This is a genomic window from Pseudoxanthomonas sp. GM95, from assembly GCF_900109775.1.
GTDB lineage: Bacteria > Pseudomonadota > Gammaproteobacteria > Xanthomonadales > Xanthomonadaceae > Pseudoxanthomonas_A.
Genome location: NZ_FOAX01000002.1, coordinates 1,086,956 through 1,144,626, shown reverse-complemented (window position 1 = coordinate 1,144,626; position 57,671 = coordinate 1,086,956). Strand labels below are relative to the sequence as shown.

General features: G+C 66.9%; 48 protein-coding genes and 3 tRNA genes (2 of these 51 running past the window's edge). 28 read left to right on the top strand and 23 right to left on the bottom strand.

Features of this window, described 5'->3' with window-relative positions; all coding sequences use genetic code 11:
• From cyoA to murJ, 7 genes are all read right to left on the bottom strand, one after another.
• Positions 1-368: the 5' end (the start) of a ubiquinol oxidase subunit II gene (gene cyoA, locus BMZ17_RS13110; protein ID WP_093138999.1), read on the bottom strand. Its footprint begins 709 nt before the window's first position; 368 of the gene's 1,077 nt are visible here — the first part of the coding sequence; the start codon lies at positions 366-368; its stop codon lies beyond the left edge, outside the window.
• Positions 369-768: 400 nt separating this feature from the next.
• Positions 769-844: transfer RNA gene (locus tag BMZ17_RS13105), tRNA-Thr, on the bottom strand.
• Between the two features lie 35 nt (positions 845-879).
• The gene (ispH, locus tag BMZ17_RS13100) at positions 880-1,830 is read right to left on the bottom strand and encodes a 4-hydroxy-3-methylbut-2-enyl diphosphate reductase (RefSeq protein ID WP_093138998.1); all 951 of its coding nucleotides are present in this window, start codon (positions 1,828-1,830) and stop codon (positions 880-882) included.
• Between the two features lie 7 nt (positions 1,831-1,837).
• Positions 1,838-2,341 (bottom strand): signal peptidase II, encoded by a 504-nt coding sequence (gene lspA, locus BMZ17_RS13095; protein ID WP_093139739.1) that lies wholly within the window; start codon positions 2,339-2,341, stop codon positions 1,838-1,840.
• Entirely contained in the window at positions 2,338-5,169 is a 2,832-nt protein-coding gene (ileS, locus tag BMZ17_RS13090; RefSeq protein WP_093139736.1) for an isoleucine--tRNA ligase, read from the bottom strand. The genes lspA and ileS overlap by 4 nt, the downstream gene beginning before the upstream one ends.
• Before the next feature lie 52 nt (positions 5,170-5,221).
• The gene (locus BMZ17_RS13085) at positions 5,222-6,172 is read right to left on the bottom strand and encodes a bifunctional riboflavin kinase/FAD synthetase (protein ID WP_093138997.1); all 951 of its coding nucleotides are present in this window, start codon (positions 6,170-6,172) and stop codon (positions 5,222-5,224) included.
• 106 nt (positions 6,173-6,278) lie between these two features.
• Complete coding sequence (gene murJ / locus BMZ17_RS13080; protein ID WP_093139733.1) at positions 6,279-7,871, bottom strand: murein biosynthesis integral membrane protein MurJ; 1,593 nt, start codon at positions 7,869-7,871, stop codon at positions 6,279-6,281.
• Positions 7,872-8,023: 152 nt separating this feature from the next.
• On the opposite strand from murJ, the gene rpsT reads away from it, so the two are divergent.
• Positions 8,024-8,293 (top strand): 30S ribosomal protein S20, encoded by a 270-nt coding sequence (gene rpsT / locus BMZ17_RS13075; protein ID WP_093138996.1) that lies wholly within the window; start codon positions 8,024-8,026, stop codon positions 8,291-8,293.
• A gap of 176 nt (positions 8,294-8,469) precedes the next feature.
• On the opposite strand, the gene obgE is transcribed toward rpsT, so the two are convergent.
• The 3 genes from obgE to rplU form a co-directional block, all read right to left on the bottom strand.
• A complete protein-coding gene (obgE, locus tag BMZ17_RS13070; protein ID WP_093138995.1) occupies positions 8,470-9,537 on the bottom strand; it encodes a GTPase ObgE in 1,068 nt (355 codons plus the stop codon).
• Positions 9,538-9,705: 168 nt separating this feature from the next.
• Entirely contained in the window at positions 9,706-9,966 is a 261-nt protein-coding gene (rpmA, locus tag BMZ17_RS13065) for a 50S ribosomal protein L27 (RefSeq protein WP_093138994.1), read from the bottom strand.
• Between the two features lie 12 nt (positions 9,967-9,978).
• Complete coding sequence (gene rplU, locus BMZ17_RS13060; RefSeq protein WP_093138993.1) at positions 9,979-10,299, bottom strand: 50S ribosomal protein L21; 321 nt, start codon at positions 10,297-10,299, stop codon at positions 9,979-9,981.
• 296 nt (positions 10,300-10,595) lie between these two features.
• On the opposite strand from rplU, the gene uvrA reads away from it, so the two are divergent.
• The 3 genes from uvrA (at position 10,596) to BMZ17_RS13045 (ending at position 14,903) form a co-directional block, all read left to right on the top strand.
• On the top strand, positions 10,596-13,547 hold the full coding sequence (uvrA, locus tag BMZ17_RS13055; RefSeq protein WP_093138992.1) for an excinuclease ABC subunit UvrA: 2,952 nt from the start codon (positions 10,596-10,598) through the stop codon (positions 13,545-13,547).
• Positions 13,544-13,981, top strand: coding sequence for an acyl-CoA thioesterase (locus BMZ17_RS13050; protein WP_093138991.1), 438 nt, complete (start codon positions 13,544-13,546; stop codon positions 13,979-13,981). The genes uvrA and BMZ17_RS13050 overlap by 4 nt, the downstream gene beginning before the upstream one ends.
• 148 nt (positions 13,982-14,129) lie before the next feature.
• The gene (locus tag BMZ17_RS13045) at positions 14,130-14,903 is read left to right on the top strand and encodes an enoyl-CoA hydratase/isomerase family protein (RefSeq protein WP_093138990.1); all 774 of its coding nucleotides are present in this window, start codon (positions 14,130-14,132) and stop codon (positions 14,901-14,903) included.
• Here BMZ17_RS13045 and BMZ17_RS13040 read toward each other — a convergent pair.
• The 3 genes from BMZ17_RS13040 to BMZ17_RS13030 all read right to left on the bottom strand — a co-directional run bounded on the left by BMZ17_RS13040 (position 14,893) and on the right by BMZ17_RS13030 (position 17,373).
• Positions 14,893-15,750: a sulfurtransferase gene (locus BMZ17_RS13040; RefSeq protein WP_093138989.1), complete on the bottom strand. Its 858-nt coding sequence runs from the start codon at positions 15,748-15,750 to the stop codon at positions 14,893-14,895. The two genes, BMZ17_RS13045 and BMZ17_RS13040, sit on opposite strands and share 11 nt — an antisense overlap.
• On the bottom strand, positions 15,747-16,547 hold the full coding sequence (locus tag BMZ17_RS13035; protein ID WP_093138988.1) for a CoA pyrophosphatase: 801 nt from the start codon (positions 16,545-16,547) through the stop codon (positions 15,747-15,749). Before BMZ17_RS13035 ends, BMZ17_RS13040 begins: the two co-directional genes overlap by 4 nt.
• A 94-nt stretch (positions 16,548-16,641) precedes the next feature.
• Positions 16,642-17,373 (bottom strand): FKBP-type peptidyl-prolyl cis-trans isomerase N-terminal domain-containing protein, encoded by a 732-nt coding sequence (locus BMZ17_RS13030; RefSeq protein WP_093138987.1) that lies wholly within the window; start codon positions 17,371-17,373, stop codon positions 16,642-16,644.
• Positions 17,374-17,542: 169 nt separating this feature from the next.
• On the opposite strand from BMZ17_RS13030, the gene BMZ17_RS13025 reads away from it, so the two are divergent.
• From BMZ17_RS13025 to nth, 3 genes are read left to right on the top strand one after another with little or no spacing between them, the layout of a single operon-like run.
• Positions 17,543-18,325, top strand: a complete 783-nt coding sequence (locus BMZ17_RS13025) for an enoyl-CoA hydratase/isomerase family protein (RefSeq protein ID WP_093138986.1) — start codon at positions 17,543-17,545, stop codon at positions 18,323-18,325.
• Positions 18,325-18,690: a hypothetical protein gene (locus BMZ17_RS13020; protein ID WP_093138985.1), complete on the top strand. Its 366-nt coding sequence runs from the start codon at positions 18,325-18,327 to the stop codon at positions 18,688-18,690. The genes BMZ17_RS13025 and BMZ17_RS13020 overlap by 1 nt, the downstream gene beginning before the upstream one ends.
• On the top strand, positions 18,687-19,370 hold the full coding sequence (gene nth, locus BMZ17_RS13015) for an endonuclease III (protein ID WP_093138984.1): 684 nt from the start codon (positions 18,687-18,689) through the stop codon (positions 19,368-19,370). Before BMZ17_RS13020 ends, nth begins: the two co-directional genes overlap by 4 nt.
• Positions 19,371-19,457: 87 nt before the next feature.
• Here nth and BMZ17_RS13010 read toward each other — a convergent pair whose 3' ends face one another.
• The 4 genes from BMZ17_RS13010 to BMZ17_RS12995 form a co-directional block, all read right to left on the bottom strand.
• Positions 19,458-21,014, bottom strand: a complete 1,557-nt coding sequence (locus BMZ17_RS13010) for a SulP family inorganic anion transporter (RefSeq protein ID WP_093138983.1) — start codon at positions 21,012-21,014, stop codon at positions 19,458-19,460.
• A 10-nt stretch (positions 21,015-21,024) separates the two neighbouring features.
• Positions 21,025-21,717, bottom strand: a complete 693-nt coding sequence (locus BMZ17_RS13005) for a carbonic anhydrase (RefSeq protein ID WP_093138982.1) — start codon at positions 21,715-21,717, stop codon at positions 21,025-21,027.
• Between the two features lie 132 nt (positions 21,718-21,849).
• Positions 21,850-22,212, bottom strand: coding sequence for a hypothetical protein (locus tag BMZ17_RS13000; RefSeq protein ID WP_139202915.1), 363 nt, complete (start codon positions 22,210-22,212; stop codon positions 21,850-21,852).
• Between the two features lie 180 nt (positions 22,213-22,392).
• Positions 22,393-23,649 (bottom strand): porin, encoded by a 1,257-nt coding sequence (locus tag BMZ17_RS12995; RefSeq protein WP_093138980.1) that lies wholly within the window; start codon positions 23,647-23,649, stop codon positions 22,393-22,395.
• A gap of 271 nt (positions 23,650-23,920) precedes the next feature.
• On the opposite strand from BMZ17_RS12995, the gene pstS (BMZ17_RS12990) reads away from it, so the two are divergent.
• Positions 23,921-24,937 (top strand): phosphate ABC transporter substrate-binding protein PstS, encoded by a 1,017-nt coding sequence (gene pstS, locus BMZ17_RS12990; RefSeq protein ID WP_093138979.1) that lies wholly within the window; start codon positions 23,921-23,923, stop codon positions 24,935-24,937.
• 132 nt (positions 24,938-25,069) lie between these two features.
• On the opposite strand, the gene BMZ17_RS12985 is transcribed toward pstS (BMZ17_RS12990), so the two are convergent.
• The gene (locus BMZ17_RS12985) at positions 25,070-26,860 is read right to left on the bottom strand and encodes a M14 family metallopeptidase (RefSeq protein ID WP_093138978.1); all 1,791 of its coding nucleotides are present in this window, start codon (positions 26,858-26,860) and stop codon (positions 25,070-25,072) included.
• A 275-nt stretch (positions 26,861-27,135) separates the two neighbouring features.
• Between BMZ17_RS12985 and BMZ17_RS12980 the strand changes: the two genes are divergently transcribed.
• The 8 genes from BMZ17_RS12980 (at position 27,136) to rnt (ending at position 34,934) form a co-directional block, all read left to right on the top strand.
• On the top strand, positions 27,136-28,383 hold the full coding sequence (locus BMZ17_RS12980; protein WP_093138977.1) for a dipeptidase: 1,248 nt from the start codon (positions 27,136-27,138) through the stop codon (positions 28,381-28,383).
• A 276-nt stretch (positions 28,384-28,659) separates the two neighbouring features.
• On the top strand, positions 28,660-29,760 hold the full coding sequence (gene pstS / locus BMZ17_RS12975) for a phosphate ABC transporter substrate-binding protein PstS (protein ID WP_093138976.1): 1,101 nt from the start codon (positions 28,660-28,662) through the stop codon (positions 29,758-29,760).
• A gap of 354 nt (positions 29,761-30,114) precedes the next feature.
• A complete protein-coding gene (pstC, locus tag BMZ17_RS12970; protein ID WP_093138975.1) occupies positions 30,115-31,080 on the top strand; it encodes a phosphate ABC transporter permease subunit PstC in 966 nt (321 codons plus the stop codon).
• Positions 31,080-31,931, top strand: a complete 852-nt coding sequence (gene pstA / locus BMZ17_RS12965; protein WP_093138974.1) for a phosphate ABC transporter permease PstA — start codon at positions 31,080-31,082, stop codon at positions 31,929-31,931. Before pstC ends, pstA begins: the two co-directional genes overlap by 1 nt.
• Positions 31,932-31,950: 19 nt before the next feature.
• Positions 31,951-32,781 (top strand): phosphate ABC transporter ATP-binding protein PstB, encoded by an 831-nt coding sequence (gene pstB / locus BMZ17_RS12960; RefSeq protein ID WP_093139730.1) that lies wholly within the window; start codon positions 31,951-31,953, stop codon positions 32,779-32,781.
• 193 nt (positions 32,782-32,974) lie between these two features.
• Complete coding sequence (phoU, locus tag BMZ17_RS12955) at positions 32,975-33,691, top strand: phosphate signaling complex protein PhoU (RefSeq protein WP_093138973.1); 717 nt, start codon at positions 32,975-32,977, stop codon at positions 33,689-33,691.
• A gap of 156 nt (positions 33,692-33,847) precedes the next feature.
• Positions 33,848-34,165, top strand: coding sequence for an RcnB family protein (locus BMZ17_RS12950; RefSeq protein WP_093138972.1), 318 nt, complete (start codon positions 33,848-33,850; stop codon positions 34,163-34,165).
• 112 nt (positions 34,166-34,277) lie between these two features.
• Positions 34,278-34,934, top strand: coding sequence for a ribonuclease T (rnt, locus tag BMZ17_RS12945; RefSeq protein ID WP_093138971.1), 657 nt, complete (start codon positions 34,278-34,280; stop codon positions 34,932-34,934).
• 4 nt (positions 34,935-34,938) lie between these two features.
• Here the strand turns inward: rnt and rhtA are convergent, their stop codons facing one another.
• Complete coding sequence (gene rhtA / locus BMZ17_RS12940; protein WP_093138970.1) at positions 34,939-35,817, bottom strand: threonine/homoserine exporter RhtA; 879 nt, start codon at positions 35,815-35,817, stop codon at positions 34,939-34,941.
• A 106-nt stretch (positions 35,818-35,923) separates the two neighbouring features.
• On the opposite strand from rhtA, the gene BMZ17_RS12935 reads away from it, so the two are divergent.
• A complete protein-coding gene (locus tag BMZ17_RS12935; RefSeq protein WP_217645796.1) occupies positions 35,924-36,466 on the top strand; it encodes a helix-turn-helix domain-containing protein in 543 nt (180 codons plus the stop codon).
• Positions 36,467-36,532: 66 nt separating this feature from the next.
• Here the strand turns inward: BMZ17_RS12935 and BMZ17_RS12930 are convergent, their stop codons facing one another.
• From BMZ17_RS12930 to rnr, 3 genes are all read right to left on the bottom strand, one after another.
• Positions 36,533-39,484, bottom strand: a complete 2,952-nt coding sequence (locus BMZ17_RS12930; RefSeq protein ID WP_093139727.1) for a ligand-binding sensor domain-containing diguanylate cyclase — start codon at positions 39,482-39,484, stop codon at positions 36,533-36,535.
• Positions 39,485-39,595: 111 nt separating this feature from the next.
• A complete protein-coding gene (gene rlmB, locus BMZ17_RS12925) occupies positions 39,596-40,345 on the bottom strand; it encodes a 23S rRNA (guanosine(2251)-2'-O)-methyltransferase RlmB (protein ID WP_093138968.1) in 750 nt (249 codons plus the stop codon).
• A gap of 79 nt (positions 40,346-40,424) precedes the next feature.
• Positions 40,425-42,860, bottom strand: a complete 2,436-nt coding sequence (gene rnr / locus BMZ17_RS12920) for a ribonuclease R (protein WP_093138967.1) — start codon at positions 42,858-42,860, stop codon at positions 40,425-40,427.
• A gap of 225 nt (positions 42,861-43,085) precedes the next feature.
• Between rnr and BMZ17_RS12915 the strand changes: the two genes are divergently transcribed.
• The 10 genes from BMZ17_RS12915 to BMZ17_RS12870 all read left to right on the top strand — a co-directional run bounded on the left by BMZ17_RS12915 (position 43,086) and on the right by BMZ17_RS12870 (position 54,337).
• Positions 43,086-43,172, top strand: a tRNA-Leu gene (locus BMZ17_RS12915).
• Between the two features lie 231 nt (positions 43,173-43,403).
• Positions 43,404-43,490: transfer RNA gene (locus BMZ17_RS12910), tRNA-Leu, on the top strand.
• Positions 43,491-43,701: 211 nt separating this feature from the next.
• Positions 43,702-45,519: an SLC13 family permease gene (locus tag BMZ17_RS12905; RefSeq protein WP_175485577.1), complete on the top strand. Its 1,818-nt coding sequence runs from the start codon at positions 43,702-43,704 to the stop codon at positions 45,517-45,519.
• An 81-nt stretch (positions 45,520-45,600) separates the two neighbouring features.
• A complete protein-coding gene (locus BMZ17_RS12900; protein ID WP_093138965.1) occupies positions 45,601-46,524 on the top strand; it encodes a LysR family transcriptional regulator in 924 nt (307 codons plus the stop codon).
• 465 nt (positions 46,525-46,989) lie between these two features.
• Positions 46,990-47,553 carry a sugar dehydrogenase complex small subunit gene (locus BMZ17_RS12895; RefSeq protein WP_093138964.1) on the top strand — a complete coding sequence of 188 codons (564 nt, stop codon included), beginning with the start codon at positions 46,990-46,992 and terminating at the stop codon, positions 47,551-47,553.
• Positions 47,546-49,171, top strand: a complete 1,626-nt coding sequence (locus BMZ17_RS12890; protein ID WP_093138963.1) for a GMC family oxidoreductase — start codon at positions 47,546-47,548, stop codon at positions 49,169-49,171. The genes BMZ17_RS12895 and BMZ17_RS12890 overlap by 8 nt, the downstream gene beginning before the upstream one ends.
• Positions 49,168-50,544 carry a cytochrome c gene (locus tag BMZ17_RS12885; protein WP_093138962.1) on the top strand — a complete coding sequence of 459 codons (1,377 nt, stop codon included), beginning with the start codon at positions 49,168-49,170 and terminating at the stop codon, positions 50,542-50,544. The genes BMZ17_RS12890 and BMZ17_RS12885 overlap by 4 nt, the downstream gene beginning before the upstream one ends.
• A 45-nt stretch (positions 50,545-50,589) precedes the next feature.
• Positions 50,590-51,078, top strand: a complete 489-nt coding sequence (locus BMZ17_RS12880; RefSeq protein ID WP_093138961.1) for a GlcG/HbpS family heme-binding protein — start codon at positions 50,590-50,592, stop codon at positions 51,076-51,078.
• 205 nt (positions 51,079-51,283) lie between these two features.
• Positions 51,284-53,530 carry a DNA topoisomerase IV subunit A gene (parC, locus tag BMZ17_RS12875; protein ID WP_093138960.1) on the top strand — a complete coding sequence of 749 codons (2,247 nt, stop codon included), beginning with the start codon at positions 51,284-51,286 and terminating at the stop codon, positions 53,528-53,530.
• Positions 53,531-53,680: 150 nt separating this feature from the next.
• Complete coding sequence (locus tag BMZ17_RS12870; protein WP_093138959.1) at positions 53,681-54,337, top strand: thiopurine S-methyltransferase; 657 nt, start codon at positions 53,681-53,683, stop codon at positions 54,335-54,337.
• 714 nt (positions 54,338-55,051) lie between these two features.
• Here BMZ17_RS12870 and bfr read toward each other — a convergent pair.
• Positions 55,052-55,537, bottom strand: a complete 486-nt coding sequence (gene bfr / locus BMZ17_RS12860) for a bacterioferritin (protein ID WP_093138958.1) — start codon at positions 55,535-55,537, stop codon at positions 55,052-55,054.
• A gap of 165 nt (positions 55,538-55,702) precedes the next feature.
• Between bfr and BMZ17_RS12855 the strand changes: the two genes are divergently transcribed.
• A protein-coding gene (locus tag BMZ17_RS12855; RefSeq protein WP_093138957.1) for a penicillin acylase family protein crosses the window boundary here: on the top strand, positions 55,703-57,671 show its 5' portion. Its footprint extends 461 nt past the window's final position; 1,969 of the gene's 2,430 nt are visible here — the first part of the coding sequence; its start codon is at positions 55,703-55,705; its stop codon lies off the right edge, out of view.

Genomic DNA, 57,671 nt, shown 5'->3' with positions numbered 1-57,671 from the left:
ACGTCCGAATCCAGCGGACGGTACGGGTCCAGTGCGTGCGAAGAGCGCCACACCAGCACGCCCAGCACCACGATGATCACGCACGGGATGGCCCACACGACGATTTCGATCGGCGTGGAATGGTGCCATTCCGGCTCGTAGCGGTTCTGCTTGGAGGCCCGATAGCGGTAGGCGAACACCAGGGTCATCACGATGACCGGCACCACCACCAGCAGCATCAGGACCGTGCAGGTGACGAGCAGGTTGCGCTCGTCGATGCCGATCTGACCCTTCGGGTTCAGGATGGCGGACTGGCATCCGCCGAGAAACAACACACTTGCCAGCAAAATCCATGGACGCAGTCGTCCAGGAAGCTTCAGCAGGGACATGGTCTATCCAGTTGCGAGAAGAAAATCGGCTACCTAGGCGGACGGCCGATGCACTGGTCGCCCGCAACACTGTCGCGCAACACGGACGCCACAAGGGGCCGGATGCAGGCGGGGCAAGTGCTAGAACCGCACTATTTTATGCTGCCCCGCAGCATCTAGGAAATCCCTTGCCCGATGCTTTTCCGTCAGCCTTGCCGCAATCTCGCCTGATCAGGCGCCTGGATGCGGGACATTCCGTATCGAAATGCTCGGGAGGCGTCGCGAACGCGACACACCGGGCGAGTTTAACCCGCCCTCCCCTGGCAAAGCTGCCAGCGATCACAGCAACACGTCGCGCCGCCACCGAACGCGCAAAAGAAAAGCCCCGTCAACGCTGCGACGGGGCTTCTTGAAATGATGCTGGTGCCGGAAATAGGAATCGAACCTACGACCTACGCATTACGAATGCGCCGCTCTACCAACTGAGCTATTCCGGCGGGAGCGCGAATTCTAGGGATCGCACCGCGATCGGTCAATTGACCAATTGCAGGCGCAGCTCCTTGGGCAGCGCAAACACCATGCTTTCCGGCTCGCCGGCCAGCTCGCTGACGTTGCCTGCGCCCAGTTCGCGCAGGCGCTGGATCACGCCGTCGATCAGCACGTCGGGCGCCGAAGCACCGGCGGTGACGCCGACCTTCTTCTTACCGGTGATCCAGTTGGGATCAATCTCGTGCGCGCCGTCGATCAGGTAGGACTCGACGCCATCGCGCTGTGCCAGTTCGCTCAGGCGGTTGGAATTGGAGCTGTTGGGCGAACCCACCACCAGGACCAGGTCGCATTCCTTGGCCAGGTCGCGCACGGCGTCCTGGCGGTTCTGCGTGGCGTAGCAGATATCGTCGTTCTTCGGCCCCTGCATGGCCGGGTACTTGGCCCGCAACGCGCTGATGATGCCCACGGTGTCGTCGACCGACAGCGTGGTCTGGGTGGTGTAGGCGAAGTTCTCCGGCTGGTCGATCTCCAGCGTGGCCACGCCGGCAATGTCCTCGACCAGATAGATGCGCCCGGTGCCGCGCTCGCGGTCCCACTGACCCATCGTGCCCTCCACTTCCGGGTGCCCGGCGTGGCCGATCAGGACCACATCGCGCCCGGCGCGGCAATGGCGCGCCACTTCCAGATGCACTTTGGTCACCAGCGGGCAGGTCGCGTCGAACACCTTCAGGCCGCGGCGCTCAGCCTCCTGGCGCACGGCCTGGGAAACGCCGTGGGCGCTGAAGATCACCGTGTTGTGGTCGGGCACCTCGTCGAGTTCCTCGACGAAGATCGCGCCGCGCTGCTTGAGGTCGTCGACCACGAAGCGGTTGTGCACCACCTCATGGCGCACATAGATCGGCGCGCCCAAGGTTTCGATGGCGCGCTTGACGATCTCGATCGCGCGGTCGACACCGGCGCAGAAACCACGGGGATTGGCGAGCAGGACGTCCATACCTACATTATCCCGCTTTGGCGCGGCGCTTGCCGTCGAACAGGCTGAACGCGGCGATGCCGACCGCGCCGCAGACGATGGCCGAGTCGGCGATGTTGAACGACGGCCAGTAATGGTCGCCCACGTACCACTGGATGAAATCGACCACGTGGCCGTGCATCAGCCGGTCAATCACGTTGCCCAGCGCACCGCCGATCACCAGGGAATACGGCAGGGCCACGCGCCAGTCGCCGCGCGCGGTGCGCGACAGCCAGGTGCCCAGCAGGCCGCACACGCCGATGGCCAGCGCGGTGAAGAACCAGATCTGCCAGCCGCCGGCATTGCTGAGGAAGCTGAAGGCCGCGCCGGTGTTATAGGTGCGGTACCAGTTCCAGAACCCGTCGATGACCTTCACCGCCTGGAATTCCGGCAGGCTGGCCAGCACCCAGGCCTTGGACCACTGGTCCAGCACGATCACCACCACCGACAGCACCAGCCACACCAGCGCGCTGGGCTTGGGACGCGCGGTCAGAACCATTGGCGGACCTCGCCTGCGCCATCGACGTTGTCCACGCAGCGGCCGCACAGCTCCGGATGCGCGGCATAGGCGCCGACATCGGCGCGCTTCTGCCAGCACCGAACGCACTTGGGCTTGGTGGTCGGCGTGGCCAGCACGAAGAGTTCATCGGCCTGCGCCGCGGTCACGGTGACATCGCCGCTGATGAACAGGAAGCGCAGCTCATCGCTCAGCGCCTGCCAGCGCCGCGCCGTCTCGGCGCCAGCGGTGATGGCGATTTCCGCATCCAGTGCCGCGCCGATCGTTCCGCTGGCGCGCATCGGCTCCAGCACCTTGGCGACCTGCTCGCGCAGGCCCAGCAGCGCGTCGAAATCGGCCGCGGACAGCTTTGCATCGGCCGGCAGCGGCGCCAGGCCGTCGTAGAAAGTGGAGAACAGCACGTTGTCCAGGCGCTTGCCCGGCAGGTAGCCCCACATCTCGTCGGCGGTGAAGCTCAGGATCGGCGCGATCCAGCGCACGAAGGCTTCGGCGATGTGGTACATCGCGGTCTGCGCGCTGCGGCGGCCGCGCGAATCTTCCTGCATCGTGTACAGGCGGTCCTTGGTCACGTCCAGGTACAGCGAACCCAGGTCCACGCTGCAGAAGTTCAGCAGCGCCTGCACGATCGAGGCGAAGTCGTAGCGCTCGTAGGCCGCCTTGATCTTCTCCTGCAGCTCGTACGCGCGATGCACGATCCAGCGATCCAGCGCGACCATGTCCTCCGGCGCCACGCAATGCACGGCCGGGTCGAAGCCGTTGAGGTTGCTGAGCAGGAAGCGCGCGGTGTTACGCAGGCGGCGGTAAGCGTCGGCGTTGCGCTTGAGGATCTCCTGTGACAGCGACATCTCGTTGCTGTAGTCGGCGCTGGCGATCCACAGGCGCAGGATGTCCGCGCCCAGGTTCTTCATGATGTCCTGCGGCTCGATGCCGTTGCCCAGCGACTTGGACATCTTGCGGCCGTGCTCGTCCACGGTGAAGCCGTGGGTCAGGCACTGCTTGTACGGCGCAGCCTTGTCGATCGCCACGCCGGTCAGCAGCGAGGACTGGAACCAGCCACGATGCTGGTCCGAGCCCTCCAGGTACAGGTCGGCCGGCTTGCCGAAGCCACGCTCCAGCAGCACGCCTTCGTGCGTCACGCCCGAGTCGAACCAGACATCGAGGATGTCGGTGACCTTGTCGTAGTCGGCCGCTTCGGCGCCGAGCAGTTCGGCTGCGTCCAGGTCATACCAGGCATCGACGCCGGCCTGCTCCACCTTCTGCGCAACCAGCTCCATCAGCTCGACGCTGCGCGGATGCGGCTCGTGGGTTTCGCGATGCACGAACAGCGCGATCGGAACGCCCCAGGTGCGCTGGCGACTGATGCACCAGTCCGGGCGCCCGTCGACCATGCTGGCGATGCGCGCCTGGCCCCAGGTCGGGAACCAGCCGACGTTCTTGATCGCAGCCAGCGCATCGGCGCGCAGGTTGGCCTGGTCCATCGAGATGAACCACTGCGGCGTCGCGCGGAACACCACCGGCGTCTTGTGGCGCCAGCAGTGCGGATAGCTGTGCGTCAGCGGATGGAAGGCCAGCAGCGCGCCATTGGCACGGGCCAGCTCGACGATGGTGTCGTTGGCCTTCCAGATGTGCATGCCGGCCAGCTCGGTGCCGTCGAACGCCGGCGTGGACGGCAGGTACACGCCGCGCCCGTCGACCGGATTGATCTGCGCCGCGGTGTACTGGTCGACCAGGCCGTACTTCAGGCTGACCGCGTAGTCCTCCTGGCCGTGGCCGGGCGCGGTGTGGACCGCACCGGTACCGTCTTCGGCCGAGACGTGGTCGCCCAGGATCAGCGGGACATCGCGCTGGGCGTAGAACGGATGGGCCAGCAGCAGGTGTTCCAGCGCCGCGCCCTTGGCGTGGCCCTTCACGACCACCTCGGTCACGCCATAGCGCGCCAGCGCGCGCTCGGCCAGCGCCTGTGCGATGACCAGCCAGCGCGGCGCGCCGTTGCGGGCCGGTCCTTCGACCAGCACGTAATCCAGGTCCGGGCCCAGGCTGACGGCCAGCGAGGCCGGCAGCGTCCACGGCGTGGTGGTCCAGATCGGCACGGCCACTTCGACACCGGCCGGGACCTGCGCGCCGAATGCCGCAGCCAGCGCCTGCGGATCGCGCGCGGCGTAGCCGACGTCGATCGCCGGAGACACCTTGTCCTGGTATTCGATCTCGGCCTCGGCCAGGGCCGAACCGCAGTCGAAGCACCAGTACACCGGCTTGGCGCCGCGCAGCAGGTGGCCGTTGGCCACAACCTTGGCCAGCGCGCGGATCTCGTCGGCCTCGAAGCGGAAGTTCAGCGTCTTGTATGGGTTGTCCCAATCGCCGATCACGCCCAGGCGCTTGAAATCCTTGCGCTGGATGTCGATCTGCTCTTCGGCGTACTCGCGACACTTGGCGCGGAACTGCTTGGCGTCGAGCTTGGTGCCGACCTTGCCCCACTTCTTCTCGATCGCGATCTCGATCGGCAGGCCGTGGCAATCCCAGCCCGGCACGTAGGGCGCATCGAAGCCGGCGACATAGCGCGACTTGACGATGATGTCCTTGAGGATCTTGTTGACCGCATGGCCCAGGTGGATCTGGCCGTTGGCGTACGGCGGACCATCGTGCAGCACGAACAGCGGACGGCCCTTGGCGTTCGCACGCAGCTGGGCGTACAGATCCTGGTCGTACCAGCGCTTGAGCGTGTCCGGCTCGCGCTTGGGCAGGTCGCCGCGCATCGGGAATTCCGTGGCCGGCAGTTGCAGGGTGGCTTTGTAGTCGGTGCTCACGGAAATCAGGTTCTCGGCGTCTGTGCGGTGCAAAGTCCAGGGTGCGCGCGTGTCACGCGGTGGCCCGGAAGCGTTCGGTGGAAAGGAGTTGGCGTGCGGTGGCGGCGTCGCGCTGCATCTGGACGGTCAGCGCATCGAGCCCGTCGAATTTTTCCTCGTCGCGCAGCTTGGCGACGAATTCGACCCGCAGGTGGCGCCCGTAGAGGTCGCCGTTGAAATCGAACAGGTGCGCTTCCAGCAGCGGCTCCACGCCCTCCACGGTAGGCCGGGTGCCGAAGCTGGACACCGACGGCCACGGCCGTTCGGTCAGGCCATGCACCCAGGTCGCATAGATGCCCGACAGCGCCGGCGTCTTGGGGAAGCGCAGGTTGGCCGTGGGAAATCCCAGCGTGCGGCCCAGCTGCTTGCCGCGCACCACGCGCCCGCCGATCGCATACGGCCGGCCCAACAGGCGCTCAGCGTGGGCGAAATCGCCCTGGCGCAACGCCGCGCGGATGCGCGTGGACGACACCCGCTCGCCGTCGGCGCAATGCACCGGCGCGATCTGGTCGGCAGTGAAGCCCAGCTCGGCGCCCATCGCCTGCAGCAGCGCGACATCGCCGCCACGTTTGTGGCCGAAGCGGAATTCCGGGCCGATCCACACTTCGCGCGCCTGCAAGCGGCCAACCAGCAGCGTGTGGACGAAGTCCTGCGCCGACATCGCGGTCATGCGCTGGTTGAAGCGCAGCAGCCCGACCTGGTCGGCGCCGGCATCGAGCAGGCCTTCGACCTTGGCCCGCGGCAGGCTCAGGCGCGGCGGTGGGTCGTGCGGCAGGAAGAACTCGCGCGGCAGCGGCTCGAAGGTCAGCACCACCAGCGGCAATCCCAGGCCCTGCGCACGCTGCCGGGCATGGCGCAGCAGCGCGCGATGGCCCAAGTGCAGGCCGTCGAACGCACCGATGCACACCACGCTGCCCTGTGGGGTCAGCACCCCGCCTTCAACGTCACGAAACAGCCTGCTCATCGCATTGGAGTTCGGGCCGGGCCACGCAAGGCGCCGGCCGGCCCGCGAAATCTCTTGGGAAACCCATGAAGTATAGCCGCCATGCGCCGGTACAAGCCCCGCAAGCTCAGTGCTCGCGCAGGTCACGCAGACGGAAGCCCAGCGCCACCTGCGCCACCGCGTAGGTCAGCCCGCCCGCGGCCACCAGCGCCAGCAGGAAGCCGATGCGATGCCACTTGTCCATGTCGGTGAAGGCCGGCAGCCAGTGCAGGCCTGCCCCGACCACCGCCGCCATCGCCAGGCACGACACCACCAGCCGCAGGCCGAACGCGCCCCAGCCCGGCCGGCGCTGATACACACCACTCTGCCCCAGCCAGCGCCACAGCAGCCCCAGGTTGATATAGCTGGCCACCGCACTGGCGATGCCCAGTGCCAGATGCAAGCCCGGCGTCTGCGCCAGCGCCATGGTCACACCCAGCGCGCGCACCTCCGGCTTGACCATCAGCTGGTAAAGCAGCGCCAGGAACAGCAGGTTCAGCACCATGTTGGCCACCAGCGCCGCCACGCCGGCGCGCACCGGCGTTCGGGTGTCCTGGCGCGCGTAGAACGCCGGCAGCACGATCTTCAGCAGCGCGAACGCCGGCAGGCCGAAGCTCAGGCCGAACACCGACATCGCCGCCATCCGCGTGTCGAAGGCGGTGAACTTGCCGTACTGGAAAAGCGTGGCCACCAACGGCGTGCTCAGCAGCATCAACCCGACCATTGCCGGCACCGCGATCAGCAGCGTGGTGCGCAACCCCCAGTCCAGCGCATTGGAAAAGCCGACCGTGTCGGTCTTGACGTGATGCCGCGACAGCGCCGGCAGGATCACCGTGCCCAGGGCAACGCCGAACACGCCCAGCGGCAGCTCCAGGAACCGATCGGCCTGCGACAGCCAGCTCTGCGAGCCGGCGAACAGGAACGAGGCGATCACCGTATCCAGCAGCAGGTTGATCTGCGCCACCGACGAGCCGAACAGCGTCGGCACCATCAGGGTCAGCACCCGGCGCACGTCCGGGTGGCGCCAGCCCCAGCGCGGCAGGGTCAGCAGATTGATCCCGCGCAGCGCCGGCAGCTGGAACAGCAGCTGCAGCGCGCCGGCCACCAGCACCGCCCAGCCCAGCGCCAGGATCGACATCCCCATCGCCGGGGCCAGCCACAGCGCGCCGGCGATCATGCACAGGTTGAGGATCACCGGCGTGATCGCCGGGATCGCGAAGCGGTTGAAGCTGTTCAGCGCCCCGCCCGACAGCGCGGTCAGCGAAACGAACAGCAGGAACGGGAAGGTCAGCCGCAACAGGTCCACGACCATGCCGAACTTGGCCGGGTCCTTGATCGCGCCCGGATTGAAGATCATCGCCACCTGCGGGGTGAAGATCAGCCCCAGCGCGGTGATCAGCAGCAGGATGCCGCCCAGGGTGCCGGACACCCGCGCCATCAGCTCGCGCAGGTCGGCGTGCGGGCGGGTTTCCTTGACCTCGGTAAACACCGGCACGAAGGCCGTGGAGAACGACCCTTCCGCGAACAGCCGGCGCAGGAAATTGGGAATCCGGAACGCCACCCAGAACGCATCGGTCACCGCATTGGCGCCGAAACTGGTGGCGATCGCCTGGTCGCGGACCAGGCCCAGCACCCGCGAAATCATGGTCATGCTGCTGAAGGACAGCAGGCCGCGCAGCATCTTGGGCGAGCTCACAGACCGGCCTCCGCTGACCCGAAACCCCAATCCATCGGGCCAAAGCCCCCCTGGTTGACCCAACTACTTGAATAGCCCATAATTTCCCGTTCGTTTTTCCCGCCCGCCGTCAACCCAAGAATTCTCAGGATCCCAACGTGGCCAATATCAAGTCCGCCAAGAAGCGCGCCAAGCAGACCGTCGTGCGCAACGCGCGCAACGTCGCCCAGCGCTCCATGCTGCGCACCGCCGTCAAGAAAGTCATCAAGGCGCTGGAAGCCAACGACGCCGCTGGCGCCGAAGCCGCCTTCGCTACCGCCCAGCCGATCCTCGATCGCTTCAGCTCGCGCGGCCTGATCCACAAGAACAAGGCTGCCCGTCACAAGAGCCGTCTCACCGCACGCATCAAGGCCCTCAAGGCCGCTTGACGCGCATTTGACGGATCGGGCAACAGGAAACCCGGCTTCGGCCGGGTTTTTTGTTGCCTGCGATTCGGCCACCACTGCAATAAGCGCGCTCGCAGCGCGCACGCATGAAAACGCCGGCAACCCACAGGCCGCCGGCGCAAGGTCCAGCATCGCGATGCACGTCATGCCGACTGGACTCAGCCGGCGTCCTGCGCGGCCTCGGCCGCCTCTTCGCGCTGGCGATCGAAGAAGGCCATCACGTCCTTCATGATCGGGAAGGTGCCTTCACGCGAGATCGCCGAGGTCACATACCAAGGGCCCGTCCAGCCCAGTTCCTCGACGACCGACTTGGCGCGCTCGGCCGCCTCGTCCTCGAACATCAGGTCAGCCTTGTTCAGCACCAGCCAGCGCGGCTTTTCCAGCAGCTCCGGGTCGTGCTTGCGTAGCTCGTTTTCGATCGCACGCACCTGCTCGGCCGGCGACACGGTCACGCCGGTGTCGGCGAACTCTTCGGCCACCGGCGCCATGTCCACCAGGTGCAGCAACAGGCGGGTGCGCTGCAGGTGGCGGAGGAACTGCGCACCCAGGCCCGCACCCTCGGCTGCGCCTTCGATCAGACCGGGAATGTCGGCGATGACGAAGCTGCGATACGCCTCGACGCTGACCACACCCAGGTTCGGATAGAGCGTGGTGAACGGATAGTCGGCCACCTTGGGCGTGGCCGCAGAAACGGCGCGAATCAGCGTGCTCTTGCCCGCATTGGGGAAGCCCAGCAGGCCGACGTCAGCCAGCAGCTTCAGCTCCAGCTTGAGCAGGCGCTCCTCGCCCTCCTCGCCCGGCGTCGCCTTGCGTGGCGCGCGCGTGATCGACGATTTGAAGTGCATGTTGCCCAGCCCACCCTTGCCGCCGCGCGCCACCAGCAGGCGATCGCCATGCGCAACGAGGTCGCCGATCACTTCGTCGGTACCGACGTTGACCACCATGGTGCCGACCGGCACGGTGATGGTCAGGTCCTGGCCACCCTTGCCGTAGGCTTGGCGCCCCATGCCGTTCTCGCCGCGCTGGGCCTTGAAGCTGCGCTGGTGACGGAAGTCGACCAGGGTGTTGAGGTTTTCATCGGCCTGCAGCCAGATGCTGCCGCCGTCGCCGCCGTCGCCGCCATCGGGCCCACCCAGCGGAATGAATTTCTCACGGCGGAAGCCGATGCAGCCATTGCCGCCATTGCCGGCGACGACCTGGATTTCGGCTTCATCTACGAGTTTCATGGAATTGGGACCGGGAAAAGAAAAAGGAGCCAGCGCGCGGAAGCGCTGAGGGAAGTCTAGCGGCTGCGACCCGAGCGGACCCAGCCTTGGCAGGCACCGCACCAAAGCGGCCTGCCTGAAACGAAAAACCCCGCCGAAGCGGGGCTTTCGCGGCGCTGTCGCGAAGGCTTACGCCTCGGCCAGCACGCTCACGGTGCGGCGCTTGTTGGCGCCCTTCACCGAGAAGTCCACCTTGCCATCGACCAGCGCGAACAGCGTGTGGTCGCGGCCCAGGCCGACGCCCTGGCCCGGATGGAACTGGGTGCCACGCTGGCGGATGATGATGTTGCCGGCTTCGATGGCCTGGCCACCGTAGACCTTCACGCCCAGCATTTTCGGATTGGAGTCGCGGCCGTTGCGCGAGGAACCTACGCCTTTTTTGTGTGCCATGAGTGCTTCTCCTTACTTCTTGCTGCCACCGGCGATGCCGGTGATCTCGATTTCGGTGTAGTACTGACGGTGTCCCTGCTGCTTCATGTGGTGCTTGCGGCGGCGGAACTTGATGATGCGGACCTTGTCGGCACGCGCCTGCGACTTGACGGTCGCAGTGACGGTGGCGCCCTTCAGCGCATCGCCCAGGGTGATGCCGTTTTCGTCGCCCAGCATCAGCAGGGTGTCGAACGTGATTTCTTTACCGACTTCGGCGTCCAGCTTCTCGACGCGCAGGGTCTCGCCCTGCATCACGCGATATTGCTTGCCGCCCGTGACCAGAATTGCGTACATGGGTGCTTCCTTAAGTGTTGGCTTTTCGTAGTTATTCTCATGCCTGTCGCCCATCGAGGGGCAGACAGAAGCGGAATGATAGCCGGATCAGTGACTTGGAGCAAGTCACCCCGAACCTTTCCCGCTGCGGGATGAATGCCGCCGCCGGATCCACGCCCCGGCTCGGCCGATTGCCCACCCGGCCCTTCCAAATCACGTCAATTGCCCCCACACAGGGGACTCGCTAGGCTGACCGATTCGCTCCGGATCGCACCTGCCGGCGCTCCCCTTCCCTGCACAGGCCAGACCCCCCAGGCATGGACAGTATCCGCATCCGCGGCGCACGCACGCATAACCTCAAGAACATCGACCTCGACCTGCCCCGCGACAAGCTGATCGTGATCACGGGCCTGTCCGGCTCGGGCAAATCCTCGCTGGCCTTCGACACCATCTACGCCGAAGGCCAGCGCCGCTACGTGGAGTCGCTATCGGCTTACGCGCGCCAATTCCTGAGCGTGATGGAAAAGCCCGACGTGGACCACATCGAGGGCCTGTCGCCGGCGATCTCGATCGAGCAGAAGTCGACTTCGCACAACCCGCGCTCGACCGTGGGCACGATCACCGAGATCTACGACTACCTGCGCCTGCTCTACGCACGCGTCGGCATTCCGCGCTGCCCGGACCACGGTTATCCGCTGGAGGCACAGACGGTCAGCCAGATGGTCGACCAGGTGCTGGCGCTGGATGGCGAACAGCGCTGGATGCTGCTGGCGCCGGTGATCCGCGAGCGCAAGGGCGAACATGCCCAGGTGTTCGACCAGCTGCGCGCGCAGGGCTTCGTCCGTGTGCGCGTGGACGGCGAGCTGTACGAGATCGATGCGGTGCCGCCGCTGGCGCTGCGCGTCAAGCACACCATCGAAGCGGTGATCGACCGCTTCAAACCGCGCGATGACATCAAGCAGCGCCTGACCGAAAGCTTCGAGACCGCGCTGAAGCTCGGCGACGGCATGGCCGCGGTGATGTCGTTGGACGATCCGGCCGCCGCGCCGCAGCTGTTTTCCTCCAAGTATTCCTGCCCGGTCTGCGACTACTCGCTTCCCGAACTGGAACCGCGCCTGTTTTCGTTCAATTCGCCGGTCGGCGCCTGCCCCAAGTGCGACGGCCTGGGCGTGGCGCAGTTCTTCGATCCGGCGCGCGTGGTCGTGCATCCAGAACTGTCGCTGTCGGCCGGCGCGGTGCGCGGCTGGGACCGGCGCAATGCGTACTACTTCCAGCTGATCGCTTCACTGGCCAAGCACTACAAGTTCGACGTCGATGCGCCCTGGATGATCCTGCCGGAGAAGGTCCAGCAGGCCGTGCTGTACGGCAGCGGCGATGAGCTGGTGAGCTTCACCTATCTCACCGAGGCCGGCGGGCGCACCCAGCGCAAGCACAAGTTCGAAGGCATCCTGCCGAACCTGGAGCGCCGCTACCGCGAGACCGAATCGCCGGCCGTGCGCGAGGAGCTGTCCAAGTACATCAGCGAGCAGGCGTGCCCCGAATGCGGCGGCGCACGCCTCAACCGCGCTGCGCGCAACGTCTTCGTCGCCGATCGCCCGCTGCCTGAGATCGCCGTGCTGCCGGTCGACCAGGCGCTGGCGTTCTTCACCGGCATGAAGCTCACCGGCTGGCGTGGCGAGATCGCGACCAAGATCGTCAAGGAAATCGGCGAGCGGTTGGGCTTCCTGATCGACGTCGGTTTGGATTACCTCACGCTGGAGCGCAAGGCCGACACGCTGTCCGGCGGCGAAGCCCAGCGCATCCGCCTGGCCAGCCAGATCGGCGCGGGCCTGGTCGGCGTGATGTACGTACTGGACGAGCCGTCCATCGGCTTGCACCAGCGCGACAACGAACGCCTGCTCGGCACGCTGACCCGCCTGCGCGACTTGGGCAACACGGTGATCGTGGTCGAGCACGACGAGGACGCGATCCGTGCGGCTGACTATGTGCTGGACATCGGCCCGGGCGCGGGCGTGCACGGCGGCGAGATCGTCGGCCAGGGCACGGTCGATGACCTGCTCAAGTCACCGCGTTCGCTGACCGGCCAGTACCTGTCGGGCAAGCGTGCGATCGAGGTGCCCAAGACGCGCCACAAGGCCAACCCGAAGATGACGCTCAAGCTCACCGGCGCCAAGGGCAACAACCTCAAGGGCGTGGACCTGGAAATCGGCGCAGGCTTGTTCACCTGCATCACCGGCGTGTCTGGGTCGGGCAAGTCGACGCTGATCAACGACACGCTGTTCTCGCTCAGCGCCAACGCGATCAACGGCGCCTCGCACCCGGTGGCGCCGTTCGGTGAAGTGCACGGCCTGGATCTGTTCGACAAGGTCGTGGACATCGACCAGTCGCCGATCGGCCGCACGCCGCGCTCCAATCCGGCGACCTACACCGGCCTGTTCACGCCGCTGCGCGAGCTGTACGCGCAGGTCCCCGAATCGCGTGCACGCGGTTATTCGCCGGGGCGTTTCAGCTTCAACGTGCGCGGCGGCCGCTGCGAGGCCTGCCAGGGCGATGGCCTGATCAAGGTGGAGATGCACTTCCTCCCCGACGTGTACGTGCCCTGCGATGTGTGCCACGGCAAGCGCTACAACCGCGAGACGCTGGAGATCCTCTACAAGGGCTTCAACATCAACGACGTGCTGGAGATGACGGTCGAGGATGCGCTGAAGCTGTTCGAGCCGGTGCCCTCGATCGCGCGCAAGCTGGAAACGCTGGTCGATGTCGGCCTGAGCTACGTCAAGCTGGGCCAGAGCGCGACCACGCTCTCCGGCGGCGAAGCGCAGCGCGTGAAGCTGTCCAAGGAACTCTCGCGTCGCGACACCGGGCGCACGCTCTACATCCTGGATGAGCCGACCACCGGCCTGCACTTCCACGACATCGAGCACCTGCTGGCCGTGCTGCATAAGCTGCGCGACGACGGCAACACCATCGTGGTGATCGAACACAACCTGGACGTGATCAAGACCGCCGACCAGGTGGTGGATCTGGGTCCGGATGGTGGCCACCGCGGCGGCACCATCATCGCCACCGGCACGCCGGAAGAGATCGCCGCCAATCCCGCCTCGCACACCGGCCGCTTCCTGGCCAAGCTGCTGCCCGAAACCACCGCCAAGGCCAGCAAGCCCGCCGCCGTGGCCAAGGCCGAGGTCCTGCCACCGCGGATGGCGGCCAAGGTCGCCGCCAAGCAGGCTGCGGTGAAGAAGAAGATCAAGAAGAAGGTGTCGTCATGAGTGATGCGAACGCAACCGCCAACGTCCCACGCCAGGTACTGGCGCGCGTGCCGATCAGCGTGCGCTGGCGCGACATGGATGCCTACGGCCACGTCAACAACGCCAAGTACATTTCCTACCTGGAAGAGGCGCGCGTGCACTGGCTGCATGGCGTGATGGGCGGCGCGAAGATGGGCACCGGCATCTCGCCAGTAGTGGCCAACACGCACGTCAACTATCGCCTGCCGATCGTGTGGCCCAACGACATCGTGGTGGAGCTGTTCGTCGAGCGCCTGGGCAATTCCAGCGTGACCATCGGTCACCGCATCGTGGCCGACAACGACGACACCGTGCTCTATTCCGATGGCCATGTGGTCGTGGTGTGGATCGACACCGCGACCGGCAAGAGCGCGCCGATGCCGGATGTGGTGCGTGCGGCGAGCACGGTCGCTTAAGCAGGAAGACATCGTGGGAGCCGCTCTACGTGGCCTCGGGCCATCAGCGGCGATGGACTTTGATCGGTGAAGCCTCATCGCCGCTGAAGCGGCTCCCACAACACGCTGGGACTAAGATCCGGGCGCAACGCTTCTGGGAGGAAGGCTGATGTCGGAACTGGTGCAGATCATTGAACACGGCGCGGTGCGTGAGCTGCGCCTGGCACGTGCGCCGGTCAACGCGCTGGACGATGCACTCTGCGCGGCCCTGCTCGACGCACTGCAGGCCGCCTTCGACGCCAACGTGGCGGGCATCGCGCTGTCGGGCAATGCCCGCGTGTTTTCCGGCGGACTGGACGTGCCGTACCTGCTGGGCCACGGCGCGGATCGCGACGCGCTGTACGCCAGCTGGGATGCTTTCTTCGCCGTCGCCAAGGCCCTGGCCAGCGCCCCGATGCCGGTCGCGGCCGCCCTCACCGGCCACGCGCCTGCAGGCGGTTGCGTCCTGGCACTGTGTTGCGACTACCGGGTGATGACCCGCAGCGCCGACCCGTCGCGTCCGCTGCAGATCGGCTTGAACGAAACCCAGGTCGGCCTGGCTGTGCCCGACGGCATCCAGCACCTGATGCGCCGCGTGATCGGCAAGCACCGCGCCGAACGCCTGCTGGTGGCCGGCGCGATGATCAGCGCCGAGCACGCCGCCGAGATTGGCCTGGTCGATGCCTTGGCCGACGATGCCGACGCGACGGTCACCACTGCACTTGCGTGGCTGCAGGCGATGGCAACTCTGCCGCAGGCGCCACTGCGCAAGACCCGCACGATCGCGCGCGCAGACATTCGCGCCGCGCTCGATCGGGTCGACCTCAATGACTTCATCGACGACTGGCAGCAGCCCGACACGCAGGCCGCGCTGCAGGCGATGGCGGCGCGCCTCAGGAAGTGACGGCCACCGGGCGCGCGGGATCGGAGATCCAGCCGCTCCACGAGCCGGTGTAGATCCGCGGGCCCGGCAGGCCGGCGTGTTCGAAGGCCAGCAGCAGATGGCAGGCGGTCACGCCGGAGCCGCACATCAGCACCACGTCTTCGGGTGCATGGCCGCCGAGTAACGGCAGTAGTTCATCACGCAGTGCCTGCGGATCGCGCAGGCGCCCATCCTGCAGGTTGTCGAGGAACGGCCGGTTGACCGCGCCCGGCACATGCCCGGCAACGCGATCCACATGCTCGTGGCGGCCGCTGTAGCGCTCCTCGGCACGCGCATCGACCAGCCAGCCCGGCGCGTCCTGCAGGCGCGCGGCGACGTCGTCGTCGCTGGCGATGCGCGCGGCGTCGTACGCACCCGGATAGGCCGCTGTGGACGGCGGCACAGGCACCTCATCTGACTCGGGCAACCCGGCGGCTTGCCAGGCGGCAGAGCCGCCATCGAGCACGGCCACGTGGGCGTGCCCCAACAGCTTCAGCATCCACCACAGGCGCGCAGCGGCCATGCTGCCGTCACCACCGTCATAGACCACGACCTGGTGCTGCGGCGCGATGCCCCACTGCCCCAGCTTCGCGGTGAACACCGAGGCATCGGGCAACGGATGCCGGCCCTGCCCCTGCGCAATTTTGGAGAGGTCAGCCAGATCCTCGTTGAGGTCGGCAAACACTGCATGCGGCAGGTGCGAGGCCTGATATCCCGCGCGCCCTGCCACGGAATCGGTGAGCACGAAACGTGCATCGACGATGCGCAGGTCCGGGTCGTGCAGGTGCAACACCAGCAGCGTGGGATCGACGAGCGTGGTCCAGTTCATGTGACAGCCTCCAGGCGGCGACGAAGGTTGTAGAGGATCGCGGCCGTCGCGCCCCAGATGCGCTGTTCGGCCCAGTCGTACTCCAGCACGGTGCGCTGGCGCCCCTTGAATTCCAGTTCGACGGTGCGCAGGCTCTGCGGCGCCATCAGGTAGTCCAGCGGTACTTCGAAGACTTCGGCGACTTCGTCCGGGTTGGGCACCGGCACGAAGGCCGGATCGATCACCGCGACCACCGGCGTCACCAGGAAACCGCTGACGGTGGCCAGCGTATCGAGCAAGCCAATCGGCTGGACCTGGTCGCGCTTGAGCGCAATTTCCTCATCGCTTTCGCGCAACGCCGCGGCGATCGCATCGGCGTCGCCCGGGTCCACGCGCCCCCCAGGAAAACTCACCTGTCCACCGTGATTGCGCAGGCCATCGTGGCGACGCGTGAGCAGCACGGTCGTGCCGCTGCTGCGCGGGACCAGGCCGGCCAGCACGGCGGCCGGCGCGGAAGGCCGTGCGGGCAGCAGGCCTTCGAGTTCCTGGTGATTCCACCCTTGCGGCTCAAGCGTGGCGTGCAGCGGATGCAGCGCGCGCTCCAGCGCGGCACGTTCGGGCAACAACGGGGACAAAGCAGCGTGCATGCGGGCGCGTTCGGGCAGACGATCCATCAGGGCCTTGCGGGCATCATCGCCCATCTGCGACCAGCCCGCGATCTCGTCCAGCGTGCGCAGGCAGCCATCGCACACGCCATCCCCGCGCATCCTGCAGATCCCGATGCACGGCGAAAGGACGGAAGGCGTTGCCACGGACATGCGAAAGAGATTCCTGCAAAGAAAACGTAAGGCCGTAAACGACGATGCGCCGGACAGGCCGGCGCATCGTCAGGTCACGCATGAAGCCAGCGACTTACTTGACGCTGATCAGCTTGACGTCGAACACGACAGCCTGGTTCGGGCCGATCGGGGACTGCGGGGTGTTGCCGTAGGCCTTGTCGGCCGGCAGGGTCACTTCCCAGCGCGAACCGGCGGGCATCATGACCAGCGCATCGCGCAGGCCTGCCAGCGGGATCTCGCTAACCTTCAGACTGGCCGGCGGCGGCGCGGTGGTCTGGCCCTGCGGCGGGCTGAAGGTATCGACGAAGGTACGGCCGTCGGACAGCGAGCCCTTGTACTGGATGGTCACGGTGCTGGCCTGGGTCGGCTTGGCGCCGCTACCGGCTTCGACCACGCGGTACTGGACGCCGCCCGGCAGGGTCTGCACGCCGGCCTTGGACTTGTTCTGCGCCAGGTAGGCATCGGACTTGGTCTTGTTCGCGGCCGAAGCCTGGTCGAACGCAGCCTTGGCCTTGGCCTGCTGGCGGGATTCCATCTGCTGCACGGCGGTGCGGAGCTGGTCAACCGGCACGGTCGGATCCTTCTTCGCATAGCCTTCGTTCAAGGCCTTCTGCACGGTGGCCAGGTCGATGGATTCGCCGCTCTCGATCAGGTTGCGGCCCAGGTCGTAACCCAGCGCGTAGCTGAGCGCATTACGGTCAGGGGCGGCAGTGGACGCGGGAGCAGCGGGCGAGGTCTGTGCGGCGGCGGTGCCTGCGGCCAAGGTCATGGCCAGCACGCTGGCTGAAAGCAAACGCAACTTCATGTCTTACAAACCTCCGGTATTGGGGATGGGTCAAGCAGCTAGCGACCCAGATGGACGCGCTAGGATAGCCCCCGCCGCACTTAACGGCCAGTGAGGGGTAGGTCGCATTGACCGGCCTCCGTGACAGAAAGTTCCGGCTTTACTTTTTATTTACAAAATAAGGGCCTCCATGGGCGAATCTCCTGTCCTGATCGCCGATTCCGGCGCCATCCGCCGGATCACGATCCAGCGTCCCGACAAACTCAACGCATTGAATGCGGAGACGATCGCGGCACTGACCGAGGCTTTCCACGATGCCGATGCGGACCCGTCCGTGCGCGTAGTCGTGCTGACCGGCGCGGGACCGAAAGCCTTCGTCGCCGGCGCGGACATCAGCGAGATGGCCGACATGGGCGCGATGGACGGACGCGACTTCGGCCTGCGCGGTCAAGCGCTGATGCGCACCATCGAAACCCTGACCAAGCCGGTGATCGCACGGATCAACGGCTTTGCCTTGGGCGGCGGGCTGGAGCTGGCGATGGCCTGCCACCTGCGCATCGCCTCGGACAACGCCAAGGTCGGCCAGCCCGAGATCAACCTGGGCCTGATCCCCGGCTTCGGCGGCACCCAGCGCCTGCTGCGCCTGGCCGGGCGTGCCGCGACGCTGGAGCTGTGCCTGCTCGGCGCGCCGATTACCGCTGCGCGTGCGCTGGAGCTGGGCATCGTCAATGAAGTGGTCGCCGTCGATGCCCTGGACGCACGCGTCGATGCGCTGGCCACACAGCTGTCCAACGCCGCGCCGCTGGCGTTGCGCGCGATCCTGGAATCGGTGATCCACGGCGGCGAATGCGCGCTGGGCGAAGGCCTGCAGTTCGAAGGCGCGCAGTTCGGCCTGATGTTCGCCACCGCCGACATGCGCGAAGGCACCGCGGCCTTCGTCGAGAAGCGCAAGCCGAGTTTCTCGGGACGCTGATGCACGCCACGCCCCACGATTGCACGACGCTGCAGCAGCTGGCCGCATTGCTGGCCGAAGACCAGGTCGATGCCGCGCTCGATGCGAGCCTGATGGACGCCGCCCCGGACATCGACTGCACCGCGTGCGCTGCGGCCAGCGCGCAGGTGCTGGCCGCGCAGCAACGCCTCCAGACCGCCTGGGCCGCACGCGAACGCTATCGCGCGCGTGGCTTGCGATTGGCGCGGCGCGCGGCCGAGCGCCAGGCCCGACGCGCACCGCCACCGGCGCCGTCCAGCACCCCGACCCCGCCTTCCCTGCCCCCCGCCGTGGCCGCCGCGCTGGCACGCGCCAAGGCCCGCGCTGCCGGAACCCCGAACACGTGAGCACCTCCGTTGCACGCCGCTCCCGCACGCTCACGCGCGCGGAGATCGAGACCCTGTTCTCGCGCCTGGCCGAACTCAATCCCAATCCGACCACCGAGCTGGAATACAGCTCGCCGTTCGAGCTGTTGATCGCGGTGATCCTGTCGGCGCAAGCCACCGACGTGGGCGTCAACAAGGCCACGCGCAAGCTGTATCCGGTGGCCAATACGCCGCAGGCGATCCTGGACCTGGGCGAGGAAGGATTGAAGCGCTACATCTCCACCATCGGCCTGTTCAACGCCAAGGCCAGGAATGTCATCGCCACCTGCCAGATCCTGGTCGAGCAGCATCACGGTGAGGTGCCGCGCAAACGCGAGTCGCTCGAAGCGTTGCCCGGCGTCGGTCGCAAGACCGCCAATGTGGTGCTCAACACCGCCTTCGGCGAATCGACGATGGCGGTGGACACGCATATCTTCCGCGTCGCCAATCGCACCGGCCTGGCACCGGGCAAGGACGTGCGCGTGGTCGAGGACAAGCTGGTCAAGGTGATCCCGGCGCACTACCTGTACAACGCGCACCACTGGCTGATCCTGCATGGACGCTATGTGTGCAAGGCCCGCAAGCCGGACTGCCCGCAGTGCGTGATCAGCGACCTGTGCCGCTTCAAGGACAAGACGCCGGACAGCGTGGACGTGCGCTGACCAGCGTCGATCTCTAACGCAGTTTCGTGGTCAACGAAGTGGGAGTCCGGCACGCGCGACCGAACTCCCGTCTTCGCAAGCCGGCGGCTAAGCCGGCTTCAGCCCCACGCGCGAAGGCCCGGTGCCTTCGGTGCGTTTGCCCAACGCATTCCAGTCCACGACCAGCTCATTGCCGCGCGAGGCCGCGTTGCGGGCGAAGTCGCGCAGCAGCTCCAGGCAGGCGTGATCGACATGGCGCAGACGAGTCACGTCCAGGTGCAGCGCCTTGCCGGGCGGAACGCGTTCCAGCGTGCGCGCCATCTCCGGCACGCGCAGGAAGGTGGCCGAACCATCCAGCGCCATCACCAGCTTGTTGCCCTCGCCTTCGGGCTCGCTGACTTCCATCTTCAACCGCGAGGAATGCAGCGACAGGCGCAGCAGCGACAGCGCAAAGCCGATGATCACGCCGGTCAGCAGGTCGGTAGCCACGATCGCGACGGTGGTCGCGATGTAGACCGCCGCCGTTCCACGACCATACGCCGCCAATCCCTTAACCTGCTTGAGGTTGACCATCTTCAGCCCGGTGAACACCAGGATGCCGGCCAGGCAGGCCACCGGCGTCATGCGCAGCAGCCACGGCAGCAGCATCGCGAACACCAGCAGCCAGCCCCCGTGCAGGATGGTGGACAGGCGCGTGGCGGCGTTGGCCTGCACGTTGGCCGCGCTGCGCACGATCACGCCGGTCATCGGTAGCGCGCCGAGGAAACCGCACACCATGTTGCCCACGCCCTGCGCCGCCAGCTCGCGGTCGTATTGCGTGCGCGCGCCGGTGTGCATGCGATCCACCGCCGCGGCTGACAGCAACGTTTCGGCGCTGGCGATGAAGGCGAAGGTCAGCGCCGAGACCAGCAGCGTGGTATCGAGCAACCCGGCCAGGTCGGACAGGCTGGGGATCGACACGGCCGAAAACAGGTTGGCCGGCACATCGACCTTCTTCACCTCCACGCCCATGACCTGCACCGCCGCAGTGATGCCGACCACCGCCAGCAGCGCGCCGGGGACGAAGCGCAGCTTGGCCGGGCGCAGCTTTTCCCAGCCGAGCATGATCGCGATCGTGCCCAGCCCTACCACGAGTGCCGCGCTGCCGGCGCCACCGGTGACCGCTTCCCACAGCACCGCAGGCAAGGCCGCGAAGTTTTCCAGTCCGCGCGCCTTCGGGTTGGCGTCCATCAGCACGTGCGACTGCGAGGCCACGATCAGGATGCCGATGCCCGACAACATGCCGGCCACCACCGCCGGCGAGGTCATGCGGAACCAGACGCCGACCCGGCACAGCCCGGCGATGAGCTGGATCAGGCCCGCCAGCAGGATCACCGGGCCGAGCGCGGCCACGCCGTGCTGGCGCACCAGCTCGAACACCAGCACCGCCAGGCCGGCGGCCGGGCCGCTGACCTGCAATGGCGAACCGGCGATCAGGCCGACCAGGAGGCCGCCGACGATGCCGGTGATCAGGCCCGAAGCCGGTGACATGCCCGACGCGATCGCGATGCCCATGCACAGCGGCAGCGCGACCAGGAACACGACCACCGACGACAGCAGGTCGCGTCCGAACAGGCCTTGCGAGAAATACCCGGCGCGCGCCGGCGTCTGGATCGAAGCGCTCATGGCAGGCCCCTCAGGCGGCAACGTCTTCGGTCTGCAGCAGGCTCAGGCGCGCCGGCGGCGTGGCTTCGGGTGCGGCGCCATGTTCGCGCGACAGCAGCGGCGCAAACTGGCCGGTCGCCGCATCGAAGGCGCGGATATCGCCAGCGGCGATGTCATAGATCCAGCCGTGGATGCGCAGCGTACCGTGGGCCAGACGCGTGGCCACTACCGGCTGCGTGCGCAGGTGGTCGAGCTGGGAAATGATGTTTTCCTCGGTCAGGCAGGCCAGGCATTCGGACGAATCATGCGCATGGCCATGCGAGGCGGCGACATGGCGCGCGGTGTCGGCGTGGCGCAGCCACGCGGCGACCGATGGCAGGCCATCGAGCGATTCGGGCTTGAGCACAGCCTTCATCGCGCCGCAGTCGGTGTGGCCGCAGACCACGATGTTGGAGACACCCAGCACACCGACCGCGTACTCGATCGCCGCGGTGACGCCACCGACGTGGTTGGAATACGGCGGGACGATATTGCCGATGTTGCGCAGGACGAACAGCTCGCCCGGATCAGCGTTGAACATCAGCTCGGGCATCACGCGCGAATCGGCGCAGGTGATGAAGAAGGTATGCGGCGTCTGGCCCGAGGCCAGGCGTTCGAACACGTCCTGCTGTTCCGGATAGACGTGTTCTTTGAAGTGGGTGAAACCTTTCAGCAAAGCTTCCATGGGGGAGCACCTTTTTTTGAGGACATGGATCACCGCCCCGCGACGCGGTGCGTGCGGAGGGTCGGGCAGGACAAGGGATGACGCGGGAGGAAGCGCCCGGGCTGCGTCAGTGCGTCAGGCGCGCGAGGGAACTCAGGCGCTGGGAGGACGCAGCAGCGTGTCCACGTGCGTGTCGAAGCGGGCCGGCGCGGGCGCTTGCCGCACAGCATGGCGTACGTGGTCGGTGACCCGGATCGACCAGGCCACGTCATGGGTATCGTCAGGCAGATCCGGCAGGCCGCTCCAGCCAGAGCGCTCTTCTTCCAGCAGTGCTGGCGGGCCGTGTTCTTTTGTCGTGGTGTCTTCGTACGAAGCGGAGGCTTCGATGATGTGCGCTACGCCGTCGAGCTGTGCGCCTGCAGCCTGCGCACCGAGCATGCGCGGCTGCACGCATAGCAACGCGAGCAATAGCGTGAGGCACAGTAGCGAGAGACGTCGGGCGAGCACGGCAGTCATGCCCCGACCGTAGCGAATGTTTCAGAAATCCTGCAAGTGGTGCATTGCACAAAACGCAGCATCCACGCGCGCTCGTTCACGTAACGACATCACGCATCGCAAACGTGACCGCTGGAAAGCCAACGGCGGCGGTGCTTTCGCACCGCCGCCGTTGGGCACACCACATCGATGACGATGCGGTCAGAAGGAGACGTCACCCCACACACCGAATTCCTGGGTGTGTAGATCGATTGTGGTGTCGTTCTCGTTCTTGGTGTCCTTGTACACGGCCGCCAGCTTGAAGCCCTTGGTGACCGGGAACTCGACGCCCAGGTTGAAGTACTTGTTCTCGCGGCTCGGATCGACGTCCTTGCTGGTGTTGGCCTTGTCGTAACGGGCGAAGGCATTGATGCCGGTGGCGGTCAGCGGCACGCTGCCCCACACCGACCAGCCATCGGCCTTGTCGTCAACCACATTGGTGACGGCCCAGTTCTTGGCCTGGAACCACTCGGCACCGACGCGGAAGCCCTTCGGATTGGCGTAGGCAGCCATCAGGTTGACACGCTCGGCAGTCTGCGGCGGATCGATATTCTCGGTTTCCTGGCCGCGCTTGCCGCTGTAGCCACCGACGGCGATGACGGTGTCCGAGGTTGGGGTGAAAGCTACGCGGGCTTCCACGTCCACGCTCTTGCTGCGGCTGAAGTTGCGGTAGCCACGACCGTTGACCACGGACACCTGGTAATTGGCAATGCCGCCGCCCAGGTCACCCAAGGCATGCATACCCCAGTCAGACGAGGTGCCATAGGACAGGCGGTCGGTCAGCGTGTTCTCAACATAGCGCATGCCGTAGAACTTCTCGGCGTACGGAATCCACGGCATGTCCGCCGCACCGATGCGCAAGGTAAAGGCGTCGTCGAACTTGCCCTGCACGTAGGCCTTCTTCACGAACACTTCGGTGTTGGAGATGGCCGACAGGTACTGGAAGTCGGTGGTCAGGTTGGCCGACCAGATGTCGTTGAATTTGTGGTCGACGGTCAAGTAGAAGCGCTTGACGTCGAAACCGGTGCCGCTGGAATCGGTCTTTTCGCCGTTGTCCTTTTGGCTGATGCTGCTCGCATCGAAGAACATGCGGCCGCCGATCTTGGTGTCGTTGACCAGCTTGGCCAGCTTGTCCACGCTTTCCTTGGTCTTCTGCGTATCTTCAATCGCCTGGGCCTGGGCGACGTTGACGTCGGACTGGGCATCGGCCTGGGCCTGCTGGTCGGCCGTCTGGGCCTTCAGCGCGTCAAGCTGGGCCTGCAGCTGGGCCATCTGCGCCTGCAGCTGGGCCATCTGTTCGGCGGTCACGGCCGGGGCCTTGGCCGCGGTCTTGGTGGCAGCGGCAGCGTCGCCCGCAAAGGCAAGGCTGGACAGCCCGAGGCCCGCGACGATCGCGGTAGCGAGCAGATTGGAACGCATGGTGACTCTCCACGAGGTTGGGTTGGATGTGGCGACACCGGCCCCCTCGTAGGAAGGGTCCGGCGCTGAACGGCGTGAAGATTCCGTCAAGCGCATGACAGCTCCGCGTCAGGTAAATGTCAGGAAAAAGACAGTACCCACTGTCGAGTCCGTCACAGCGGCCTGTCATATTTCTGAAACCGCCCGTCCTCGAAACCGTCATCGAACGGTCGTGCAATGGCGCCGCTGCCACCTGCCGTGGCGTCGTCTCCATTCATCCGAGGACTCAACCGTGACTTCCCTTCCCAAGGCCCGCCTTGCACTGGCCTTTGCTCTGGCCTCCTGCGTGTTCGCTGCCAACGCGACCGATGTGACCGGCGCTGGCTCCAGCTTCGTGTATCCCGTGCTGTCCAAGTGGTCGGCGGCCTATGCCGAGAAGAGCGGCAACCACGTCAACTACCAGTCCATCGGTTCCGGTGGCGGCATCGCGCAGATCAAGGCCGCCACGGTCGATTTCGGCGCTTCGGACAAACCACTGGACGCCGCTGACCTGACCAAGTCGGGCCTGGGCCAGTTCCCGGTGGTGATCGGCGGCATCGTGCCGGTGTTCAACGTGCCGGGCGTCGCCCCGGGCGCGCTGAAGCTGGACGGCACCACGCTGGCCAACATCTTCATGGGCAAGATCGCCAAGTGGAACGACCCGGCCCTGGCCGCGTTGAACCCGGGCCTGGCCCTGCCCGACCTGCGCATCACCGTGGTGCACCGCTCCGATGGTTCGGGCACCAGCTTCAACTTCACCAACTACCTGTCCAAGGTGAGCCCGGACTGGAAGGCCAAGGTCGGTGAAGGCACCGCCGTGACCTGGCCGAGCGGCATCGGCGGCAAGGGCAACGAAGGCGTGTCGGCCTATGTGCGCCAGATCAAGGGCGGCGTCGGCTACGTCGAGTACGCCTACGCGCTGCAGAACAAGCTCTCCTACGCCGCCATGCGCAACGCCGCCGGCAAGACCCTGCTGCCGAGCAGCGAGGCCTTCGCCGCCGCCGCCGCCACCGCGGACTGGAAGTCGGCCAAGGACTTCAACCTGATCATGACCAACGCGCCGGGCGCCGACGCGTGGCCGATCACCGCCACCACCTGGGCGATCATGTACAAGAAGCCCAAGAGCGCCACCCAGACCAAGGCCGCGCTGGACTTCTTCAAGTGGTCCTTCGAGCAGGGCCAGTCGCAGGCCGAAGCGCTGGACTACGTCCCGCTGCCGCCGTCGCTGGTGCAGCAGATCGAAGCCTACTGGGCCAGCAGCATCAAGTAAGCCGCCTCGCAGCGGGTTGCCGGCAGCGTCTCTCTCCCTGCCGGCCACATCGCCACCGAAGCAAGAAAGGCCCGGGATCTCCCGGGCCTTTTCTTTTGTCGCGATCGTGACCTATGTGCCGCCTGCGATGCCTTACTTGGCGACGCGATAGATCGGATACAGGTTCAGCGCCGGCTCGGCCGACGCGTGGCGCTGGGCGAAGAACGCCAACCGCTGTCGCGGGCTGGCGGCAAACGCCGCATCGCTGTCCAGGCGCTGCTGGAACGCCTTGGCCACGGCCGGGTCGCGTAGCTGTTCGCGGGCCACTACTTCTGCCACGTAGGCTTCCATGTATTCCTGCTGCTGGAAGCTGCTGTTGAACATGCCCCAGGCGAGTAGCGAATCCGGGCCCAGCGGCTCGAACAAGGTCACCACCAGGCGTGCCTTGGGTTGCGTGATCGGCACGAACAGCGAACCGACAGGCACCGTGCGCGACTCCGATGCCCACTGCCCGGTCACGGTTGCGCGCTGGCGGCTTTCGAAACTGGTCGCGGCCAGCTTGGCGGTGTCCGCATGGAACACTTCCACCGGCGCCTCGGCACGCGCCGCTTCCAGCCGCTGGTACTGCACGCCGTGGAGGTCGAGTATCGCGACCACTTCGGCCGCATAGGCGGCCGGCACCAGGTAGCCGCCGCTGGGCGCATCGGCCGAGACGGTCGGCACGACCTTGTCGTACAGCGGCACTTTCCAGACCGTGGGCTTGGTGTCGTCGTACTGCGTCCACACGCCGCCCGACACGTCAGATGGCGTCTGGGTGTAGGCGTAGCCGAGGAAGTCGATGGTGCGGAACGTGTCGCCGGCCTTGAAGTCCAGCGGCATGTGCAGCGGCGCGCCGCTGCTGGCCAGCGCATCGGCCGCCTGCGCCTTGCGCAGCCAGTCGGCGCCATCGCGCGCGGCCATCGTGGCCAGGTCGATGATGGTGTTGCGCGAGATCTCCACGCGCTGGGCGTAGGTCTTCCAGGAGTGGGTTTCCAGCAGGATGCTGTAGCGGTTGCGCAGCTGGAAATAGCCGGTGGAAAACCGCGGCGAATACACGTTGTCGGCAAAGCCCGAGGCCGGATCGTCGCGCTCCAGCAGCGAGGGATAGAACGGCAGCGGCTTGGAGCCCTGCTTGCGCAGCTGGCCCAGCAGGCCATCGCTGATCTGCTGGCCCAGCGCCATCAGGCCCGGATCTCCTTCATGCAGCGGCTCCATCTGCACCGAGGCGTCGTGCTGGAACTTGGCGCCATCGGTGGTGTGGATATCCAGGGTGACGATCGGGTCCCAGCGGTTGACCAGGTCCAGCATCGCCCGCGTCTCGGGCGCATCGGCCTTGATGTAGTCGCGGTTGAGGTTGAGGTTCTGCGCGGTGGCGCGCTGGCCCATTTCGGCCGGGCCGATCTGGTTGGGCCGGTTCCAGGCGCGGAAGCGTTCGTGCCCGTCGACGTTGTAGACCGGCACGAACACGATCACGACCTTGTCCAGCACCTTCGGTGCGACCTTGCCTTCCAGCATCTGGCGCAGGGCGATGAAGCCGGCGTCCTTGCCCTCGATCTCGCCGGAATGGATGCCGCCCTGCACCAGCAGCACCGGCACATCCTTGCGGCGCGTGTCGTCGGCAGTGAGCACGCCGGTGCGGCTGACCACCATCGCCAGCATCGGCCGGCCCTCGGGCGAGGTGCCGAAGGTTTCCAGCCGCACCGCCTGCGGATAGGCCTGCGCGAAGCGCTCGATCAAGGGCTGCAGCTCGGCATAGCGGCCAGTGCTGACAAAGCGGCTGCGTTCGCCTTCGGTGACCAGCGCGGCATCGCCCTTGGGCGCGACGTTGGCGGCAATCGCGCCGGGCGACATCAGGCCCAGCAGCAGCGGAAGACACGGCCATGCAACACGTCCAAACGCACCCAATTGAGCCACCGCTGATCTCTCCAGAAATATCGTGGTCGAACGCCGCCAACCGCCGCTCGAAGTCGGCGTGCCGCTACGTCACTGGTTTCCCCTGCCCCGAGCATAGGCCGCGTGCGCGATGCAGGTAAAGCCGCGCGTTGCCGACACGGCCGCGTGCTTTTTGGCTATGTTGCAGGGCCACCGGCTTCAAGCCCGCTGCGTCGCCTGCCACCTGCAGCGCAGGCGGTCTGGACCCGGCGTCGTTCGCCCCCGCCCTTCCCCATCCAGGAGTGACCATGAAGCACGCCGTGCTTGCGCTTGCCGTTTCGCTGTTGCTGTCCACCGTTGCTTCCGCCCAGGCCGAAGACCTCAGCAAGGCCAAGGCGCTGCAGCAGCGCATCATCACCCTGGACACGCACCTGGATACGCCGGCCAATTTCAGCCGTCCGGGCTGGAGCATCCTGGATCACCACCACGCCGATGAAGACGGCACCCAGGTCGATTACCCGCGCATGCAGGAAGGCCTGCTGGATGGCGGCTTCTGGGTGGTCTACACCGGCCAGGGCCCGCGCACGCCCGAAGGTAACCTCAAGGCCCGCGACTTCGGCCTCAAGCGTTTGGCCGAGATCCGCGAGATGGCCGCGGCCAACGCCGACAAGTTCGAGATCGCCACCACCGCCGACGACGCGGCGCGCATCAAGAAGGCCGGCAAGAAGATCGTCTACATCAGCATGGAGAACGCCTATCCGCTGGAATCCGATCCCAGCCTGCTGAGCGCCTATTACAAGCTGGGCCTGCGCATGCTCAGCCTGGTCCACACCAGCAACAACGACTTCGCAGATTCCTCCACCGACCCCAAGGGACCGGAATGGAATGGCCTGAGCCCCAAGGGCAAGGCGATGATCGCCGAGGCCAACAAGCTGGGCATCGTGCTGGACCAGTCGCATGCCTCCGATACGGTGTTCGACCAGATGCTGGAACTGTCCAAGGCGCCGATCATCCTGTCGCATACCGCCGCCGACGCGGTCAACGAACACCCGCGCAACATCGACGACGCACGCATCCGCAAGCTGGCGGCCAAGGGCGGCGTGATCCAGGTCAACTCGCTCAGCGCCTACATCATCCCGACCCAGCGCACGCCCGAATACCAGGCCGCCGCACGCGGGCTGATGACCCAGTTCGGCGGCCGCAGCCCGCGCGAGCTGACCCCAGCCGAGTTCAAGCAGCTCGCCCAGCAGCGCGAGGCGCTCAACGCCAAATTCGGCGTGCGCCGCGCCACCTTCGACGACTACATGAAGCACATCCTGCATATTATCGAAGTCGCCGGCCCCGACCATGTCGGCCTGGGCGCTGACTGGGATGGCGGCGGCGGCGTCACCGGGCTCGAGGATGTGTCGCTGTTGCCCAAGATCACCCAGGGCCTGCTCGATGCCGGCTATACCGAAGCCCAGATCGCCAACGTCTGGGGCGGCAACGTGATCCGCCTGATCGGCCAAGTGCAGGCGGCCGCCGACCCGGACGCGGTCAAGGCGATCCTGGACTGACAGGCGCGCAAGCCGCAGCGTCATGACAGCGACACGCCAGTGTCATGACCCGCGCCCACAAATGTGATGCGGCTCGCAGGTCGCGGCTTCGGCGACCGGCTGTCCATCCAGTCACTTCCACGCAGGCGCGGGCCAAAAGCCCGCGCCTGCGTGGTTTTCCGGGCCTGCAACGGGCCTCGGGACACGCCGCCGGTCACAGCGTCATGACGCTGTAACAAAAGCATCATCCAATAGCGTCACCTGCTGGCTCGCGCCGGCACATTCTGGAGCTGTTCGATGAACCTCAAGCCGGCCCGCGTGGCCCTGCTGTCCCTGTCCGTCGCCCTGGCCGTCGCTGCGTGCAGCAAGCCCGCCGACCAGGCCAACAACACGGCCACCCCGCCCGCCGATGGCACCGCTGCCGCTGCACCGGCCGCGCAGAATCCCAACGCGGCCCAGGTCTCCGGCGCTGGCGCGTCCTTCATCTATCCGCTGGTGTCCAAGTGGTCGTCCGACTACGCCGGCACCACGGGCAACCAGGTCAACTATCAGTCGATCGGCTCGGGCGGCGGCATCGCCCAGATCAAGGCGGGCACGGTGGATTTCGGTTCATCCGACAAGCCGCTCTCGTCCGATGAGCTGGCCCAGGCCGGCCTCGGCCAGTTCCCGTCCGCCATCGGCGGCGTGGTCCCGGTGGTCAACCTGGAAGGCATCGAAGCCGGCAAGCTGCGCCTGACCGGCGAGCTGCTGGCCAACATCTTTCTGGGCAAGGTCACCATGTGGAACGACGCGGCCATCGCCGCGGCCAACCCGGGCGTGAAGCTGCCCGATGCCAAGATCAGCCTGGTCCACCGCTCGGACGGCTCGGGCACCAGCTTCAACTTCACCAACTACCTGTCCAAGGTCAGCCCGGAGTGGAAGGACAAGGTCGGCGAAGGCACCTCGGTGCAGTGGCCGGGCGGCGTGGGCGGCAAGGGCAACGAAGGCGTGGCCTCGTATGTGAAGCAGATCAAGAACTCGATCGGCTACGTCGAGCTGGCCTACGCGCTGCAGAGCTCGATGCCGTACACCTCAATGCAGAACGCAGCCGGCCAGTGGGTCGAGCCGAGCGCCGAGACCTTCGCCGCCGCGGCCGAAAGCGCCGACTGGGCCGGTGCCAAGGACTTCAATCTGGTCATCACCAACGCGCCGGGCGAGAAGGCGTGGCCGATCACCGCCACCAACTTCATGCTGATGCACAAGCAGCCGTCCGACGCCAAGCGCAGCGCCGACACGTTGGCGTTCTTCAAGTGGGCCTTCGAGAACGGCCAGAAGCAGGCCGAAGAACTGCACTACGTGCCGCTGCCGGCGCCGCTGGTGACCCAGATCGAGGCGTACTGGGCTTCCGAGTTCAAGTGACGCAACGGCGCGCCCGCGGTTCCGCGGGCGCCTTTGCCGTTGCGTCATCCCCGCGAAAGCGGGAAGTGCTTTTCCACAGCCGAATGGCTGGTCATCCAGGGATGTTGCGGTTGCTGTTGCCTCGGCTTTTCCAGATGAAGCATCAAAAACAACGTCCCTGGGTTCCCGCTTTCGCGGGAATGACGATTGAAAGCAAGTCCATAGATCCCCGCCTGCGGGGATTACGACCTGAAAGATGGCATTCGACGCGAAGGCAGGGCGCTCAAAACCCTTCCCCGCACGACGCACTGAAACATCCCGGCTGCACGCTTCCCGCTTCCCTTCCCTGGTCCTCATGCGAGCGCACCGCACCCCATGAACGCAGCGACGCTTCCCGCCGCCAGCTCTACCCGTGACACGCGCGATGCGCGTGCCGACCGCATCTTCCGCTGGATCCTGGTAGGCACGGTCATCTTCGTGCTGGCCGCGCTGGCCAGTGCCGCCCTCTCCATGCTGTGGGGTGGCCGCCACGTCCTGCTCGACCAGGGCCTGAACTTCATCACCTCCAGCGAATGGAACCCGGTCGAGAACAAGTACGGAGCGCTGGCGCCGATCTACGGCACCCTGGTCACCGCGCTGATCGCGATGCTGATCGCGGTGCCGGTGAGCTTCGGCATCGCCTTCTTCCTGACCGAAGTGGCGCCGCGCTGGCTGCGTGGCCCGATCGGCACGGCCATCGAACTGCTGGCCGGCATTCCCTCGATCATCTACGGCATGTGGGGCCTGTTCGTGCTGGTCCCGATGATGACCGAGTACGTGACGCCCTGGCTCAACGACACCCTGGGCGAACTGCCGGTGATCGGCCCGGTGTTCCAGGGTCCGCCGCTGGGCATCGGCATCCTGACCGCGGGCTTCGTGCTGGCGATCATGGTCATCCCCTTCATCTCCTCGGTGATGCGCGAGGTCTTCCTGACCGTGCCCACGCGCCTGAAGGAATCGGCCTACGCACTGGGCTCGACCAAGTGGGAAGTGAGCTGGGACATCGTCCTGCCCTACACCCGCTCGGCCGTGATCGGCGGCATCTTCCTCGGCCTGGGCCGCGCGCTTGGCGAAACGATGGCCGTGGCCTTCGTGGTCGGCAACAGCGTGTCGCTGTCGGTGTCGCTGCTGATGCCGGGCACCACCATCGCCGCGCTGATCGCCAACGACTTCGGCGAGGCCACCGAGACCTACCGCTCCGCGCTGCTGCTGCTGGGCTTCGTGCTGTTCGCGGTGACCTTCGTCGTGCTGGCCATCGCCCGCTACATGCTGCTGCAGCTCTCGCGCAAGGAGGGCAACTGATGTCCGCTCCCGCCCTCTACCTGCGCCGCCGCGTCGTCAATGTCGTCGCCCTGTTGCTGTCGTGCGCCACGGCGATCTTCGGCCTGATCTTCCTGGCTTGGATCCTGTGGACCCTGATCGCCAAGGGCATCGCCGGCATCAACCTCAACCTGTTCACCATGAACACCCCGCCGCCGATGCAGGACGGTGGTCTGCTCAACGCCTTCTTCGGCAGCGCGGTGATGTGCGTGCTGGCGATCGTGATCGGCGCGCCGCTGGGCGTGCTGGCCGGCACCTGGCTCTCGGAGTATGGCAACGCCCGCAAGGCCGGCACCGTGGTGCGCTTCGTCAACGACATCCTGCTGTCGGCGCCGTCGATCGTGCTGGGCCTGTTCGTCTACGCGATGGTGGTCTCGGTGATCGGCTTCTCGGCGCTGGCCGGCGCGATCTCGCTGGCCTTCATCGTGCTGCCGGTCGTGGTCCGCACCACCGATGAAATGCTGCGCCTGGTGCCGCCGCAGATGCGCGAGGCCGCGCTGTCGCTGGGCGTGCCGCAGTGGAAGGTCACCATGCAGGTGCTCTACCGCAGTGCTTCGGCCGGCATCATCACCGGCATCCTGCTGGCCCTGGCCCGCATCTCCGGCGAGACCGCGCCGCTGCTGTTCACCGCCTTCGGCAACCAGTTCTGGAGCACGAATGTCTTCCGCCCGATGGCTTCGGTGCCGGTGGTGATGAACCAGTTCGCCGGTAGCCCCTATGAATCCTGGCAGACCCTGGCCTGGGCCGGTGCGCTGGTGCTGACCGTGTTCGTGCTGCTGGTCAGCCTGGGCGCGCGTTTCTTCCTGCTGCGCAACAGGATCTCCAATGACTGACCTATCGATGGATCCCACCATGAACGATGTCCAGCACTCCGCCCCGACACCACGCCTGACGCCCGTCACCACCGACCGCGGCGTGCTGCCGCCGGCCGACGTGAAGCTGGAAGCCCGCGGCCTGGATTTCCACTACGGCAGCTTCCACGCGCTGAAGAACATCAACCTGCAGATCCCGGAAAAGCGCGTCACCGCGCTGATCGGCCCGTCGGGCTGCGGCAAGTCCACGCTGCTGCGCATCTTCAACCGCATTTACGCGCTGTACCCCAAGCTCAAGGCCAGCGGCGAAGTGCTGCTGGACGGCGAGAACATCCTCTCGCCCAAGTACCCGATGAACCGCCTGCGCAGCAAGGTCGGCATGGTGTTCCAGAAGCCGGTGCCGTTCCCGATGACGATCTTCGAGAACGTGGCCTACGGCATCCGCCACCATGAGACCTTGAACAAGGCCGACATGCGCGACCGCGTCGAGCATGCCCTGCGCCAGGGCGCGTTGTGGGACGAAGTGAAGGACAAGCTGGGGCAAAGCGCGCTGGGCCTGTCCGGTGGCCAGCAGCAGCGTTTGTGCATCGCGCGCGCCGTGGCGCTCAAGCCCGACGTGCTGTTGCTGGACGAGCCGACCTCGGCGCTGGACCCGATTTCCACCAGCCGCATCGAGCAGCTGGTCGAGGAACTCAAGCGCGACTACACCATCGCCATCGTCACCCACAACATGCAGCAGGCCGCGCGCGTCTCGGACTACACCGCCTTCATGTACCTGGGCGATCTGATCGAACACGACGTCACCTCGACCATCTTCTCGCGTCCGTCCAAGCAGCAGACCGAGGACTACATCACCGGTCGATTCGGGTGAAGAACGCGCTCGTCGGGCGCCAGCCGGCGCCTGACGCGTTCTGAACGCCTGGCCATGGACGGCCAGGCCGGCGTTGAACGAAGCCCCGATGTCGCGCCATGGATGGCAGCAGCACCCCACAACGCAAGCCGCATCGCCCCGCCACGGATGGCGGCACACCACTCAAAGCACTCCACGCTTTCCAGGACCTCTCATGCCTTCCAACAACCTCCCGCACGAACACATCGTCAAGAGCTACGACGAAGAGCAGCGCCGTCTGGCCGGCGAGATCCTGCACATGGGCGAGATCGCCGTGGCGCAGCTGGAAGCGGCGATGGACGTGGTCGACCGCCGCGACGATCGTGCCGCCCAGCGCATCATCGCCAACGACGAAGCCATCGACGCGCTGGAATCGCAGGTCAGCCACGACGTCATGCAACTGGCGCTGCGCGGCCCGATGGCGCGCGACCTGCGCGAGATCCTGGCCGCCCTGCGCATCCCCACCGACATCGAACGCATCGGCGACTACGCCGCCAACGTGGCCAAGCGCTCGATGGCGCTCAACGCGCTGCCGCCGGTGCCGCATGCCACCGGCCTGCGTGCGCTGGGCCAGCTGGCCGCGCAGCTGGTGCGCGATGCCATGACCGCCTACCGCGAGAACGATGCCGAGCTGGCCGTGCAGGTGCGCGAGCGCGATGCCGAGCTGGACGCGCTGTACACCGCGCTGTTCCGCGAGCTGCTGACCTACATGATGGAAGACGCGCGCAACATCACCCCATGCACGCACCTGCTTTTCATGGCCAAGAACCTGGAGCGCATCGGCGACCACGCCACCAACATCGCCGAGAACGTGTGGTTCCTGGTGCGGGGCGACAAGCCGCTGCCGCCGCGCGACAAGCGCGACGAAACCTCGTTCACCGGCGCGCTCTGACACGCGTGCGGAAATGCGGGATGTGAAGCCACATTTCGCATTGCTGACTCGGGGCCACGGGCGGTAATAAAAATTACCAGGCCGTTCATGTTTATCGGCGCAACCTGCTTGCGAGCCCGGGATCTCCGGGCACTCACCGCAACAAGGAGAAACGCCATGAAACGCATGTCCACTTTTGTCCTGGCCCTGACCCTGGCGGCAAGCGGCACCGCGATGGCCGCTCCGCAGCATCACGATGATCGCCATGACGATCGCCGCGGCCCGCCGCCGGGCCACCATGACGATGGCCCGCATCATTACGCCCGTGGCGAACGCCTGGGTGACGGTCATCGCGGCGAGTACGTCCGCGACTATCGCAGCCACCATCTGGCCCCGCCGCCGCGCGGTCATGAGTGGCGCCGGGTCGACAACAACTACGTGATGGTCGCCGTCGCCACCGGCATCATCACCAGCGTGATCGCCGCCGGCCGCTAACCGTCGCAGGCGAGATCGGAAACAACGGGCGCGTCCTTCGGGGCGCGCCTTTTTCGTGCGCAGGCCGGCGATGGAAGCCAGCGGTTTGAGCCTGTCTGCTAGGCTTTCGCCCATGCAAGACACCTCCGCGACACCCTCGCCCGCCGCCTCCCCGTCCGTTTCGCCCATGGCCCGCCGCTTCCGCGGTTTCCTGCCCGTGGTGGTGGACGTGGAAACAGGCGGCTTCGACTGGAACCGCCACGCCCTGCTGGAAATCGCCGCGGTGCCGATCGACCTCGACGACCAGGGCCGCTTCATCCTCGGCGACACCTCGTGCGCGCACCTGGAACCGGCGCCGGGGCTGGAGATCGATCCCAAGTCACTGGAGGTCACCGGCATCGTGCTGGACCATCCATTCCGCCTGGCCAAGCCGGAGAAGGACGCGCTGGACCATGTGTTCGCGCCGATTCGTGCGGCGGTGAAGAAGCATGGCTGCCAGCGCGCGATCCTGGTCGGCCACAACGCGCACTTCGACCTGAATTTCCTCAACGCCGCGGTCGCGCGCACCGAGCACAAGCGCAATCCCTTCCATCCTTTCAGTGTGTTCGACACGGTGACGATGGGCGGCATGGCCTATGGCCAGACCGTGCTGGCGCGCGCTGTGCAGGCCGCCGGCATGGAGTGGAATTCGGAAGAAGCGCACTCGGCCGTGTATGACGCCGAGCAGACCGCGCGGCTGTTCTGCAACATCGCCAACCAGTGGCCGCGCCCGCGCGGCACCGGCAGCTGACGCCTTAATCCGGCACCGGCGCGGCCACCGGCGCCTGGTTGCCCAGCGTCGCGCCGGCCGAGGCCGCCACCACCGCCGCGATCGCCAGCCACTGCAGCGGACGCAGTTGCTCGTGCAGCAGCACCATCCCGCACAGCGCGCCCAGCGCCGGCTCCAGGCTCATCAGCATGCCGAAGGTGCGAGTCGGCAGCCGGGTCAGCGCCATCATCTCCAGCGAATACGGCAAGGCCATCGACAGCACCGCCACGCCCAGCGCGGCCGGCAGCAGTTCGGGCGCCAGCAGCGCGCTGCCGGCATGGGCCACGCCCCAGGGCACGGCCACTACGCAGGCGATCGTCGATCCCAGTGCCACGGTCTGCGCGCCGTGCTCGGCGCCGGCTTTCTGGCCGAACAGGATGTACAGCGCCCAGCACACGCCGGCCCCCAGCGCGCAGGCCATGCCCAGCGGATCCAGCGACGTTTGCGCGCCCGGCCACGGCACCAGCAGCAACAGGCCGCCGATCGCCAGCGCCGCCCAGAGCAGATCGCGCGCGCGGCGCGAGCCCAGCACCGCCACGGCCAGCGGACCGGTGAACTCCAGCGCGATCGCGATGCCCAGCGGCACGGTCTGCAGGGCGATGTAGAACAAGGTGTTCATCACGCCCAACGACAGCCCGTAGCCCAGCAGCATCGGCCAGGGCAGCGCACGCCAGTCCAGCTTCCACGGGCGGAACACGGCCCACAGCAACAGCGTGCCGATCCCCAGCCGCAAGGCGGTCGCGCCCGTTGCCCCGATCGCCGGGAACAGGCTCTTGGCCAGGCTGGCGCCGGCCTGGATGGACACCATCGACACCAACAGCAGGGCCACCGGGAACAGCACGGAAGAGGAACGCGAGGACGACATGGGCAGACCCGGAAGACTGGAAGCACAGGAGCCTGCGCACTATATTGCGCAGAACCGCCAGTCTAGCGAGGTGCAATATAGTGCGCAACCCAGCGAATCCGCTTCCGTGAGCGTGCTCGAGCACGTCGCCGGCAACCTGCGCCGGCTGCGCCAGCAGGCCGGCCTGAGCCAGCAGGCGCTGGCCGAGGGCGCGCAGGTCAGCCGGCGGATGCTGGTGGCGATCGAGTCGGGCGACGCCAATGTCAGCCTCAACACGCTGGACCGGCTGGCCGAAGCGCTGGGCGTGCAGTTCGCCGACCTGCTCAAGGCCGATGCCGGCGGCGACCAGTCCCGCGTGGATGCGCTGGCCTGGCGCGGCGCGGACCCGCAATCGCGCGGCGTGCTGCTGTCCAGCGTGCCGGCCGCACACCAGGTGGAACTGTGGCAATGGACGCTGATGCCCGGCGAGCGCTATCGCTCCGGCGCCGACCCTGAGGGCTGGTGCGAACTGATCTACGTGGTCGAAGGCCGGCTGACCCTGGAGCAGCACGGCGTCACCCAGCACGTCGAGGCCGGCGACCATCTGGTCTTCCCCAGCCACGCCGGCGACTACGCCTACTGCAACGAGGGCGAGGCACCACTGCGCTTCGTCCGCAACGTGGTGCATTGAACGCGGCCACAGCCTGACATCGGCAAGCGTGATGCGCTGGATCTGGCGCGCCGGCGCCAGCCTGGCTCAGTCGTGCTCGATGCGGTCGCGGCCATTGCGCTTAGCGCGATACAGCAGGCGATCGGCACGCTGGTAGAGCGAGGCCGGCGAGACATCGCCGTCCTCCAGCTGCACCAGGCCGGCGCTGAAGGTGATCTGCAGGCCATCGATGCCGCCCCACCCCGCCTGTCCGTGGAACAGCTCCCGCAAGCGCGCGCACGCCTGCGCGGCCTGCTCCAATGCGGTATCGGTGAACACCAGGCAGAACTCCTCGCCGCCGCTGCGCGCCGCCATGTCGGCATCGCGCGCATGGCGCACCAGCAGCGCACCGACCTGCTTGAGCACCACATCGCCCACGCCGTGCGAGTACTGGTCGTTGACCTTCTTGAAGTGATCCACGTCCAGCATCGCCATGCACAGCGGCTGGCCGCCCCGGCGCGCGCGCGCGATCTCCTGCTCCAGGCGCTCGTCCAGCGCGCGCCGGTTGGGCAGGCCGGTGAGCACGTCCTCGCGCGCCTGGCGTTCGAAAGCCTCGGACTGCAGCAGCAGCTGATGCAGCAGGCCGGTCTTGTCGCGGTCAGCGTCGCGCAGCTGCTGCGCCTGCACCTGCAGATCGCGGGTGCGCTCGTCCACCAGACGGGTCAGGCGCTTGGTGCGCGTCTGGTAGCGATGCACGCGATAGCGATACAGGCCGAACAGCAGCAGCAACAGCAGCGCGCCTGCCGCAGCCTGCACGCTGTGGCGCTGCCACAGGAACGGCGCGATGCTGAAATGCAGCACCGCTTCGCGCTGGCTCCACGGGCCATCGGGATGCGCCGCCGAGACATGCAGCGTGTAGTCGCCCGGCGGCAGGCGGATGAACTCCACGCTGCGCTGGCGACCGCGCCTGACCCATTCGTTGTCCAGGCCTTCCAGGCGCGTGCGGTACTCGGTGCGCTCGGGCAGCAGGTAGCTCAGGCCGACGTAGCTCACGCTCAGGCGATGGCCGCCCTCCAGCTTCAGCGCCGGCGTATCGCGCCACGGCAGCGGCAGGCCATCCTGTTCGACATCGTCGATCACCACCGGCGGCGACGGGCGCTCGCGGAACCACTGCAATCGCCGCGGATCGACCGTGGCCACGCCGCCGGCCGTGGCCACCCACAGCGTGCCGTCCTCGCGCACCACCGCGGTCGGGCCGGAACTGCCATTGGCCTGCGAACTGGCCATCCCGTCCATCTCGTTGTAGCCGGTCATCACCACGCGCGGCTGCAGGCCATCTGCCACGCGATCGAGACTGGCCAGGTCGGTACGCAGCACGCCGCGATTGCTGGTCAGCCACAGGTGGCCATCGCGATCGGGGATCAACTGGAACACCGCGTCCACCGGCACGCCCTGCTCCAGCCCCACGCGCGCCAGCTTACCGCCGCGCACGCGATACAGGCCGCGGTCGGTGCTCATCCACATCGCATCGCCCAGCCGGATGAAGCCGAACACCGTGCGCCCACCGCCGAGCGCTTCCAGCGGCAATGATTGAACCTGGTCGCCGCGCAGGACCAGCGCGCCTTCGAGCGTCCCGACCCAGACCGCGCCGGCTTCGCTGTAGACCGCCGTGGTCAGCGTCTGCGGCACGCCGGGCGGGCTCACCACCCGATCGCCGTCCACGCGCGCCACGCCGCGCTGGGTCGCTAACCACACCACGCCGTCGAGGCCGACGCTGACACCACGCACGGTGCCCGCGGCCAGACCCTGCTCCGCGCCGTAACGCTGCACGGCGCCATCGGGTGCGCGGCGATACAGGCCGTCGTTGGCGGTGCCGATCCACAGCGTGCCGTCGCGCTGCTGCGCCAGGCTCAGGACGGACGGCGGCTTGCCGGTGCTGGTCGGCAAATCGACATGGCTGATCCTGCGCTCCGGCCCGATCCGGTCCAGCCCGGTCGAATTGCCAACCCACAGGTCGCCGCCCACGTCCTGCAGCACCGCACGCACGTAGTCCGAGCCCAACCCATCGCGCGCGGTGGTGTTGGTGAACAGCGTTTCGCGCAGGCGGAACAGGCCGCCATTGGCGCCGACCCAGACGCTGCCCTCGGCGTCTTCTTTCAGGCTGGTGATGCGGCCGCGTGGCAGCGGCAAACCGGAGGACAGATGTTCGATCCCGTACTTGCCGGCGCGCAGCACGCCGATGCTCTCGGTGCCGATCCACAGATCGCCGTGACGATCTTCCAATAACGCAGTCAGGCGGCCTGCGTCGGGCAACTGGTGGACCATGACCAGCGCCTCGCCTTCCAACCGATACAGGCAATCCTGCGCCACCACCCACAGCGTGCCGTCCGGCGCCATGTACGGCCAGGCAAAGCCCGCCGGCAGCCCGTAGTCCTTCGAGGCCGCATGCACGGTGCCATCGGGGTCGCGGATCACCAGGCCTTCATTGCTGCCCACCCAGATGCGGTCGCGCGCGTCGATCACCATGCGTGTGTACGCGGTGCGTAGCGGCGAATCGTCCTTCGGCGCCTCGTACAGCGTGCGCCCGTCGGGCGTCAGCTGGGCCAGGCCGCGGCCTTCGAACAGCATCCACAGGTTGCCGCGATGGTCCATCGCCATCGCTGGGATCAGCACCTCGGGCACGGCGGCCGGACGCGGCCAGATCTTGAGCTTGCCGTCAGGCGTATAGCGGCTGACGTTGCCGCGCGAATCGCTCAGCCACAGCGCGCCTTTCGGATCGACATACAACCCGCCGATGCCGTTGTCGGCCAGCGCCGGCCGCGTGCTGCGGTCGAAAGTGGTGAAGTCCAGGCCGTTGTAGCGGACCAGCCCTTCCCACGTGGCGAACCACAGATAACCGTCGGCGGTCTGGGCGATGTCGCGGATCGAGTTATGCGGCAGGCCGTCGCGCGAGGTCCACAGGTCGATGGCGTAATCGCGCAGCGGCGGCGAAGGCGCCAGCACCGCCGCACGCGCAGGCAGTGGCGCCAGCCACGCGCCGAGCATCAGGACGCCCGCCATCCACACGCACAGGCACGCGTGCAACCACCGCAGCGTCATCGGCTGCGGCGCGTGGTGTCTGTCATGCGTGCGTCCCCCGACCCGCATCTGTGGTGTTCCCCTGGGCGCGGACTACAGGCCGCGCTGGCGGACCGCCTCGAACAGGGTCACGCCGGTGGCGACCGAGACGTTGAGGCTCTCGATATCGCCGGGCATCGGGATCTTGACCAGCCCGTCGCAGTGTTCGCGGGTCAGGCGGCGCATGCCGTCGCCTTCGCCGCCCAGCACCAGGGCGATGTTGCCCTTGAGGTCGAGCGAATACAGCGAGGTCTCGGCCTCGCCGGCCAGGCCGTAGATCCACACGCCGAGCTTCTGGATCTCGCGCAGCGCGCGCGCCAGGTTGGTCACCGCCACCACCGGCAGGCGATCGGCCGCACCGGCCGAGGTCTTGCGCACGGTGGCGTTCAGACCGACCGACTTGTCCTTGGGAATCACCACCGCGGTCACACCCGCGGCGGCGGCACTGCGCAGGCAGGCGCCGAGGTTGTGCGGGTCCTGCACGCCATCGAGCACCAGCACCAGCGCGCGCCCTTCGGCCGCTTCGATCAGGGCGGGCAACTCGGATTCATCCCAGGTCTTGGCGGCGGCGTAGCGCGCGGCCACGCCCTGGTGACGCACCTGGCCACCGACGCCATCCAGCGCCTGGGTGTTGACCTTGCGCACCTCGATGCCCTTGCGGCGCGCGTTTTCCTCGATCTCGACCAGGCGCGCGTTCTTGCTGCTGCCGTCGATCAGGACTTCGCGCACGTTGTCGGCGTCGTTGTCGATGGACGAGGCGACGGCGTTGACGCCGACGATCCATGAATTCTGCTTGCTGCTCATTGCATCTTTGACTTGTCAGTGGCTTGCGGAACGGGCGACGACAACCATGGCGGCCGCCGTCGCCTGCATCGGATGTTGCTCAGTACTTCTGCTTCTTGCGCTTGGCCGGGAAGGCGCGCGGCACGTCTTCGCCGGCTTCGGGCTCGCCTTCGACGCGCTTTTCGACCAGGCGGAAATCGATCTTGCGCTCTTCCATGCTGGCCTTCATCACCTGCACGTTGACCGCATCGCCCAGGCGGAATTCGGTGTCGCGGCGTTCGCCCGAGAGCGTCTTGCGGATCGGATCGAAGTGGTAATAGTCGTGCGGCAGCTGGGTCACGTGGACCAGGCCGTTGACCTTGGACTGATTCAGTTCGACGAACAGGCCGAAACTGGTCACGCCGCTGATCACGCCATCGAAGATGCCGCCGACGTGCTGTTCCATCCACGCGGCACGGTAGCGCTCGTCGACCTCGCGCTCGGCCTCGTCGGCCCGGCGCGCACGCTCGGAACACTGCAGCGACAGCGCGGCCATCTCGCGCGGCGAATACTGGAACTTCTCGGCCTTGCCGCCGGTGAGCGCGTACTTGATCGCGCGATGCACCAGCAGGTCGGGATAGCGACGGATCGGCGAGGTGAAGTGCGCGTACGCATCCAGCGCCAGGCCGAAGTGGCCAGCGTTGTCCGGCGTGTAGACGGCCAGGCTCTGGCTGCGCAGCAGCACCGATTCCAGCAGGGCCACATCGGGACGCTGGCGGATCTTCTTCAGCAGCGCGGTGAAATCGCGCGGCTCGACCTTGCTCCAGGCCGGCATCGACAGCTTGAACTCCTTGAGGAATTCCAGCAGATCGGCGTACTTGGACTCCGGCGGCCGCTCATGCACGCGATACGGCGCGGGGATGCCCTTCTCCAGCAGGAAGCGCGCGGCCTGCACATTGGCTGCGATCATGCATTCCTCGATCAGCTTGTGCGCGTCGTTGCGCACCTGCATGCCGGCCTGGGTGACTTCGCCACGGTTGTCCAGGACGAATCGCACTTCGCTGGTCTCGAACTCGATCGCGCCGCGCTTCTCGCGCGCCTTGGACAGCAGGCCGTACAGCTCGTGCAGGCGCTTGACGTGCGGCAGCACGTCCGGGCCGATCTCGGCCTGGGCCTGCGCGTCGTCCTCGCCCACGGCCTTCCATACCTGGTCGTAGGTCAGGCGCGCGTGCGAGCGCATCACCGCCTCGTAGAACTTGGCCGCGCCGATCTCGCCGTTCTTGTCCACCTGCATGTCGCAGACGAAACACATGCGGTCGACCTTGGGATTCAGCGAGCAGATGCCGTTGGAGATGGTCTCCGGCAGCATCGGCACGACGAAGCCGGGGAAGTACACCGAGGTCGCGCGCTTCTGTGCCTCCTCGTCCAGCGGCGTGCCGGGACGCACGTAGTTGGAGACATCGGCGATGGCCACCACCAGGCGATAGCCCGAACGGTTGCTGATGCGCAGGCCCTTGCGGTTGGATTCGCAGTAGACCGCGTCGTCGAAATCCTTGGAGTCGGCGCCGTCGATGGTGACCAGCGGCAGATCGCGCAGGTCGACGCGGCCGGCGATCATCGACGGCTCCACCGTCAACGGCACGGCGGTGGCTTCGGCTAGGACTTCGGGCGGGAATTCGTAAGGCAGCTCGTGGCCGTGGATGGCGGTCTCGACCACCAGCGACGGGGTCAGCTTGTCGCCGAGCACGGCGATGATCTTGCCGATCGGATCGCGACGGCCATCGGGCGCATGGGTCAGTTCCAGCACCACCAGCTGGCCATCGCGCGCATCGGCGCGCGCGTCCGGCGGGATCATGATGTTGCGCTGCATGCGCTTGTCGTCGGGTACCACGAAGCTGACGCCGGACTCCATCGCGAACCGGCCGATCAGGCGGTTCACGCGACGCTCCAGCACTTCGACGATCGCACCTTCGCGACGACCGCGACGGTCCATGCCGGTCACGCTGGCCAGCACGCGATCGCCATGCATGACCTTGCGCATCTCGAACGGCGGCAGGAACAGGTCGTCACCACCGGCCTCGGCCCGCAGGAAGCCGAAGCCTTCCGGATTGGCGATCACCACGCCGGCGACCAGGTCCATCTGCTCGGTCGGCGCGTAGCCGCCGCGGCGGTTGAGCAGCAGCTGGCCGTCGCGGACCATCGCGTTGAGGCGCTTGCCCAACGCTTCGAAACGGTCGGGCGCGGTGAGGTCCAGCTTGCCGGCCACTTCCTCGGCGGTCAGCGGGCCATCGCTGGCCGACAGCGTGCCCAGGATCACTTCGCGGCTGGCGATGGGCTGCGCATAGCGCTCGGCCTCGCGCGCGGCATGCGGATCGGTGAAGCCGGCCTGGCCCACCCCTTGCGCGGGCACCACCACGCGCGGCGCACTGCGGCCGCGACGCTCGAACGGCCGCGGGCCGCCCTGCGGGTTGTTGTCATGGCCACTGCGCGGCCCTTTGCGTGGGCCGCCGCTGCCCGGCTTGCCGCCCTTGCCGGAGGACGCCGCGGGTGCGGTCATCGACTCGGGCATCCACGGTGGGAGCTTGGACTTGCCGGCGCCTTTCTTGCCCCCCGTGCCCTGCGCTGCCTTTTTCGAGGCCGGGGCCTTGTCCGATGGGGGTTTGCGCCCGCCTGTTCCAGAGTTTTTTGTCATGCGCAAATGGTACACCCCACCGGCGTTTCCACCTTCGCGCAACGTTCGCGTTGACATTCCCCAGACCGCACTGCACCATACGCGCCGCTTGCCCAGGTGGCGGAATTGGTAGACGCACTAGCTTCAGGTGCTAGCGGGGGCAACTCCGTGGAGGTTCGAGTCCTCTCCTGGGCACCAAGACGAAGAAAAGACCCGCGAAAGCGGGTCTTTTTTTGCCTGCGATTTGGCCCGCGCAGCTGGCCAGTGTCGATGCAGGAAACGCACCCGACTTCACCGCCCGCACGTCACTGCACTCCGCAGCAGCGACGCACGCGCACTGCGTCGCCCGCCACGGCGACGCCAATGCAAAAAGTTTGAAAAAACATTTGACACCCTGCCGTCACATCCGCAGAATGCGCCCCCTGAGTCGCCCGGGTGGCGGAATTGGTAGACGCACTAGCTTCAGGTGCTAGCGGGGGCAACTCCGTGGAGGTTCGAGTCCTCTCCCGGGCACCATGACTCAGATGAAAAACCCCGCCGCAAGCGGGGTTTTTTGTTGCCTGCGATTTTTCGGACCATCGGGATTAGACCGATCGCGCAGGCCTCGACACGCAGCAAGACGCGGCGAACGCGCCCGCCTTCGCTTCTCCCGCGTCGCCGGCCAAGACACGGCGTTCGCGCGGCCCTGTGCGATAAGGTCCGCCGCAGTACTTCGCAGGTGACCGCCTTGGAACCCCAACAACTCCTGTTCCTGGCCATTCTGGCCGTCACCCTGGTGCTGTTCGTCAGCGAGAAGCTGCGCGTGGACCTGGTGGCGATGCTGGCGATGCTGGCCCTGGCGCTGACCGGCATCCTCAATCCGCGCGAAGCGCTGTCCGGGTTTTCCAGCGAGCCGGCGATCATCGTCGCGGCGGTGTTCGTGCTGTCCTCCGGTCTGGCCGCCACCGGCATCACCGACCGGATCGGCCATGCGATCGGCAAGGCCGCCGGCGGCAGCGAGTGGCGCACGATCGCGGTAGTGATGCCGGCGACTGCGGCGCTGGCCGCGTTCTCGCACCACCTGATGATCACCGCGATGATGCTGCCGATCCTGATGCGGTTGGCGCGCGACCAGAAGCTGGCGGCCTCGCGCCTGCTGATGCCGATGTCGCTGGCCGCCTCGCTGGGCACCACGCTGACCCTGATCAGCGCACCGGCCTTCCTGCTGGCCAACGACCTGCTCAAGCGCTCGGGCCAGGAAGGTCTGGGCTTCTTCGCGATCACGCCGATCGGCGCGGTGCTGGTGCTGATCGGCACGGCCTACATGCTGCTGGGCCGCTGGCTGGTGCCCAAGCGCAGCGGCGAGGCGTCCAGCGACAGCTACATGCGCCTGGAGCGCTACTACACCGAACTGGTGGTGGACGAGGATTCACCGTGGATCGGCAAGACCCACGGCGAGTTCCGCAAGAATTTCGAGGAACGCCTGCAGGTGGTGGACTGGCTGCGCCACGGCATGCGTCGCCGCAACCAGCATGTGGACAGCCCGCTGCGCCAGGGCGACGTGCTGCTGGTGCGCGCCTCGCCCGACGAGATCGCCTCGATCAAAGACGAGCCCGGCCTGTCGCTGCACGCTGTGGTCAAGTACGGCGAGCAGCCCAAAGAGGATGAAGACCGCAAGACGGACCTCCTCGGTGAAGAACAACTGGTGCAGGCCGTGGTCGCGCCCAACTCCGAGTTCCTGGGTCGCAGCGTGTCCAGCATCGATTTCCTGCATACCTTGGGCGTGGTGGTGGTGGGCCTGTGGCGCAAGGAAGGCTGGCTGCATGGCGAGCTGTCCGAGCTGAAACTGGAAGAAGGCGATTTGTTGGTGCTGTGGGGCCGGCAACAGACCTTCGGCAAGCTGGCCCAGCATCACGGCTTCCTGATGCTGATGCCGTTCGAGGCGCAGAAGCGCACCCGCAAGCGCGCGCCGCTGGCCCTGGCGATCATGGTGGGCGCGGTCGTGGCCGCGGCCACCGGGTGGCTGAGTCCTCAGATCGCCTTCCTCGCCGGCGCGGTGGCGATGGTGATCACCCGCTGCGTCGGCGTGGAGCGCGCCTACGAGGAAATCGACGTGCGCATCTTCGTGATGATCGCCGGCGTGATCCCGCTCGGCATCGCGATGGAAAAGACCGGCACTGCCGCGTGGTTCGCCAGCCTGCTCAGCGAGCACGCCCAGCACTGGAGCGCGCTGACATTGCTGCTGGTGATGTTCGCCAGCGCCGCGCTGCTGACCCAGATCCTGTCCGATGCGGCGACCACGGTGCTGCTGACGCCGATTGCGCTGGCCATGGCCACGGCGCTGGGCGAGCCGCCGACGCCGTTCGTGATGTGCATCGCGATGGGCGCGGTGGCCTCGTTCCTCACGCCGATCGGCCACCACGGCAACCTGCTGATCCTCAACCCGGGCCAGTACACCTTCGGCGACTTCCTGCGCGTGGGCGTGCCGCTGACCGTGCTGATCGCGCTGGCCACGGCCTGGATGGCGCGCTGGCTGTGGCTGGGCGGCCCGCTGCTGCCCTGGTAATTGATGCGATCGCGGCAAACGCCGGTGCCACACTAGGCGCCCCACGTTTGACCCACGCGCGCCACGCGGCCCGCGCCCTGCATGAACCAAGATTACCACGTCGGCGACCTGCGGCTGTTCTGTTCGGTCGCGCGCCACTCCAGTTTCATCGGTGCCTCGACCGAGCTGGGGTTTTCCTCGGCCTACATCAGCAAGCGCATCGCCGCGCTGGAGCGCCAGCTCAACGCCAAACTTTTCGACCGCACCACGCGCCAGGTGCGCCTGAGCGCGGCCGGCGAAGCGATCCTGGAATGGGCACAGCAGATCGTGGTGGCCAGCCGCGCGATGGATGGCGCAGTGCTGGATTCGCAGACCGCGCCGGCGGGACGGATCAGCATCGTCACCAGCCCGCGCCTGGCGCGGCGGCGGATCGGCCCGATCATGCAGGCCTACCGCCGGCTACACCCGGGCGTGGAAGTGTGGCTGGAAACCACCGACCAGCCCGCGCGCGAGCTGGACGAGCGCTACACCATCGACATTCGCATCGGCCCGCCGACCGAGAACCACCTGGTCGCCCAGCACCTGTGGCGCGGCCGCCGCATCCTGTGCGCGTCGCCCGACTACCTGCAGCGGCGCGGCACGCCGCACACCCTGCAGGAACTGGCGCAGCACGATTGCCTGCGTTATCGCGACCGCGAGCAGGTCTTCGGCCAGTGGCGCCTGAGCGGCCCGCACGGCGATGAAGTCGTAAGGCTCGAACACGGCATGGGCTGCAACGCCACCGACGTGGTGGTGGATTGGTCGCTGGCGGGCTTGGGTGTGATGCTGATGTCCGACTGGGACATCTGGGCCGAGCTCAAGCGCGGGCAACTGCGGCAGGTGCTGCCCGACTACACCCAGGACGCCAACATCTGGGCGGTGTGCAGCAGCACCGCCGCGCACACGCCACGCATCCGCAGCTGCATCGCTTTCATCAAGGCGCAGCTGGCCGAAGGTCCGCTGTCATTGGGTCCGGAATCTGGCTGAAAACCGGCAATTGGCGGGTTCGCGTCAGGAATCGACGCATTACCGCCGCAGTGGCGATTGTGTCTTTCCAAACCCGTCGCCAAGCCCCGATTCAGCTGTTTTTTGGCGTGCCACAATTCGCATCGCTGCTGCAGAGGCCGTCCCAGGACGCACGCAACAGCCCCTCACGAAGCCAGGAACAAGCCAGGCGTTCCGCGCAAGCGGACACCACGCCCCAGTTGATTGATGCCAAGCGTCCGATTGCCTAGACCGCAGCGTGCACACCCGGGTGCGACGACCCGCGCACGCATCACGCGACGCTCGAAACAGCATCTGCCGGCGGCCGGGCCACCCGCACCGGGCTGATCGCCACCTCCCTCTTCGCGCATTCCACGCAACTCCGCTCGCACGCGGGGTGACGGCCCGTCTTTGCCGATCCATCGGCAAGCGCGCCGTTTGCAGCCTCCCTTTCAACAAGGAATTCAGATGGTAAGCAGACGCAATTTCCTGCTGGCCGGCGGCGCCAGCCTGGGCGCCGGCGCCACTTTGCTGGCGATCGGCGGCGGTAGCGCGGCGAGCGCCGCGACACAGCCGGCCACCGCAGCCGCGCTCGACGCGCTGGCACCGGCGCCGGGCGCCTTCATCGCACTGGCCGACACGCTGTCCGGCAGCATCGGCGTGGACCGCGTGCTGATCAATCGCACCTTCCACACGTTGTCCGGCGTGCTGCCCGGACTGGAAGCCACCGCCGCGCAGCTGGGCGACGCACTGACCCAGGTCGCCGACATCGCCGACCCGGCCGCGCGCCTGGCCGCCCTGGAAACCAAGGGCACCGCGCTCAAGGACCTGTTCCTGCGCATGAACACCGCGCTGTATCTGGGCACGGCCGAGGACAAGGACGGCGTACGCAACTGCTTCGGCTTCGAGACCACCGCCAGCAACCAGGTGATGGCCGACGTGGTGCAGCCGCCGAGCTACTGCACCGGCAGCCCGAACTTCTGGGTCGATGCACCCGCCACCGTTTCGCAGGGAGCCCCCACCCATGTCTGATGCGTCCAAATCCTTGTCGGCCGATGTGGTCATCGTCGGCGCCGGCACGGCCGGCGGCGCAGCGGCAGTCAAGCTGCTGGCCCAGGGCCTGAGCGTGCTGATGCTCGAAGCCGGCGGCCCGCTGGACCAGGCCGAGCTGGTCTCCAACTACCGTGCCGGTGCCTACAAGAACAACCACATGGCGCCGTATCCGATGCAGCCGTGGGCGCCGCATCCGAACTTCATCCCGCACGACAACGGCTACCTGATCCAGAAAGGCCCGGCGCCCTACACCGCGCAGTACATCCGCGGCGTCGGCGGCACCACCTGGCACTGGGCCGGCCAGGCCTGGCGCCTGATCCCCAACGACATGCGCCTGCAGTCGCTGTACGGCATCGCCACCGACTGGCCGATCAGCTACGAAGAACTCGAGCCGTTCTACCTGGAAGCCGAGCGCGAGATGGGTGTCTCCGGTGGTGGCCCGCTGGCGGGCGGCGACTACGGCTCACCGCGCAGCGCGCCGTATCCGATGGACGTGCTGCCGCTGTCCTACGGCTTCGAACGCCTGCGCCAGCGCTACGACAGCCTGGACCTGAAAGTCGTGCCCGGCCCGCAGGCGCGCAACAGCACCGTGTACGACAACCGCCCGGCCTGCTGCGGCAACAACAACTGCATGCCGGTGTGCCCGATCGGCGCGCAATACAACGGCAGCATGTCGGTGCGCCGCGCGCAGAAGCTGGGCCTGCACCTGGTGCCCAACGCGGTGGTGTTCAAGATCGAGACCGGCGCGGACAACCAGGTCCAGGCGGTGCACTTCATCGACCAGCACAAGCAGGTCCATCGCGTCACCGGCAAGCATTTCCTGCTGACCGCCAATGCGATGGAGACGGTCAAGATCCTGCTGATGTCCACCGATGCGCGCAATCCGAACGGCGTGGCCAATGCCACCGACCAGGTCGGCCGCAACCTGATGGACCACCCGGCCAGCGCCGCCGAATACATCGCCGACGAGCCGCTCTACCTGGGCCGTGGCCCGATGTGCCCGGGCAGCATCAACAACACCCGCGATGGCGATTTCCGCGGCGAGCGCTCGGCGATCCGCATCGACGTGCACAACGACAACCCCACGCGCTACCTCACCGAGAAGTACGTCGCCCAGGGCTATTACGGCAACGAGCTCAACGACAAGATCAAGCACGACGCCGAGCGCTTCGTGCTGCTCAAGTCGATGTTCGAGATGCTGCCCGACCCGGAGAACCGCATCGTCCTGAGCGGCCAGAAGGACGCCTGGGGCATCCCGAAGATGGAAGTGCACTACCGCTTCCCCGAGTACGTGCACAAGGGCTACGACGTGTGCCGCGACCTGTTCGAACAGGCCGTACGCGCCACCGGCGGCACCCAGGCCAAGTACTCGGACCGCGGCACCTACACCAACAGCCAGCACATCACCGGCACCCTGCGCATGGGCAGCGATCCCAACACCTCGGTGTGCAACAAGCTGGCCCAGGCGCACGACCACAAGAACCTGTTCTTCGGCGGCACCGGCGTGATGCCCACCGCCTCGACGGTGAACTCCACCCTGACCGGCGTATCGCTGTCGCTGCTCGCCGCCGACAGCATCATCAAGGCGGCCGCATGAGCGCGCCCTCGATGAAGCCGGTGCGATCCCTGCGTTCGGCTCCCACGCGTGCACAGGGACGTGCGCGCACCCGGAACCTGATCGGCCTGGGCGTGCTGGCGGTCGCGGTGATCGTCGGTGCCACGGTGGCCGTGACCATCGCCAAGCAGTCGCAGATCCACATGCCGGCCAAGCCGGTCGGCGCGGACCAGGCGGCGCTGATCCAGCGCGGCGCCTACGTGGCGCGCGCGGCCGACTGCGTGGCCTGCCACACCATCGACAAGGACAAGCCCTATGCCGGTGGCGTGGCCTTCGATACACCCTTCGGCAAGCTGTATTCGACCAACATCACCCAGGACAAGACGGACGGCATCGGCAGCTTCACCGATGAAGAGATCGTCGGCGCGATCCGCAACGGCATCTCCAAGGACGGCCGTCGCCTGTATCCGGCGATGCCGTACACCTCTTACACCGGCATGTCCGATGCGGACGTGACCGCGCTGGTGGCCTACCTGCGCACGCTGGCGCCGATCCAGCAGGCGCCGCCGGCCAACACGATGGGCTTTCCGTTCAACCAGCGCTGGGCGATGGCGTTCTGGAACGTGCTGAACTTCCATGCCGGCCGCCAAGAGGCCGATCCGGCCAAGGGCGAAGCCTGGAATCGCGGCGCCTACCTGGTGCAGACGATGGAGCACTGCCAGGAGTGCCACACCCCGCGCAACTTCATCCAGGGCCTGTCCGGACCGACGCTGTCCGGCGGTGATCTTGGCCTGTGGGATGCCTATAACATCACCTCCAGCACCAACAGCGGCCTCGGCGGCTGGAGCGATGCGGACATCGCGCGCTATCTGAAGACCGGCGAAGTCCACGGCAAGGTCAACGCCAATGCCGGCGGCCCGATGGCCGAGGTGATCGAGAACAGCACCAGCAAGCTCGATGACGCCGACATCAACGCGATGGTCACCTATCTGCGCACCGTGCCGGCCGTGGAAAACAAAGGCAACGCGCAGCCGCGCTTCGCCAGCGGCCAGGCCTATGCCGGCATCGACCACGTCCGCGCCCTGGGCCGCAGCTACGACGCCAGCAGCGACACGCTGGATGGCCAGCTGCTGTTCAACGCCAACTGCGCCACCTGCCACACCGTGACCGGCAAAGGCGTGGGCGAATACCCGCGCCTGATCGGCAACACGGTGCTGGGCGACAACGACACCCGCAACGTGACCGCGGTGATCCTGCACGGCCTGCACCGCAAGGTCGGCGACCACGAGGTGTTCATGCCCGGCTTCACCGACCTCAGCGATGCGCAGGTCGCCACCCTGGGCAACTTCCTGTTCCAGCAATTCGGCAATCCGCAGACCACGCTGACCGCCGAGGACGTGCGCAAGGCGCGCTGAGCGCCTGGCCCGTCACCCCTCCCCCAACCTCCACCGGAGACATTGATGATCGGACGCATTCTTCTGGCAGGCGCCTTCTCGCTGGCCAGCATCACCGCCGCATCGGCCGCCGAGTCGAAACTCACCCTGCCGGCCAAGCCGCAGCTGACCCTGGCCGCCGCACAGGCCATCGCTGACGCCGCCACCCAATACGCCGCCGCCCAGGGCTGGACCGGCTCGGTCGCGGTGGTCGACGCCGCCGGCTACCCGATCCTGGTCAACAAGATGGACGGCGCCACCGCCATCAGCGCCGAACTGGCCGTGCGCAAGGGCAAGACCTCGGCCCTGTTTGGCGTGGCCAGCACCAATATGGAAAAGCGCATCAACGAAGGCGGCCCGGCCCTGCTGGCGCTGGGCTTCACCACCCTGGCCGGCGGCCAGCCGATCGTCGTGGACAAGCAGGTGATCGGCGCCGTGGGCGTCAGCACCGCCGTGGGCGCGCACGACGACCCGATCGCCGTGCAGGCCAGCCACGCGCTGGACGGCAAGCTGTAAAACCGCGCAGATCGCCGGGCCAGCGGGCACTGAAGCCGCCTCGCCCGCGCCATGCGTGATCCCTGGAAGGCAGGCGCCAAGGCGCCTGCCTTCTGCGTTTCCGGCCGTCTGCGCCGCTCGATCCTCAGGCGCGCGACCCCAGTCGCGGGCGCTGCGACGGGCGCGAGGCTAAAATCGCCCGGGTTCACTCCAGATGCAGTGCCGCATGACCGACGAGACGATTCGCCCCACTTTCCATGGCTTCGAGCAGATCCCGCTGCGCGAGTACGCCGAGCGTGCCTACCTGGACTACTCGATGTACGTGGTCCTGGACCGCGCCCTGCCCTTCATCGGCGACGGGCTCAAGCCCGTGCAGCGCCGCATCATCTACTCGATGAGCGAGCTGGGCCTCAACGCGGCCTCCAAGCCGAAGAAGTCCGCCCGCACCGTCGGCGATGTCATCGGCAAGTTCCATCCGCACGGCGACAGCGCCTGCTACGAAGCGCTGGTGCTGATGGCCCAGCCGTTCTCGTATCGCTATCCGCTGATCGACGGCCAGGGCAACTTCGGCTCGACCGACGATCCCAAGTCGTTCGCGGCCATGCGTTACACCGAGTCCAAGCTGACCCCGATCGCCGAAGTGCTGCTGGGCGAACTGGGCCAGGGCACCACCGACTGGTCGCCCAACTTCGACGGCACTCTGGAAGAGCCGACCTGGCTGCCGGCGCGCCTGCCGCACCTGCTGCTCAACGGCACCACCGGCATCGCGGTCGGCATGGCCACCGACGTGCCGCCGCACAACCTCAACGAGATCGTCAGCGCGCTGATCCGCCTGATCGACGATCCGGAAGCCACCGTCGCCGACCTGTGCGAGCACGTGCGTGGCCCGGACTATCCGACCACCGCCGAGATCATCACTTCGCAGTCCGACCTGCGCACGATGTACGAAACCGGGCACGGCAGCGTCCGCGCGCGCGCGACCTTCGCCAAGGAAAACGCGAACATCGTCGTCACCGCGCTGCCTTACCAGGTGTCGCCGTCCAAGGTGATCGAGCAGATCGCCACCCAGATGCGCGCCAAGAAGCTGCCCTGGCTGGAAGACATCCGCGACGAATCGGACCACCAGAATCCGGTGCGCGTGGTGCTGATCCCGCGTTCCAACCGTGTCGATGCCGACCAGCTGATGGGGCACCTGTTCGCCACCACGGATCTGGAAAAGAGCTACCGGGTCAACCTCAACATCATCGGCCTGGATGGGCGCCCGCAGGTCAAGAACCTGCGCACCTTCCTGAGCGAGTGGCTGGGCTTCCGCTACGACACGGTGACCCGTCGCCTCAAGCACCGCCTGGAGAAGGTCGAGCGTCGCCTGCACCTGTTGGAAGGCCTGCTGACCGCCTTCCTCAACCTGGATGAAGTGATCCGCATCATCCGCACCGAGGACGAGCCCAAGCCTGCGCTGATCGCGCGCTTCGCCCTGAGCGAAGACCAGGCCGACTACATCCTGGAAACCCGCCTGCGCCAGCTGGCCCGCCTGGAAGAAATGAAGATCCGTGGCGAGCAGGACGAGCTGGCCAAGGAGCGCGAGCGCCTGACTGCCACCCTGGGCTCGACCACCAAGCTCAAGAAGCTGGTCAAGGACGAACTGCTGGCCGATGCCAAGAAGTTCGGCGACGAGCGTCGCTCGCCGCTGGTCTCGCGCCAGGCCGCGCAGGCCCTGGACGAAACCGAGCTGGTCGCCAGCGAGCCGATGACCGTGATCGTGTCCGAAAAGGGCTGGGTGCGCGCGGCCAAGGGCAACGACATCGATACGGCGAAACTGGGCTATCGCGATGGCGACAGCCTGCTGGCCGCCGTGCGTGCGCGCAGTAACCACCAGGTCGCCTTCTTCGATTCGACCGGCCGCAGCTATTCGACCGCGGTGCACACCCTGCCTTCGGCGCGCGGCAATGGCGAACCCCTGACCGGGCGCTTCTCGCCGGCGGGCGGCGCCTCGTTCCAGGCGCTGGCCTCGGGCGAGAACGACACCCGCTTCGTGCTGGCCTCCAGCCACGGCTACGGCTTCGTGACCCGCTTCGAGAACCTCACCAGCCGCAACAAGGCTGGCAAGGCGATGCTCAACCTCACCCCCAACGCCAAGGTCCTGCAGCCGGCCCTGGTGGCCAACACCAGCAGCGACCGCATCGTGGCGGTGACCAGCGCCGGCAACCTGCTGTCCATCGCCGCCAGCGACCTGCCCGAGCTGGACAAGGGCAAAGGCAACAAGATCATCGACATCCCCAAGGCCAAGATGGCCACCGAGCATGTCGTGGCCATCGTGGCCATCGCGCCGGGCGGCACGCTGCAGATCTTCAGCGGCGCACGCACCATGACCCTGTCGTTCAAGGACCTGGACATCTACACCGGCACGCGTGCCACGCGCGGCATGTTGCTGCCACGTGGCTGGCAGAAGGTGGATGGACTGGCGGTTGCGTAAACCGCTTCAGCGCCTGCACGCCGGTGTGCATGCAGGCCTGAAGCATCGCGGTTTCGCCACTTCCCGACACCGCGCACCGGGCGCTTCTCTCATCGGAGGCGCTCTCCCGGCCCATGCCGACGCCAGGGCATTCGTCTAACGAGGACTGACATGCACCCGGAGTTCTGGCACGAGCGTTGGGACACGAACCGGATCGGGTTCCACCAGGACAAGGTGATGCCGCTGCTGCAGAAGCATTGGCCATCGCTTGGACTGCCGGCCGGCAGCCGGGTCTTCGTGCCGCTGGCCGGCAAGTCGCTGGACATGGCCTGGCTGGTTGCGCAGGGCCATCGCGTACTTGGCGTGGAGCTGTCGCAGGTCGCCGTGCAGGCCTTCTTCGCCGAACACGGTTTGACGCCGCAGGTGCGGGAAACGCGCTACGGCACGCATTACGCGGCGGGCGGAATTGAACTGATCTGCGGCGACGCCTTCGGCCTGGATGCCGACGTGCTGGCCGATTGCGCCGGCGTGTACGACCGCGCGGCGTTGATCGCGCTGCCGGAGGCCATGCGGCAGCGTTACGTAGCCGAACTTTATGCGTGCCTCCCGGCGGCGTGCCGTGGTTTGCTGATCACGCTGGAGTACCCGCAGGCGCAGAAAGACGGGCCGCCGTTTTCGGTGGAGCCGGACGAAGTTCGGTCGTTATTTTCGCCCGACTGGGACATCGAAGATGTGGAGCGCCGAGACATCCTGTCGTATGAGCCGCGGTTTGCAGCGGAAGGGGTAACGCGGTTGGAGACGGCGGTTTATCGGTTGGGGCGAAGGTAGTCGTCCCTTTTCCTTCGTTGCCTTGAAGCCAAAGCAGAGCTTTCACGCCGCTGCGCGGCGCGCCTTCCTTTTGTCTTGGCAAAAGGAAGCAAAACCGCCAGCGCCTGACACTCGCCGGGCCTTCGGCCCGGTCCCCTGTGCTCCTCGTCTGATCGGGCACGGCGCCCAAACTCGCTGCGCTCAAACAGGGCGCCTCTTCGACCCAATCAGCCTGCGGTGCTCGGCTCGCTTTAAAGGCGCTGAGGATCAAGAGCTAGGCAACAGCAAGCGCTAAAGCCAGAGCAGCCGAGCAAGCTCGGCTTTACGTCATGCAGATTTAGGCTGGCTACAAGCAGATGCTGCTTCTTTGCTTTTTGCTTCCGCTTTTTGCTTGCGCTCTAAATCCCTCCGTGAGGCACGGCGAAGGGACGAGGCTAGGACCCGCAGGGCGACGTGCATGGATGCGCGTCGTTTTTGGAAGGGACAGGGATGCCCCTTCCAAAAATCCCTCGTCCCATAGCGAATCTGCGCGTAGCGCAGGCGTGCCGCACGGAGTGTGTTTCTTTGCCTAGCTTTCTTTGCACAAGCAAAGAAAGTAGGTCGGGCGGCGAAGCCGCACGAAAGCCCTTGCTCCAATTCCAAAGAAAACACACCTCAACGAAACCACACACCCAAAACGAAAAACGCCGAGCAATGCCCGGCGTTCCTCAAACGACCAACGAAACGACAGCCAAATCAACCCTTGGCCGGCGCCCCATCAATCTTCGACACCTGGTACAGCTCAAGCCCGATGCGCTTGATCAGCCCCAGCTGCTGCTCCAGCCACCACGCATGGTCTTCCTCGGTATCGCGCAGCTGCGCGAGCAGCATGTCGCGGCTCACGTAGTCACGCTTCTCTTCGCAGAGCTTCATGGCCGCGGCCAGGTCAGCGCGCACCTTGTACTCGGTCTGCAGGTCGGCTTCGAGCATCTCCACCACGGTCTTGCCGGGGGTGAAGGGATGCGGACGCATGTCCGGGTCGCCTTCCAGGAACAGGATGCGGCGCAGGATCGCGTCGGCGTGTTCGGTCTCCTCCTCCATCTCGTGGCCGATGCGCGCGTACAGCGCCATCAGGCCCTGGTCCTCGTAACGGCGCGAATGCAGGAAGTACTGATCGCGGGCGGCAAGCTCGCCGCGCAGCAGTTCGATCAGGCAGGCGACGACTTCGGGATGACCTTTCATGGGGAGCTCGAGGCTGGAAACTGCGTGCATGGTGCCGGATCACGGCGGGCGGTGTTCTAATCGGAATCAGTTTCACTTGCAGCCCGGATTGGCGCCATTCCGGCTTCACGGTGCGCCCCCATCATTTCCCCACAGGCCGGCCTGTCCCGGTCGCACGAGTACGGCATGACCCGCTGGATCACATGGACGCTGTTGACGCTGCTGGGCTTGACGGTCCTGGCGGGCTTGCTGGGCTGGGCGCTGCTGCGCGGCAGCCTGCCCGCGCTGGATGGGCCGCAGGACCTGCCTGGCCTGTCCGCGCCGGTCACCCTGAGCCGCGATGCGCTGGGCACGGTGACCATCGAGGCCGCCAATCCAGACGACGCAGCGCGGGCGCTGGGCTACGTGCACGCGCAGGAACGGTTCTTCGAGATGGACCTGATGCGCCGCACCTCGGCCGGCGAACTGGCCGCGCTGTTCGGCGCACGGGCGCTGCCGCTGGATCGGCAGCATCGCCTGCACCGGATGCGTGCGCGGGCTGAAGCCGATCTCGCGGTCTTCGCCGGTCCGCATCGCGCCGAACTGGACGCTTATACCGCCGGCGTCAACGATGGCCTGGCCGCACTGAAAACGCGCCCCTGGCCGTACCTGCTGCTGCGCCAGACGCCGCAGCCATGGACCGCCGCCGATGCGGTGCTGACCGGCGATGCGATGTACTTCGACCTGCAGGACGCCGACGACCAGCGCGGCCTCGGCCTGTGGCAGCTCAAGCAGCACCTGCCGGCGCCGCTGTTCGCCCTGCTCACCGCGGATGGCAACAGCTGGGATGCACCGCTGCAGGGGCAAGCGCGCGCCGCGCCGGCGTTGCCCGATGCCGCCCAGGTGGACCTGCGCAAACTGCCGATGCCCGCGCATCAGTCGTCGTCCGGCGCTGAAGGGCTGGCGCCGGGCAGCAACAACTTCGCCGTGGCCGGCACCCTGACCGCCGACGGCCGCGCGATCGTGGCCGACGACATGCACCTGGCCCTGCGCGCACCCAACCTGTGGTTCCGCGTGCGCCTGCGCTATTCCGATCCGCAGGCGGCCGGTGGCAAGGTCGATGTGACCGGTTTCAGCCTGCCCGGCCTGCCGGCGGTGATCGTCGGCAGCAATACACACGTGGCCTGGGGCTTCACCAACGGCTATGCCGACACGGCCAATCTGTTCCGGGTCACGCCCTGCACCGCCCAGCGCACCAGCGGCTGCGCCGTGCTGACCGTGCACCACGAGCGCATCGCCGTGGCCGGCGGCGATGACGAGACGCTGGACGTGCGCGAGACCGCCGAAGGTCCGCTGGTCAAGGCGCTTCCCGACGGCCAGGCGCTGGCGCTGCGCTGGGTCGGGCACCTGCCTGGCGCGCTGAATCTGGGTCTGTCAGATCTCGCGCGCGCCGGCAACCTGGACGCCGCGCTGAAGGCCGCCGACACCATCGCCGTGCCCGCGCAGAACCTGATGCTGGCCGATGCCAGCGGCCGCATTGCCTGGCGCCTGCTTGGCCCGCTGCCGCAGCGCGCGCCCGGCTGTGGCCCGGAGCGGCTGGTGTTACCCAGCGCCTCGGCCGCGCTGGACGACGCCGGCCAGCCGGCGGCGGCCTGCGCGCCGTGGCCAATCTCGACCACGCAGGTCGCCGCGCTGACCGATCCAGCCGATGGCCGCCTGTGGACCGCCAACAACCGCGTGGCCGACGGCCCGCTGCTGGCCACGCTCGGCGACGGCGGTTACGCGCTGGGTGCACGCGCACAGCAGATCCGCGACGACCTGCAGCGGCTGGATCGCCTGGACGAGCGCGCCCTGCTCGCCGTGCAGCTGGACAGCCGCGCGGTGTTCCTGCAGCGCTGGTGGGCGCTGCTGCAGGCCCAGGCCAACGCGGCGCCCGAAGGCTCGGCCCTGCGCGAACTGGGCGGCGCCGCCGCGCACTGGGACGGCAACGCCAACATCGAATCGGTGAGCTTCCGCCTGGTCCGCGCCTGGCGGCTGGCCGTGCAGGCCCGGCTGGAGGACGGCCTGACTGCGCCCGCGCGTGCGGCCTTGGGGCCTGACTTCGTCGCGCCGGGCCTGCCGCAGTTCGAAGGCGTGATGTGGGCACTGCTGCAGCAGCGCCCAGCGAACCTGTTGC

Bases quoted from the DNA above. Each gene is read 5' to 3' on its own strand.
- ispH (WP_093138998.1), bottom strand. From the start codon at position 1,830: ATGGACGTCCTGCTCGCCAATCCCCGTGGTTTCTGCGCCGGTGTCGAC.
- BMZ17_RS13085 (WP_093138997.1), bottom strand. From the start codon at position 6,172: ATGAGCAGGCTGTTTCGTGACGTTGAAGGCGGGGTGCTGACCCCACAG.
- murJ (WP_093139733.1), bottom strand. From the start codon at position 7,871: ATGCTGCGCGGCCTGCTGTCCTTCAGCAGCATGACCATGATTTCGCGG.
- obgE (WP_093138995.1), bottom strand. From the start codon at position 9,537: ATGAAACTCGTAGATGAAGCCGAAATCCAGGTCGTCGCCGGCAATGGC.
- rpmA (WP_093138994.1), bottom strand. From the start codon at position 9,966: ATGGCACACAAAAAAGGCGTAGGTTCCTCGCGCAACGGCCGCGACTCC.
- rplU (WP_093138993.1), bottom strand. From the start codon at position 10,299: ATGTACGCAATTCTGGTCACGGGCGGCAAGCAATATCGCGTGATGCAG.
- uvrA (WP_093138992.1), top strand. From the start codon at position 10,596: ATGGACAGTATCCGCATCCGCGGCGCACGCACGCATAACCTCAAGAAC.
- BMZ17_RS13050 (WP_093138991.1), top strand. From the start codon at position 13,544: ATGAGTGATGCGAACGCAACCGCCAACGTCCCACGCCAGGTACTGGCG.
- BMZ17_RS13045 (WP_093138990.1), top strand. From the start codon at position 14,130: ATGTCGGAACTGGTGCAGATCATTGAACACGGCGCGGTGCGTGAGCTG.
- BMZ17_RS13040 (WP_093138989.1), bottom strand. From the start codon at position 15,750: ATGAACTGGACCACGCTCGTCGATCCCACGCTGCTGGTGTTGCACCTG.
- BMZ17_RS13035 (WP_093138988.1), bottom strand. From the start codon at position 16,547: ATGTCCGTGGCAACGCCTTCCGTCCTTTCGCCGTGCATCGGGATCTGC.
- BMZ17_RS13030 (WP_093138987.1), bottom strand. From the start codon at position 17,373: ATGAAGTTGCGTTTGCTTTCAGCCAGCGTGCTGGCCATGACCTTGGCC.
- BMZ17_RS13025 (WP_093138986.1), top strand. From the start codon at position 17,543: ATGGGCGAATCTCCTGTCCTGATCGCCGATTCCGGCGCCATCCGCCGG.
- BMZ17_RS13020 (WP_093138985.1), top strand. From the start codon at position 18,325: ATGCACGCCACGCCCCACGATTGCACGACGCTGCAGCAGCTGGCCGCA.
- BMZ17_RS13010 (WP_093138983.1), bottom strand. From the start codon at position 21,014: ATGAGCGCTTCGATCCAGACGCCGGCGCGCGCCGGGTATTTCTCGCAA.
- BMZ17_RS13005 (WP_093138982.1), bottom strand. From the start codon at position 21,717: ATGGAAGCTTTGCTGAAAGGTTTCACCCACTTCAAAGAACACGTCTAT.
- BMZ17_RS13000 (WP_139202915.1), bottom strand. From the start codon at position 22,212: ATGACTGCCGTGCTCGCCCGACGTCTCTCGCTACTGTGCCTCACGCTA.
- BMZ17_RS12995 (WP_093138980.1), bottom strand. From the start codon at position 23,649: ATGCGTTCCAATCTGCTCGCTACCGCGATCGTCGCGGGCCTCGGGCTG.
- BMZ17_RS12980 (WP_093138977.1), top strand. From the start codon at position 27,136: ATGAAGCACGCCGTGCTTGCGCTTGCCGTTTCGCTGTTGCTGTCCACC.
- pstS (WP_093138976.1), top strand. From the start codon at position 28,660: ATGAACCTCAAGCCGGCCCGCGTGGCCCTGCTGTCCCTGTCCGTCGCC.
- pstC (WP_093138975.1), top strand. From the start codon at position 30,115: ATGAACGCAGCGACGCTTCCCGCCGCCAGCTCTACCCGTGACACGCGC.
- pstA (WP_093138974.1), top strand. From the start codon at position 31,080: ATGTCCGCTCCCGCCCTCTACCTGCGCCGCCGCGTCGTCAATGTCGTC.
- pstB (WP_093139730.1), top strand. From the start codon at position 31,951: ATGAACGATGTCCAGCACTCCGCCCCGACACCACGCCTGACGCCCGTC.
- phoU (WP_093138973.1), top strand. From the start codon at position 32,975: ATGCCTTCCAACAACCTCCCGCACGAACACATCGTCAAGAGCTACGAC.
- BMZ17_RS12950 (WP_093138972.1), top strand. From the start codon at position 33,848: ATGAAACGCATGTCCACTTTTGTCCTGGCCCTGACCCTGGCGGCAAGC.
- rnt (WP_093138971.1), top strand. From the start codon at position 34,278: ATGCAAGACACCTCCGCGACACCCTCGCCCGCCGCCTCCCCGTCCGTT.
- rhtA (WP_093138970.1), bottom strand. From the start codon at position 35,817: ATGTCGTCCTCGCGTTCCTCTTCCGTGCTGTTCCCGGTGGCCCTGCTG.
- BMZ17_RS12930 (WP_093139727.1), bottom strand. From the start codon at position 39,484: ATGGCGGGCGTCCTGATGCTCGGCGCGTGGCTGGCGCCACTGCCTGCG.
- rlmB (WP_093138968.1), bottom strand. From the start codon at position 40,345: ATGAGCAGCAAGCAGAATTCATGGATCGTCGGCGTCAACGCCGTCGCC.
- rnr (WP_093138967.1), bottom strand. From the start codon at position 42,860: ATGACCGCACCCGCGGCGTCCTCCGGCAAGGGCGGCAAGCCGGGCAGC.
- BMZ17_RS12900 (WP_093138965.1), top strand. From the start codon at position 45,601: ATGAACCAAGATTACCACGTCGGCGACCTGCGGCTGTTCTGTTCGGTC.
- BMZ17_RS12895 (WP_093138964.1), top strand. From the start codon at position 46,990: ATGGTAAGCAGACGCAATTTCCTGCTGGCCGGCGGCGCCAGCCTGGGC.
- BMZ17_RS12890 (WP_093138963.1), top strand. From the start codon at position 47,546: ATGTCTGATGCGTCCAAATCCTTGTCGGCCGATGTGGTCATCGTCGGC.
- BMZ17_RS12885 (WP_093138962.1), top strand. From the start codon at position 49,168: ATGAGCGCGCCCTCGATGAAGCCGGTGCGATCCCTGCGTTCGGCTCCC.
- BMZ17_RS12880 (WP_093138961.1), top strand. From the start codon at position 50,590: ATGATCGGACGCATTCTTCTGGCAGGCGCCTTCTCGCTGGCCAGCATC.
- parC (WP_093138960.1), top strand. From the start codon at position 51,284: ATGACCGACGAGACGATTCGCCCCACTTTCCATGGCTTCGAGCAGATC.
- BMZ17_RS12870 (WP_093138959.1), top strand. From the start codon at position 53,681: ATGCACCCGGAGTTCTGGCACGAGCGTTGGGACACGAACCGGATCGGG.
- bfr (WP_093138958.1), bottom strand. From the start codon at position 55,537: ATGAAAGGTCATCCCGAAGTCGTCGCCTGCCTGATCGAACTGCTGCGC.